Consider the following 57,671-nt stretch of genomic DNA (forward strand, 5'->3'; position numbering starts at 1 on the left):
AGGGAATTGTCTGCCAGCCACTGCGAATTGGCCTGCAGGGTGACCTGCAACATTTCAAGTACCCAGGCGGGCAACTGTGGATTCAGGCGGTAATACACCCACTGGCCCTGGCGGCGATCCAGCAACATGCCGTTGCTGCGCAGTTGCGCCAGGTGGCGACTGATCTTGGGTTGGCTGTCGTCCAGCGCGCACATCAGTTCGCAGACGCACAACTCCCCCAGACTGGCGATCAGCAGGGTGGCACGAGCGCGAGTCTCGTCTGACAGGCTTTTGAAAACTTCAGGTGGAGTGATCATGGCAGCACCAGACATATGGAAAAGCGAATATACGTTTATCCATATGTTTGGTGCAAGCGCAGCTTGGCTGAAGCTCAGGCGAGGGTCACCCACTGGCGCAGGGTAACCTGCGCCGGTCGGTCACTTTGCAGCGGATATCAGGTTTTCCTGGCTCTGCTGCTCGACCGTTCGCTGGATCTCCCGCGCCAAGGTCTTCACATCATGCTGCTCGATTTCCTTGGGCATCACTTCAAAGCCAACCGAGTTGTACAACCGCCCCCAGGCGGCCTGTGCATCGGAGTAGGCCGCCTCGCGCTGGTAGCGTGACAGCAGCAGGCGGCCTTCGGCGCGGATCAGTTCCAGCTCGCTACCCAATGCGGCGCTGCGCGAGGAACGGGCGTAGTCCAGCAGGCTTTGATCGACGCGCAGGCTTTCGTCGGCGAAGTCCACTTCCTGGCGGGCCAGCTGGTAGCGCAGCAGGCCCACGCGGACCTGGGTGAGGATGGCCATGGACAACGCCGTGCGGCGCATGTCGTCGGTCTTTTCCTGGCTTTTTTCCGCAGCGGTGATGTCGGGGTATTGCAGCAGGCGCAGCAGGTTCAGCGAGACATTGATGCCGGTCTGGTTCCAGTCGCTGTTGTACAGGTACTTGTTGGAGTCGTACTCGTAGCCGTAGTTGAAGCTCACGTTGGGCCACAACTGGGCCTTGGCGATCTTCAGGTCGTTCATGCTCACGCGCTTGCGGTACCACTCTTCCATGATTTCCGGGCGGCGCTCCAACGACAGGCGTTCGAGTTTTTCCATGTTGCCGTTGAGCAGTGGCAGCGGCTGCTCGTTGGTGTCGGCCAGCACCATGCGGGTGTTCGGCGGCAGCGACATCAGCGCGGCCAGTTCGGCGCGGGCGAACTCCAGGTCCTGGCGGCGCACGGTGAGCATGTACACCGAGTCGAGCAGGGCGCGTTGGTAGGCGAGGATGTCCTGGCGCGGCAGCAGGCCACGGCCCTCGGCTTCACGGGCAGAGGTCAGGGCACGGTGGGTACGCATCAGCAGGCCGTCCACTTCCGGCAGCAGGCGTTGCGCACCGAGGGCACGCCAATAGGCGTTGCGCACGTCCTGCAGGACGTTTTGCGCCACCTTTTCCCGGCGTTCCTCGGCCATCAGCATCTGGTCGTTCTTTTGCTGGGTGCGGAAGTAGGCAACACCGAAGTCCAGCAGGCTCCATGACAGGCCGAGGCTGTAAAGCGTGCGGTAGCGCTCCTCGGAGGTGGACGGGCGCAAGCTGACCTGGCGGTCTTCGATGCCGATCGAGGTGCCGCCGGAATCGTTGTTGCGCCCGGCGTAGCCGGCGGAGGCGACCAGGCGCGGCAGCATCTCGTGGCTGGAAACATCGCGCAGGTCCGAGGCCAGGGCGCTCTCCAGCAGTTTCAGGCGATAGTCGAGGTTGTATTTCAGGGCCCGCGCCGACGCTTCGTAGAAGGTAATCGGCCCGTTGACCGGTTCCTGTTCCTTGTACATGCGCGCCTGGTCCTCGATGACCCGCTGACGCATTTCGTCTTCACTGTAGGGCTTGGGCTCGAAGGCCGAGCAGGCGCCGAGCAGCAGGCCGAGGGCTGTGACGGTGCTCAGGCTTTTCAATGTCGATACGGGCATAGGCTGTCCTTGTTCAATCCGTGATGAGACATCGGCGTCATGGTGCGTTGCTACCGCGACGCTGCGCGGCTTCGCGCAATTGTGCGCGGAAGCCGTTCGCCGGCTGCGCGCGTTGTTCAGGCGCCATGTCACGAGGCAGAGGTGCCCACAGTGACGGGTCTGGCAACAGGCCATCGGCACTCAGGCTGATGACGCCCTGGCGGCCGTCGACCCAGTCCTTGTCCTCCTCGCTGGCCAACCGGCTGGCGGCCACTGCCTTGGCGACGAACTGGCCGTTGACCAGGCCAAGCTGGGCGCCGAGGGACTGGCTTTCGATTTCGGGTGTGGCGAACAATTGCACGTTGCTGCCATCGGCTCCCCAGGCCGACAGGGTCAGGGACTGGTTGATCTGTTCCACCACCGGCGTGACGTAGATCGCTGGCGTAACCTCCGGCAGCGGCAAGCCGCCCAACCTTTCCTGGCTGTCGCGGTCCAGGTACGGCCCCGGTGGAATGTAAGGCGTGGAAATATCCAGGGTGATGGTCAGCTGGGCCTGGTCGGTTGCACCGGCCAGGTCGCTGACGGTGTAGGTGAAATAGTCCTGGAGCACTTGCCCCAGGCCCGCCGCCGCCAGCACCTCGCGGTTGCTCAGGTCGATGGTGTAGGTGTAGCTGCCGTCGGCATTGAGCACCAGGGTGCCGTAGCGGCCGGCGATGGGCTGGCCAATGACACCGGCAGTGCCACTGGCGCCTTCCTGGCCGCTGCGGATACCCGTGACGGTCAGGCTATCGCCGCCGTCCACGTCGCTGTCGTTGGGCAGCACGTTACCGCTGGTGTGCGGCGCTGGTACCTGGTCACTGGCAGTGTTGCTGTCATCGCGGGCCACAGGGTTGTCGTTGGCCCCCTGGACGGTCACGCTCAGACGTGCCTCGGAGGTGGCGCCAGCGGTATCGCGCATGCGGTAGGTGAACACTTCGCGTAATGTTTCGTTCGCACTGCGCATGGCCTGCACGATGGGGTTGGTGTTGTCGACCAGGTATTGGTAACTGCCGTCAGCACTGATCAGCAGGGTGCCATACAGGCCTTGCAGCAGCTGGCCTGCGCTGGCGGTCTGGCCGTTTTCGGCGCTGTACTGCAGCACGGTCTTGCTCTCACCGTACTGCACGCCGTCCACGTCGGTGTCGTTGTCCAGCACGTTGCCGCGCGGGTCTACCCCCGCGCCGGTATTGTTCACACCGCCGGCTTCCACGGCGATGGCGGTGTCATCGTGGGCTACCGGGACGTCGTTGCGGCCGTCGATGGTAATGCTCAGCAGGCCGTTGGCGGTGCCGCCCCAGAGGTCGGTGAGCAGGTAGGTGAAGTTGTCCACCAGGGTTTGGCCGCTGACACGCAGTGCCTGCACCGTCGCCAGGCTGTTGTCGAGCACGTAGCTCCAGCTGCCGTCGGCGTTCAGGGTCAGGTCGCCGTACTGGCCGCGCAACGTTTGCCCGACTGCGGTGGGGCTACCTGGCAATGGCCCGTCGCCGCTCCAGAACGCCAGCACTTCGAGGGTTTCCGGCACGATGATGTTGATGGTGTCGGGGTCGCTGTCGTTGTCCATCACGTTGCCGGACGGGTTGCTGCCGGGGATGGCGTTGTCCAGGCCGCCGGCTTCGATGGCCAGGCCCTGGTCAGGGTTGGCCACCGGTGGCTGGTTTTCACCGCGGATGAGCACGAAGAGGGTCGCGGTGTCGCTCAGGCCGCCGCCGTCGGTGACCTGGTAGGTGTAGCGCTGGATGACGAAGCCCAACGGGCCGAGTGCGATGATGTCCGGGTCGCTGGAGTTGACCACGAAGCGGTAACTGCCGTCGGCATTGAGGGTCAGGGTGCCATAGTTGGTGGTGACGGTGGCGCTGCCGGTCAGCGGGTCGAGCGTCGGGTTGCTGCTTTCCTCGCCCACACCCACGGCGGTGACGGTCTTGCTGTCATTGGCATCCACGTCAGTGTCGTTGTTCAGCACATTGCCGGTGGGGTTGCGCCCGCCATTGCCATCGTCATCGGTGGCCACCGCGTACGCCAGGTCATCATGGGCCACGGGGGTGTCGTAGCGCCCTTCGATGGTGATGGTGATTTGTGCCTGGGAGCTGGCACCTTCGGTGTCGTGCATGCGGTAGCTGAAGGTTTCGACCAGGCTTTCGCCGGCCTTGAGAGCCTGTACGGCCGCCAGGCTGTCGTTGACGGTGTAGACGTAATTGCCGTTGGCATCGATGCTCAAAGTGCCGTAGCTACCGGCGACCTGCGTGGCGCCCGCGCCAACCTGGACGAACGTACCGCCGGCGGCGAGGGTGCCCAGGTAAACACCATCCAGCGTCTTGCTGTCACCGGCGTCCACATCAAGGTCATTGCCCAGGGCATTGCCGCTGCCGGCCTGGCCTGGCGTGCCGTTGTTCACGCCACCGGCTTCGACGGCGATGGCACTGTCATTGGCGGCGATCGGCGTGTCATTGCGACCGTGAATGACCACGGTAAAGGTGGCGGTGACGGTCTTGCCGTTACCATCGCTGACGCTGTACTGGAATACCTCGGTGAGCCGGTCGGCATCGGTACGCAGGGCCTGCACGGCGCTGTTGGCGTTGTCTACCACGTAGCGGTAATTGCCCTGGCTATCCAGGACCAGGCTGCCGTAGTTGCCCGCCAGTGGTTGCCCGAGAATGCCTGTCACCCCCGTTGGGCTGAGCACGCCGCTGATGCTCAGGGTATCGCCGTCGGGGTCGCTGTAGGCAGCACTGATGTTGCCGCTGGGATCGACGCCGGCGATGGCGTTGTTCAGGCCGCCGGCTTCGATGGCGTCGATGTTGACGGCGTTGACCACGGGTGGGTCGTTGACCCCGGTGACGGTGATCACCAGCTGCGCCTGGTCCGTCAGCCCGCCGCTGTCGTGGATCTGGTAGGTAAAGATCACGTCGAGGCTTTGCCCGGCCGCCAAGGCACGTATGGCAGGGTCGGCACTGTTGACGACGAAGGTGTAGGTGCCGTCCTGGTTGAGGATGAGCTGACCGAAGTTGCCGCTGATCAGGCTGTTGTCGGCCAGCCGGGCCACGCTGCCGTCGATGGCTGCGGGGCTGCCGGCGCCGACCGGGGTGAGTGCACCCCCGGTGCTTTCCAGGCCACTGCGCACACCGTCGACCTTGAGCTGGGTGGCGGTTGGCTGGTCAAGGTTGTCGACGTCGGTGTCTGCGCCCACGCCACCGTTGCCGGTGATCACGTTGCCACTGGCATTGACCGGTGCTGGGCTGCCATCGCTGGCACCGGCAGTGGCGGTGCCATGGTCGTCCACGGCCACCGGCGCATCATTGGCACCCTGGATGGTGATAACCAGCACGCTGATGGAACTGAGGCCATCAGTATCGGCCATCTGGTAGCTGAACTGTTCGACCAAGGTCTGGCCGGGGGACAGCGCCTGGACGGCAGCGTTGTTGTTGTCGACCACGTAGCGGTAACTGCCGTCGGTGTTGAGGGTCAGGGTGCCAAAATTGGCCACCATGGTGGTCGACCCACCGCTGGGCAGGGGGATGATGCGCCCGCCGCCCGGGCCGTCGAAACGTAGGGTGGTGACATGCTTGGTTTCGCCCAGCGCTGGGGAGTCCACGTCAGTGTCGTTGTCCAGCACGTTGCCGACTGCGTCCTGGCCCGGTGTGCTGTTGTTGGTGCCCCCGGCTTCGATGGCAGTGGCGACGTCGCCGTGGGCGATCGGCGTGTCGTTGGCACCGTGGATGTTGATCTGCAGCACCGCGCTGCTGCCCAGGCCGCCGGTGTCGACGATGTCGTAGCTGAAGAACTCGCTGATGAACTGGCCAGCGGTGCGCAGCGCCTGCACAGCGGGGTTGTCGTTGTCGACGATGTACTGGAAGCCCCCATTGGGCCGCATGACCAAGGTGCCGTAGAGGCCCTGCAAGACTGTGACGAGATTGTCGCCCACCGCCACACCCCCTGGTGTGAGGTTGTTGGCAATGCGGGTGACGGTAAGCACGTCGCCGTTGGTCTGGATATCGACGTCGGTGTCGTTGAGCAGCACGTTGCCAGTCGGGTTCACGCCCGGGTCGCCGTTGTTGAAACCGCCGGCCTCCACCGCGATCGCCAGGTCGGCGTTGGCGATGGGCGCGTCGTTGACCGGGGTGATGATGATGTTCATCACGTCGGTGTCGGTCAGGGCATCGACCGGGTTTTGCCCAGGGATACCGTCGCCGTTGAGCGGGTGGTCGCCGTAGTTGCCCTGGTCGTTGGTGACCATGGTCAGGGTTTCGGCGGTGCGTGCGGTGTTGAAGTCCTGGTCGCCTTTGTAATAAAGCTGCGCGAGCAGTGCGTTCAACTCGGCCAGGGTGCCAGTCAGTACCAGGCTGCGTCCGGCACCGGCCGGTGGTGTAGCGTTGGCTGCCGGTGGGGTGGCGCTTTGCCAGAGCACCCCGTGGAGTACCGACAGGGTAATGGTCATGACCCCGTCGGCATTGCCAGCATTCACGTCCACGTCGCTGATGGCCAGCCCCGTGAGGTGCAGCACCGTGTCTTCCAGCCCCTGTTGGTCGGCCACGGTGTTGACCGGGGCTTCGTTCAGGTGCACGTAGCCGGCATCGGCGGTGCCAGTCGAGCCTTCGCCCAAGGCCAGGTTGATGCCGCCAAGCCCGCTCGCCGCAGTGCCGGTATCGCTGTCGATGCGTAACCGGAAGTTGTTGTTCGCCGCTGCTTGATGGTCTTGCGCCACGGCCACCAGGTAGCTGCCCGAGGGCAACAGGGCGAACTGGTACAAACCGCCATTGGCGGTAACGGTGGTGAAGGTGCGATCGTCAGCGGTGCCGAACTGGCCGTCGTCACCGGCCCAGGTCAGGGTCACGTCGATGCCGTCCAGGCCTGGGCCATCGGGGGTGACGCTGTCGGTGGCGCTGCGGGTGTCGTCCCATAGCGTGCCTTGGATCACCCCCATGCCAGCCCCTTCGCTGAGCACGTAGTTGTTCAGGCCGTTGGCGCCGTCCTGGCCGTTGCGCTCACCGGTGGCGCCACCGGCGATGGCGGGCAGCGAGCCGCCCCAGCCGTTGTTCTCGAAGTCGGTGGGCAGGCTGGTCCAGGTCAGTACCGCAGAACTGGCAGCATTGTCGGCGATGGTGACGTTGGGCAGGGTGACCGTGTAGATCACCTGCACGGTGTCGCCTGGCGCCAGGCGATCGAAGTCCAGTGAAATCCCCGTACCGTCGCTGAAGCTGACGCCTGCCGGCAGGTTGGCCAGGTCCAGCGCCGCGCCGTTGAGCAGAATGCTTTGTACCTGGTAGTTGCTGCCGTTGGGGAACTGGTCGGCCAGGTGAGTGTTGTAGGCGGGCACGTCACCGTTCTGGGTGAAGCTTACCGAAACCGTGGCGTTGGTGGTGCCGTTGCCTGGGCTGACGTCGATGACCGATTTGTCCAGGTTGACGAAGCTGGGCTCGACCACCCGCTCGAACAGGGTGTCGCTCTTGCCCCTGTCCACGCCGCCGTTGAGGCCGACGTGTTCGTGGGCCGACACGCCCAGGTTGGCACCGGCCTGGTTGCTGGCCACGTTGCTGACGCGCACGTTGAATTCCAGCACCACGCCTTCGACATCGGGGTCGTTGATTTCGTTGTTGATCAGGTTGCCCAGGCTGAACGTGACGGTCTGGCTGCCATCTGCATGGGTGGTAATGACCAGCCGCCCATTGTTGATGTCGAACACCCCGGTCGGTACGGCGCCGGACAGATCTGGGTTGATGCCTTGCGCCACATCGCTGAGCTCGTTGCCCGGCATGCTCAAGGTGCCGCTGCTGATCAGGTTGGTGGCATCGGTGGTCAGGCCGGCAGGGGTGTTGGACAGGAAGGCGATGAGGATGTTGTTGAGGCTGGCGGGAATGAACTCCAGGCCAGCGGCGAGTTCGATGCGGATCTGGTAGTCAGGGTTGTCGCCGGTGGGCACCAGCACAGCCACGCGATAGCGCACGATTTCACCGACCACCACCGTCTCGGAAACACCGCTGGTGTCGGTCACGCCGCTGCTGTTGGTGGCGGGGGGCGTGTCGGTGACGCCGCCTACCCGAGAGATGCGCACGCCGTTGCTGACCTGGAAGGTGAGCAACGATGCCAGCCGGTAATCGTTCAGGCTGCCGCCATTGAGCAGGCCATCTTCGCCACTGCGTTCGCCATTGACGGTGTCGATCGCATTGCTGCTGCCGTCAAGGCTGGTCCAGCGCACCTCCACGGCGTTGGCAAAGGCCGCTTCACCGGCTGCCGTGGCGTTCACGGTGCCGGTCAGTTGCAGCACGATACGACCGCCGTTGGCGATGTCGATATTGGCCCCGCTGACGCTGATCAGTTGGCCACCCTGGATGATGAAGTCCGCGCCGCCATTGTTGGTCGCACCACCGCTGTAGGTAATGCCGATAATGCTGACGCCAGAGAGTTCGGTGGGCAGGCCGTCGAGCAGGCTGATATCGAAGGCGTTGGTACCCGAAGTGTTGGTGATGACGATCTCGAAGGTGACCACGTCGCCGTCTTCGTAACCTCCGAACACCGGCGTAGAGGTGATCTGTTGCGTCACCGTCAGCGTCGGCTCGACGATGGTGACGCTCGGTTGCTGTGCGCTGACCACGTTGCGCTCTACCGGCGTGGCGCCATTGGGGGTATCGCCGTCGGGGTCGCTGTATACCAGTTGCGCCCCGTTGTTCAGCGTGGTGCCTTGCTGGTTGCCAGTCACGTTGCTGGCCACCAGTACCAGGCGGATGACGAAGCTGTTGTTGCCGGTTACGTTGTCGGCGTTGGCACCGGCACTGCTGAACACCAGTTGCAGGTCGGCACCGTCACTGCCGTCCGGCGTGAGCGGGTTGATACTGACGCTGCCATTGAAGTCTGCGGTCAGCGCCGCGCTGCCGGCCACCGTGGTAATCAGCTGGTAGCCGAGGTTGCCATTGAAGCGTGGGTCCAGGCGCAGGCCGGGCGGGATCAGGTCGTTGAGGCGCAGGTTGCTGGTCACGCCTTCGGGCAAGGTGATGACGATGTCGTAGGTCATGCTTTCGCCGACCACCAGGTTGCTGCCGGTGGTGTGCGCGGCACTGGAATCATCGTCGCTGAGGCTGCCGTTCTGGTAGGTCTTGCTGATGCCAGGGGCGGCGACCTGCTGGTTGGCGACTTCCACCAGGTCGGTTGGGGTGAAGTCCTGGCCGCCATTGACGCTGGCGTAGTTGGTCAGCGCTGCGCTGCTTTGCAGGGTGCTGGAGGCGAGGATCGCGTCGTTGACAGTGACGTCGTAGGTGATGACCACAACGTTGGCACCGGACAAGTCGCTGGCGGTGCCTGCACGGCCAGCCAGGAGGGTGGCCTGGCCATTGGCGTCGAGGAACGTGATGGTGCTGCCGTTGACGCTGTAGTCGGTGCCGGCCACCAGCAAGGTGCCGTCGCCACGGTAGATTTGCAGGTTGGCCGCCGCCAGGCTGCCACCGACAAAGGCAAGCCCGGTGGGCAGGGTGATGCTGGTGCTGACATCGTAGGCACCGCCGCCACCGGTGTTCTTGAGGGCGGTGGCCAGGCGCAGGGTGTCGGCGCCGTCGATGCCACTGACGTTGCCGTCCACCGCCGCCAGGCTGGTGACGCTGCCGCCGAACGGCACGCCGCTGGTGCCGGGTGCGTTCCAGCTGCCCGTGGTGCCGGTGACCGTGCCGTTGCTGCTGGAGACAACCCCGTGCTTGATGTCCAGCACCGGTTCGGCCACCGACTCGATCACCGCCACGTCCGAGGAGACGAGCACGGTTTTGTCCACCGTGGTGGTCTGGCTCGATTGCGCCAGCACGTCGAGTTCACGCTGGTCGGCGAACGGCTGGTCGCCGACCACCATGGTGAAGCGCACTTGCACCGTGCCGCCATTGAGGCCGCCGGAGGCGTAGTTGCCGAAGTCGAAGACGATGGAGTTGCCGGGGCCGGTGGTGACGCTGTCCGGCACGTCCAGAATGGTGTTGCCGCTGCCGATGCTCCATTGCCCGACACCGGTGCCGAAGCTCCAGCTGATGCCGCTGGCATCCAGCAATGGCAGCGGCAGGTAGGCGGTAAGCTTGAAATTCTCGTAGTCGGCTATCAGCAAATCGTAGCTGATGGTGAAAGTCACCACATCGCCTGGGCGCAGCTCACCGTTGGCGGGCGGGTTACCGCCGTTGACCTGGGTGAGCTCGATATCGACGTTGGAGGTTTCGATGGTGCTGAGGGTGCTGGAACCATCCGTCTGGGTGCCGCCGATGTTCAACGCATCGCGCAGCACAGTAGCGGCCACGATGGCATTGTTGCCCACGCTGTCGCCTTCGTTGAGTTGGTCGTGGGGCGGGTGGTCGGTGGTGTAGGTGGTGTCGACAGTAGCGTCATAGACGATGCGCAGGCCGGTAGCGCCGTTCTGTTCGGTATCGTCGTAGAGGTCACCGAACAAGGCCGCCACGCCGGGGCCGGCGATTGCCTGGCGAATGGATTCGGCAATGTCGAACACCAAGGTGGTGCTGCCGTCGGCGTTCACCGTCTGGGTAAAGACCAGGGCGATGCTCAACGACGTGCCGTTGCCCTGCAGCAGCAGGGTGGGTGGGTTGGCTGAGCTGAACGTCAAGCCGTCGCCAAGCTGGTCGGTGACGGTGAACTGGCCTTGCTCGAGGATGTTTTCGCCGAAGGCGAAGAAGTCGGAAATGGCCACGTCCATGGTGTAGCGCAGGGTGTCGCCGGGGGTGAGGCCGACGCTGCCGACGTCGTTCTGCAGGTCGACTTGCTTGAGCAAGGTGATCGACTTGGCGACGAAGGTCACGCCCTGGCCATTGCCGGTTTCACTGAACGGGTAGCCGTCCGGGTCCAGCGGGCGGTCGCGCGGGTCGAGCGGGTTCCAGCCGCCTGTGACGCTGGCGGTCCCGAAATTGATGGTGACCGGGTTGCCGGTAGTCGGGTCGAGCACTGGGCGGCCATTGGCGTCGATTTCCGGCACATAGAAGCTCACCTGGGTTTCGCTGGCGGCGCTCAGGCTGTCGTAGTGAATGGCATAGCTGGCCACGAAGGCGTTGGGGTTGGCCAACGCTGCTGCGATCAGCGCGGGGTCGGTCAGCACCGTGCCGTCGTGCAGGGTGACCGACGTCAGCGTGCCGCCGGGGCCTGGGGTGATGGCGCTGACATGGACCTGATCGGGCACCGTCTGGGTCACGGTGACGTTGGTCAGGGTCTGGCCGGGGGCCGGGGTCACGGTGACCGTCTGGGTGCGGGTGTAGTTGGGGCCGGTGACGGTTTCGCCTTCGGGCATGTTGACCGTTTGCGTGACCTTGAGCAGGGTGGGGGTGATGATGAAGCTGTGCAGCGAGGCTTCGACCAGGCTTGGGTCCTGAACCGGGTTGTTCAGCGAGTCGTTGCCGTACTCGAAACCGGCCCTGGCATTGATGGTGAGGTTGGGCGCGCCATCGGAGTAACTGGTATCGGCCAGGTTGCTCAACAGCCCGGTGACCTGGATGTCGATGCTGGGCTGGCCATTGGTCACGCTGGCGTAAGGCAGTTGCAGCACCACCATCTGGTCACCGGGCTTCATGCCGACACTGGCGGCATTGATTACCAGTGCATTGCCACTGGCATCCTTGGCCAGCGGGTGGCTGGCATTGCCGTTGGCATCGAAGGTGATCACGAAGCTGTTCACTGCCTGTCCCAGATAGGTAGCGGACACGAATGTGGCGCCATCGTTGCCGTCACGGCCAGTGGCGGGCATGAACAGGTCGAGATAAGGGGCGTAGCCTTCCTGGGTCGAGGGGTTGGTGAAGCTGACGGTAAAGGTGAATTGTTCGCCCAGCTGCACTTCGGCGCCACCGCTGCCAAGGCTTGCGGTGGGGCTGGCATCGGCCAGCAGGCCCTGGAAGCTGGTCAGCGTGGAGGCGGCCAGGGCGATGGTCTTGTCCACGTCGCCGCTGCGCACTTCCAGGCGCCAGTCGCCACCGGCCAATTGGCTGCCGGTGGCATTGTTCGAGGCGCCGACATCGGCGCCGGTCCAGCGCGCCAGTTCGTCAACCAGCGCCTGGCCGCTGCTGCCGGCGCCGACGTCGCAGCCGTACAGCTGGATGTCGGCCCCGGCATTGAGTTCGCCGCGCCATGCGCTGAGGCGCTCGCCCAGTTGCTCGACGGATTGCTGGGTGAACACCTGGTTGCCCAGGGTGAACTGGCCAGCGGCGCCGTGGGAGAACACCTGAATGGAATCGACCTTGCCCAGTTGCGCCAGGGTATTGCTGATGGCCGCGATGGCGTCCTGGCCTGCGTCCACGACCAGTGCGGTGGTGCCGGCCGGCAGGCTGGCGACGAGCTGGTCGCGGTTTTCCACGCGGGCGTCGACCACCACCAGGTTGCGCGGTTGGGCGGCGGGTGCGGCGGTGGTTTGCGCTTCACTGGCGGTGGGGGCGGGGTGGCTGGTGTCCTTGGCCTCGGCGTGACCGGGGTCGCTGTGCTGCTGGTCGACAGCGGCAGCGGCTGCACCGTCGAACAGAATCCGTTGTTCGAGGGCCAGGGTTTGTGACCGGGGGCGCAAGGTAGCGCCGATACCGGCTCTGTTCTTCATGTCCATGATGAATACCTGCTCGCAGAAACGTCACCAGAATCGGGATCTCAGCAAGCGTAGTCGCTTCCCATTCTGGTGCAAGCATGGCCGGTGCGGTCGTTCAGAAGCCGCTTTCGCGCAACACTACCGACGCCAGCCAGGTGCCCAGTTCCCCTAGTACGCTGCGCCGCTGCCCTTCGATCTTCAGCCTGCCACGCATCTCGTGCAGGCTTGCAGGAGGCTCGTCCAGTGCGATCAGTACTTGGAACATGGCGTTGTTGGGCACCAGCGGTTGCGAGCCGGTTGGTACCGGCCCGCCGAAGTGCGAAGACAGCATGCGGTGGGCCAGCTGGCTGGCGCGCGTGCTGCCGATGGCCAGGACCTTGCCGCGCAAGGCGCTGGCCTGCCCCTCGGGATAGAACAGTACGGGGTTGCCGACGGCCAGGTGGTGAACCTGGTCCTGCGCCACATAGGCATCGATCTGCCAACGGCTGGGGTCGATCAGGATGCCCAGGGGCTCCTGGCGACTGACCCACTGGCCGGGGCGCAAGTCCTGGTCGTGGTCCAACCAGGTGCCTGCGAACGGCGCTTGCAGGTTAAGCCGGGCGATTTCGTTGCGTGCGGCACGCGCCTCTTCGTTTTGCACACTCAGGCGTTGCTGGGTGGCCGCGTCCACGCTCAGCCCGGCCGGGTCGGCCAGCAGGCCGGACAGGCGTGCCTGATAACTGCGGGCGGTGGCTTCGCTGCTGCGCAGGCGTGAGTCCAGGTCGGGTTCGTCGAGCACTGCCAGCACTTCGCCGGCCTTGACCGGGCCCTGTTCACGCAGGGTTTGCAGGCGCGCTGGGTAGGGCGTGTAGACCCGCAGTTGATGCTCGGCGCGGGCCACCCCTACGGCATCCACCTGGCTGTGCCAAGGGATCGCCAGCGCCAGCACGGCCAACCCCAGGCCCAGGTAGAACAGTTGCTTGCGCCGCCCCGGGATGCGTGTACGTTGCTGCCACCAATGGTTCAGCTCGCGCTTCACCGGCAAGGCAATGAACCAGGCGATTTCAACCATGAACAGAACGATCCCCAGCAGTTTGAAGAAGAACAGGTACACCGCCACGGCGATACCCAGAAACAGCACCAGGCGGTACAACCAGGTGGCGAAGGCGAATGCCACCAGCAACCGACGTTGCCCGACAGGGAACGGCTCTGGCCACGCTTCCTGCAGCCCCAATAGGTTGCGCCGCAGGGCAACCCGTGCCAACGCGGAAGCGCGTTCGTGCAGGTTGGGAAAGTCGAGCAGGTCGCTGAGGATGAAATAGCCGTCGAAGCGCATGAACGGGCTGGCGTTGAGCGCCAGTGACAACACCCAGCTGGTGGTCGCCAGGTACAGCAGGGCATTGCGCAGCGGGCCGTCGTCACATAGCGCCCAGCCCAAGGTTGCAAGGCCCGCCAGGGACAGTTCGGTGGCGATGCCTGCCGAGGCGATCGCCAGTCGCTGGCGGGGACGTTTGAGCTTCCAGCTTTCGCCGGTATCGGTGTACAGCATGGGCCACAGCACGAGAAAGGCCACGCCCATGTGCCCGACCCGCAACCCCAGGCGTGTGGCCACCAATGCATGGCCCAGCTCATGCAAGGTCTTGGCGACGATCAGCGCCAGGGCGAAGCTCAACAGCCCTTCGCTGGAGAACGACTCCACCACCGCATGGGTGAAGCTGTCCCACTGTTGCATCACCAGGATGATGCCCAGCAAGCTCAGCGCGACCACCGACAGGCCGGTCAGTGGGTGGAACAGCCAGCCCAGGGCTTTGGCCAAATGCTGCAGCGCCACTTGCGGGCGCAGCAGCGGGATGCGAAAGAACAGGTAGTGGTGCAGCCACCAGCGCCAGCTTGACCAGGTGCGCGCTTCGCTCTGCGCCTGCAGCCGGCCCAGTTGCTCGCTGCCGGGGCGCAGCAAGTGGTGTTGTTCGAGAAACGCACGCAGCTCCAGCACCTGTTCCACATCCGGGTTCAGTGCGCTGTCGCGTGACACTTGGGCGCTGATCTGGCGGGGCGACTGGCCCCAGCGCAGCAGGCATTCGAATTCCAGCCAACCGATGCGGTAGAAGCGGTTGATGACCGTGTCGTGGATCATCCAGGCAGGCTCGCCGTCGCGGTTGTCGGCCGCTTCGCACAGGCGCAGGTCTTCGCGCAGCGGCGGCAATGGCAGGTCGGCGGGATCGAGCATCACCAGCCGCTCCAAGCCCGCAGGCTGGCCAACGGTCGGCGCAGCAGGTAATAGCCGAGTATCACCCGGTCGCCGTAGAGCTTGGCTGTGCCATGCAGGCCAAGGCGGGCATGCGCGGCATGCTCGTCGATGCTGGCCAGCAGGCGGTAGGCCACCACGCCATCGTCGGCAGGCCTGGCCTGGTAGCTGGTTTCAAGGACTTTGCCTTTGAGCGGGCTGAGCGGGTAGGCGGTGAGGAACAGGGTGACTTCTGCACCCGGCTCCAGGGCGATGGCATCGGCCACGGCGAGTTGAATCTGCATCGCCGGTTGCGCAGGGTCGGCGACTTGCATGATCCGTTCGCCGGTCGAGACAGGTTTGCCGAGCCAGTCGTTGGGGTCACTGAATACCGCCACGCCGGCCCGTGGTGCCAGCACCTGGGTACGCTTGAGCTGCGCCTGTACGGCGGCAAGCTCCGCGCGCCGCTGCTGGGCCCGGCCTTGCAGCAAGGTCAGTTCGCCCTTGCTTTGCGGGTTGTCGAAGGCGCGCTGGCTGGCGGCCACAAGCTCGGCATCGGCCACTGCAACTTCTTTGCCGAGCACATCGGCGCGGCTTCGCAGGGTGGTTTCGTCCAGGGCGAACAAGGGTGTACCGGCCTCGACCGGTTGGTTGGGGCGTACCTGTACCTGGTTGATCACCCCATCGATCGGTGAAGTGACGATCTGCGCCTGGCGCGAAACGATTTGCGCCGGCGCCAGTGCAGTCTGGCGCACGGGCACCAGCAGCAGGGCGCCGAACAGCAGCGCGACCAGCAGCACCTGGCGGCGGCTGGGGCGCCAGCGGCCGAGGCGCTGGCGGCGGGTCAGGGCGCTCCAGCAGTAAGCCCAGGTACGGGTCAGACCGTCCAGGTGCTGGTACAGCGCAGCGGGCGGGGCTTCTTCGAGCAACAGCACCAGCACGCCCAGGCGTTCACCTTCTTGCGTATGCAGCGGCACGCAGAGCAGGCCAGACGGCCACCATTCCGACCAGCCTTCGGCAATGTCTGGCGGGGGCGTGGCCGTGGTCTGGGTCAGCCACGCAGGTGTTCGATCGGTCAACTGCTCAGCCAGCCAGCGGCTGGAGCGCTTGAGCCAGACCAGGTAGGGCGAGTCTTCGCTGGGGCGCGCCAGGCCCGATACGCACAGCAGCTCGAGCGCCCCCTTGGCCTGCCTGAATACCAGCGCTTGGTGAAACGGCAGTAGCGGGTAAAGGTCGTTGGCCATACTGAAGGCCAGGGCATTCAACGACTCGGCGGTCATGGCCTTGTCGCGCAAGGCGTCCAGTTGCAGCAACAGCTGGGGGTGGGGCAATGGCTGGTTCATGGTCATGGCGCGAACCGCGCCGTGCCGCTCATGCCCGCCATCAACTCAGGGAACGGCTGGTCGAAGCGTGCTTCCAGTTCTACGGTCTGAGCCACCGCGTCGACCCTGGCGTTGATCACACTGACTTTCGCCGGGTAGGTCTTGCCGGTTTCATGCACCTGCACTTGCAGCGCTTGGCCGGGGCTGAGTGTCTTCAGTTGGCTGGAGGGCACATTCAAGCGCACTTTCAAGGCGCCATCACTGACCAGGTCGAACAGTGGCGTGCCAGCGCTGACCGTCTGGTAAGGCTTGACGTAGACCTTGGCGACATGGCCGGAGAACGGCGCTTGTACCTGGCAGTAACTCATCTGTGCCTCGCCCATGGCCCGCGCCCCGTCGGCTTTCTGCACTTCGGTGTTGGCGGCGGCCACTTCGATATCGCCCACGGCATCCAGCTTGCGCAGCTGCTTCTTGGCCTCCAGGTTCTGCCGGGCCATGGCCAGTTCGGCCACCGCCACCTTGCCCCGTGCCTGGGCTTCGCTGCAGTTGAAGCGGGCCAGGGTCGCGCCCTTGGCCACCCGTTCACCGAAGCTGGTTTTCAATTCGCCCAGCGTGCCGTTCATCTGGCTGGACAGGGTGGTTTCCAGCTCGGCGGCGAGCAGTACACGGATCGGCTGTGTGCCCTCGGCCGGTATCTCCTGTTCGGCATAGGCACAAAGGCTGGTCAGGGCCAGCAGCATGGGCAGGCAATGACGGGCAACGACGGGTATGGGCATTCTCGGTTCCTTGTCGAGAGGCGTCGGGACACGCAACAACAATGCTGCAACGCCTTCATACTAGAAAGGAAACCGATTTTTGCCCAATTGCCTCCAACGTTTTTGCAGGGCGCAGCCGATCAGCACAGGGTACGCAGCGGCAAACCGGCTGGCAGGCTCAAGCAAGGTGAGTCAACACACGATCAGAAGCCTTCCAGAACGATCTTGCCACGTGCTTTTCCACTCTCGATCATGGCGTGGGCACGTTTGAGGTGCTCGGCGCTGATCGTGCCGTAGTGCTCGCCGAGGGTCGTCTTCAGCACGCCCTCATCGACCAGCTGCGAAACGCGCTCGAGCAGTTGATGCTGCTTGATCATGTCCTCGGTCTTGTACAGCGAGCGCGTGAACATCAGCTCCCAGTGCAGGGACAGCGACTTGCGCTTGAGCGGCACCACATCCAGTTGCGCCGGGTCGTCGATCAGTGCCAGCTTGCCTTGTGGGCGAAGCACTTCGATCAGCTGGGTGAGGTAGGTGTCGGTGTGCGTCAGGCTGATCACATGGTCGACCGGGTCAAGCTTGAGCGTTTCCAGTTGCAGGGGGATCGATTCGGTGTGGTCGATGACATGATGAGCCCCCAGTGCTTTGACCCACGCTTGGGTTTCAGGCCTTGAAGCGGTGCCGATGACGGTCAGCTGGGTGAGCTTGCTGGCGAGCTGCACCAGGATCGAGCCAACCCCGCCAGCGGCACCGATCACCAGAAGGCTCTGGCCCTGGCCGCCGTTTTCTTCAACGCCCAGGCGGTCGAACAGCAGCTCCCAGGCGGTAATGGAGGTCAGGGGCAGGGCAGCGGCATTGGCGTTGTCCAGGCTGCGGGGCTTGTGCCCGACGATACGCTCGTCCACCACATGGAATTCGCTGTAGCTGCCAGGGCGGTCGATGGCGCCGGCATAGAAAACTTCGTCGCCGGGCCGGAACAACGTTACTTCTGGGCCGACTTCGCGGACAACGCCGACCGCATCCCAGCCGAGGACCTGTGGTTGCTCTCCACCACGGCTTGCACGGATCTTGGTATCGACCGGGTTGACGGCGATGGCCCTGACTTCAACCAGAAGGTCTCGGGCGCCAGGTTTCGGTGTGGGCAGTTGTGTGTCGTACAGCGACTGTGGGTCCTGGATCGGCAACCCAGGCTGGGTGTAAACGACGGCCTTCATTGGCGCTACCTCATTGGGGATTGGAAAAGTGGGTTCAGGCTATGCGTTTTGATTGAGTCGATAAACAGCTTGAATAGCGCAAGACTTTCTCTCTTGAAATGAAAGTTGCATGAAGCGCTGGCGGCAAGGTCCCAGCGCTCCACGCCAGCCCTTACTCAACGCTGTAACGCGGCGCCAACTGGTTGCTGGACAGCAAGCCGAACAGGGCCTGTCGGCCAGCTTCGTACTGGTCGAAAGCTTGCAGGTCGTGCAGTGATGGAAGGGAGATCAGCACGCCGTTGTCGAAGTCCTGCAGCGCGCCGTCCACCAGGTCCTGGGCCGACATCACGATGGCGGGGTCGAGGTTTTCAACCGGCAAGCCGCCGATTTGCCAGAAATCAGTGGCGGTGGCCCCAGGCAGTACCGCCTGTACCTTCACGCCCTTGCCCGCCAGTTCCTTGTTCAACGCTTGGGTAAAGGCGGTGACATAGGCCTTGCTGCCGCCGTAGACGCCGTTGAGCAGCTCTGGCGCCAGGCTGACGACGGACGAGATGTTGATGACCGCACCTTGCCCGCGAGCGACAAAACCAGGTACAGCCGCATAGGTCAGGCGGGTGAGGGCGGTAACGTTGAGGGTGATCATTTCGGCCATGCGCTCGACATCGCTGTCCAGCAGGCTGGTATGGGTGCCGATGCCGGCATTGTTTATCAGCACGCTGATGCTGGCGTCTTCGCGCAACTTGCGTTCGACCTTGGCCAGGTCATCGGCATTGGCCAGGTCTGCCGGGAACACTTCCACGTTCTGTCGGGTTTCGCTGGTGAGCCGGCCGGCCAATGCGTTCAGGCGCTCCCGGTTGCGTGCCACCAGCACCAGGTCATAGCCGCGGCGTGCCAGCCGCTCTGCGTAAATCGAACCGATGCCGGTGGAGGCGCCTGTGATGAGCGCGGTGCCTTTGAATACCTGTGTCATGGTGATACTCCGTTGTTTGGGTATGTGTGGCCATGATGCAGAAGGCGCTGCTTGTCTTAAACGACGTATATGGTAGTGTTTCAGGACATTGCGCAGAGGGCTTCCACCATGCACCGGGTCGGCTATTTGATCACCGAAGGCTTCCAGATCATGTCACTGGCCACGCAAACCGTGTTCGAGCTCGCCAACATCGTCGTGGGCAGCGCGGTTTACCGGATCGAGAATTTTTCCATCGAAGGCGGCATGGTGCGCTCCTCGCTGGGGATGCATATCGACACGCTACCCATGGCCGCCCCGGGCCTGGCGGACACCTGGATGGTCACTGGCACGTTGACGCCCTGGACGCCGCCCGGTGCAGAGGTACTGGCCTGCGTGCGGGGCTTCGTCGATGCTGCGCGGCGCACAGCAGGGCTTTGCACCGGCTGTTTCGTGCTGGCGCAGGCAGGCGTGCTGGATGGGCGACGCGCAACGACCCACTGGGCCTATGCGCCCAAGCTGCGTGAATTGCACCCCAAGATCGATGTCGAGGAAGACCGGATTTTCATCGTCGATGGAAACATATGGACGTCTGCCGGCATGACCGCCGCCCTGGACATGGCGTTGGGCATGGTGGAAAAGGACCTGGGCGCCGAGATGGCCAGGTCGGTTGCGCACAAGATGGTCATGCACCAACGCCGTTCCGGCGGGCAGTCCCAGCACTCCGAACTGTTGTCGCTTGCGCCCAAGTCGGACCGTATCCAGAGCGCGCTGGACTACGCACGCAAACACCTAAGCCGCCCATTGAGCGTGGAGGAGCTTGCCGAAGTGGTGCACCTGAGCCCGCGCCAATTCACCCGTGTGTTCACCACCGAGACCGGGCAGTCACCGGCCAAGGCCATCGAGAGCCTGCGCTTGGAGGCTGCCCGGCTGATGATCGAGCAGAGTCGGCACAGCCTGGATGTGGTGGCGAAGGAGGCTGGCTTCAGGGACCGTCGCCATATGCGCGAGGTGTTCATCCGTGGGTTTGGTGTACCCCCTCAAGCCGTGCGAAGAGATGCTCGGCAGGTGCCGGCCCTCTGACAGGGAGGGCCACCTCAACGCAGCCCCAGTCGGCGATCGAGCGACAGCGCACCCGCTCCACGCCCGATCAGCAGCAGCAACAGGCCGGCCCAGGACAAATGGGTCGGCCAGGCATCGGGGTAGACGAACACCTCGATCACTGTGGTCATACCCAGCAGCGCGAACGCCGAAAGCCGTGTGAACAGGCCGAGCACCAGCAGCAGCGGGAACAGGTGTTCAGCGTAGGTGGCCAGGTGGGCTGCCAGCCAGGGCGATACCAGCGGCAGGGCGAACTCGCCTTGGAACAAGTCGTATGTAGAGGGAGTGATGGTCAGCAAGCCCTCGACTTTGGTGCGGCCAGAGAGAAAGAAGATCGAGGCGATGGCAACGCGCGCCACCAGGCACAGCAGGGTGTCGCTCAACAGCGGCTGCACCCGGTCGGCAAGGTGGTTCCAGCGCTGGCGCAGGCCATTGCCGGGGTGGGAGAGGTGAGTGGTGTCCATGACGCCTCCTTCAGGCGAATGACAGGGGACGAAAGACCTGTGCCGCCAGCAAGCGGCTGAGTAGCTGTGTGAAGTCCAGGTCGGGCTGGGCCGACAGTGCGGCCTGTGAGGCTTGTTCCAGGGGCAGGCCTTGGGCGCAGGCATCCAGGAAGGCGCAGCCGCCGACTTCCAGTGTTTGTTTGGCGACACCTTCTGCCGTGCCGCTCAACAGCGCGCCCTCTGCGATCCAGGGCTGCTCTGGCGGCCAGGCCAGGCCCTCGCGGCTGTAGTGCCACAGGGTGAAAACCGGATGCTGTGCGAACCAGCGCCAACGCACGCTGGTTCGTGGTGCCAGGCAGCTGTTTGCCAGGTCTGCGGCGGTCATCCCAGCCAGGTCGGTCAATACAAGGCAGGGCTCCAGGGGCGCTGCAAATGCTTCGCACCAGGCAAAATCCAGGCGGGCGACATCGGCCAGGTAAGGCATGTCGTAGTGGCGCTGCAGCGGTTCGAGAAAGTCGGCGAAGGCCGCGCCATAGTGGATCAGCCGTGGGTCGTCTGGCGGCATTCGTTGTGCGTAGGCCGCGGCGACCTCCTGCATCCAGGCCTGGCCGACCAGCACTTCGACGCTGGGGAAGTTGCCGCGCAGGGCTTCGACAGCACCTGCCAGCACGCTGTTGCGGTACACCGCGAATGCAGCTTGGCCCGCCAGTGCGGCCAGTTGGGGGGCAGGGCGGTGATACAGCGCGTCGATGAAAGCGTCCTGAAACTGGCCAAGGGAAAGTGTCATGGTCGTGTACCTGCCTGATCGAGCAGCGCCTGGGCGGTGTCACGCTCTGCCAGCAATTCATCGAACGCAGGCAGGTTGCCGTCGCGCTCGACCAACGTCGGGCGGGGGCCGATACGGGCGATCAACTGCTGATACAAGGCCCAGACTGGCGCGGTGATGGCGGCGTCATGGGAGTCGATCAGCAGGCTGCCCTCGGAGTCGTGGCTGTGGCCGGCCAGGTGTATTTCGCTGATGGCCGCAGCCGGAAAACGTTCAAGGTACGCTGCCGCGCTGAACCCGAGGTTGTGGGCACTGACGTATACATTGTTGACATCCAGCAACAGGCTGCAGCCAGTGCGACGCACCAGCTCGTTGAGAAAGCCGATTTCATCCCAGTCATGCCCCTCCAGTCGCAGGTAGTGGCTGGGGTTCTCCAGGGCGATGCAACGCCCCAGGGCATCCTGGGTGCGCGAGATGTTGTCGCTGATGCGGGCCAGGGCCTCGTTGCTGCGGGGGAAGGGCAGCAGGTCGGGGTGGTACAGCCCGCGCCAGGTCGACCAGGCCAGGTGCTCCGACACCAGCGTCGGCTGCACCTCATCGACCAGCGCCCGCAGGCGTTGCAGGTGTGCCGCATCCGGTGCGGCGTCCGCCGCCAGCGATAGCGCGACACCGTGCAGCGACAGCGGGTGGCGCTCGGCGAAGCGTTGCAGCCAAGCCCTGCGCGGGCCGCCGACCATGTAGTTCTCCGGGTGCACTTCGAACCACAGCCCACTGGCCTGGCACGGCAGGGCGTCGGTGTAGTGCTCGGCCTTCAGCCCGAGCCCGGCGCCCAGAGGCGCGATGCTATTCATGGTCGGCGGCCTGCGCTCAGGACTTGATCGGGGTCAGCGAGCCCATGCCGCTGGGTGTCTTGATGGACGTGCAGGTGCCTGCGGGCACGTTTTTCCAGTGCATGCCGTCGTAGTCCTTCTTGGCACTGCCGGCACAGGTGGTGCCGGCACCAGCCTTGCAGTCGTTCTTGCCGGCCATGGCGACGCCGTAGCATTTCTCCATGGCAGCGCCAGCGCTGGTGGTGTTGGCCGGGTCAGCGGCCAGCGCAGCACCGGCCAGCGAAGCCAGGGCGAGGGCGGCGGTGGCGAGGGCGAGGGTTTTCATGATGCGGTCTCCGGAAGATGGGGCCGCGGCGTTGTACCGGCGGCTCATGGAGTAGTTCGCCCGCTGGGCCGAACCGGTTACAGCACCTTGAAAAAAAAGTGCGGCCGCGTGACAGTCGCCTACCGTATGAAGGCGGCAGGTTTTACGCGACAAAAACTTCCACGGTGGGTGTAACCCGGGTGGCCGATGCAACGAACTATTACTCAGGAGGCACTTGGCGCACGCGAGGCCCAGTTGCAGGCGTTGCTGCTGCAAGGGCTGACCGGCGATGCGGCGGCCTATCGGATGTTCCTGGCGGCGTTGGCCGTGCACGTGCGCAGTTTTTTGTCACGGCGCCTTGCTCAACGCCCCTGCGAAGTCGAAGACCTGCTGCAAGAGGTGTTGTTGGCCGTGCACAACGCCCGCCACACCTACCAGGCGCAGCAACCGCTGACCGCCTGGGTGCAGGCCATTGCCCGCTATAAACTGGCGGACCACTATCGCAGTTACGCCCGCCACGATGCGTTGCACGAAGGGCTGGAGGATGACAGCGACCTGTTTGCCGCCAGCGAGCAAGAGGCGGCTCAAGCCACTCGGGACCTGGCCAAGCTGTTGGCGCAATTGCCAGAGCGCCAGCGCTTGCCCATCGTCCATGTCAAGCTGGAGGGGCTTTCGGTGGAAGAAACCGCGCGCATGACCGGCCTGTCCAGCTCGGCTGTGAAAGTGGGCATTCACCGGGGCCTGAAGGCATTGGCCAAGCTGATGGGAGGCAAGGGCGACGATGAAGACCGATGACCTGATAGCCCTGCTGGCCGCCGGCGAAGGGCCGGTGCAACGCCATGCGCTGGCCCGACGCCTGGCGCTGGCGGTGCTGGGCGGTGCGTTGGGTGCGGTACTGATGACTGTGGCCTTGTACGGTGTGCGCGCCGACCTGGCATTGGTGGCGCACACCCCGCTGTTCTGGGCCAAGCTTGCCTTGCCCGGTAGCGTGGCGCTGCTGGCGCTGTGGCTGACCCAGCGGTTGGCCAGGCCTGGAGTGAAAGGCGGCGCGCTATGGGGGCTGCTTGGTTTACCGCTGCTGTTGGTCTGGCTGGGGGCTGCGACGAGCTTGCTCGGTGCCCCAGAGGGTGCCCGTGCCGAGTTGATCCTGGGGCGCACCTGGCGCACCTGCGCCTTGAACATCGCCTTGCTGTCGGTACCCACCCTGATTGCCATTGGCTGGGCGCTGCGTGGCCTGGCACCCATTCACCTGCGTCAGGCGGGCGCGGCGGGCGGTCTGCTGGCAGGTGCCACGGCTACCCTTGCCTATTGCCTGCATTGCCCGGAAATGGAGGCGCCGTTTTGGGGGCTCTGGTATGTGCTGGGCATGCTGGTGCCGGCTTTGGCGGGCACCTTGCTCGGGCCACGCCTGCTGCGCTGGTGACCGAGGCAGCTTTGTGGCCTTGCGGCTAAGCACCCAGGGCCCGTTTCAACACGTCGTAAACTCTGGCGTCACCTGATTGAGCAACGTTGAAACGAAGGAAGTCGCCTGCCGTCATGGACTGGCTAAAAGCATTTCCGGGCGCAAGCACTACACCGTCATTCAAACAGGTTCTCGCCAGCGTTGCTGCGTCCTTGCCTTGTGGGAGCTGGCACCACACGTACATACCTGCCTGGGGCGTTATCCAGGGTTTGATACCAATGGCCTGAAGCCTGGCCACTGTTACGTCCATTTGCTCGGCCAACCGGAGGCGAACGCTTTCCATGTGTTTGCGGTACCCGCTATCGGTAATAGCGTGATGGATGATGTCCGCGGCCAAGCGCCCACCGCCGAAGGTTGTCGCAATCTTGAGGTCGACCAGGCTGTCGATCCATTCACCACGCGCAGCGATATAGCCGCAGCGGACAGAGGCGGAGATAGTCTTGGAAAAGCTGCCGATCTGGATGACGCGAGAGAGGCCATCGAAGGCAGACAGGCGTGGCGCGGGCGTATGTTCGAAGTCGGCGAAGATATCGTCCTCCACGATCACCAGGCTGGAGTTGTCGGCCAGCTTGAGCAGGCGGTGCGCCGTGACCGGAGAGAGGGTGGCCCCTGTTGGGTTGTGGATGCCGGAATTGGTGATGTACAACCGGGGGGCGTGCTCGAGCAGGGCAGTGCCGAACGCCTCGATGTCTGGGCCCGTTGCCGTGTAGGGTACGCCTACGATGTTTACCCTGTGCGCTTTCAGAAGTGCGTGAAAGTTGAAATAGCAGGGGTCGTCCACCAGCACCGTGTCGCCCGGTTCCAGCAGAAAACGGCAAATCAGGTCGATGGCGTGCGTGCCCGATTCGGTGAGCATGATCTGTTCAAGAGGGGCTTCGATCCCGATGCCAGCCAGCCGCCGTGACAAAAACTGCCTGAGCGGCGGATGCCCAAGCGGAGAAGCGTATTCAGTCAGTTTGGCCGTGTCTGAACGGGCAACGACCCGAAGCGCTTTACGCATGCCCGCTTCGAACATCCAGGAGGGCGGTAGCCAGCCGCATCCCGGTTTCAGCGCATCGCTGGAGGTTTCCAGAGACTGGCGCGAGATCCACAACGGGTCGACCTCAAGATCAAGTTTTGGGCCAAGTTCGGTGAGTGCCAATGGCGCCACCGGCCCGGCTACGTAAAAGCCCGAACCAGGGCGCGAGCTAAGTACACCCTCTGCCATTAACCGCTCGTAGGCCTCAAGGACGGTAGAAACCGAAAACTGCATTGTCTGAGCCATTGCGCGGACCGAAGGAACTCTCGCACCCGGTGTGTAGGCCCGAGAGGCTATCCTGGACTGGATCTCACCCATGACCGTTCGAATTCGCGTGCCATTGCGCTTCATCGCATCCTCAACTGTGCTGGATTAATGTGCATAACAGTTCTGTTGAATTGTATTGGATTGTACGTGGCCTTGGTGAGCCTGTCAGTGATGTACTGAGCCCTGACTTATCGAGGGCTTACCGATGGAAAGAACAACAAGCGGGTGGATCAACGGCTTCATTGGCGTCGCGATCTTTGCGGGCTCGTTGCCCGCCACCCGTGTGGCAGTGGCGGCCTTCGAACCTACGTTTCTGACCTGTGCCAGGGCAACGATTGCCGCCACGGTGGCTGCGTTGTTTTTGATCGTGCTACGGCAGCCGCGACCTAAACGTGGTGATGTGTCCTCCTTGGTGGTTACCGCGCTGGGTGTCGTTATCGGTTTTCCGCTACTGACGGCGCTGGCCCTCCAGCACATCACCTCGGCACATTCCATTGTTTTTGTCGGGCTGCTGCCACTGTGTACCGCAGCGTTTGCCGTTTTGCGGGGCGGTGAACGACCTCGGCCACTGTTCTGGCTGTTCTCGTTGACCGGTGCTGGGCTGGTCGTTGGCTATGCGTTGATGAATGGCGCAGAGGCGTCGGTGGTGGGCGATTTGCTGATGATGGCTGCTGTAGTCGTTTGTGGCTTGGGGTATGCCGAAGGGGCGCGTCTTTCGCGAACATTGGGCGGGTGGCAGGTGATTAGCTGGGCGCTGCTTGTAGCCTTGCCGTTTATGTTGCTGCTGACTATCGCCAATTTTCCAGCACCTGATGCCTTTGCCAAGGTAAGCGGCCCTGCGTGGTTCAGCTTCGGCTACGTTTCACTGTTCAGCATGCTGATTGGCTTTGTGTTCTGGTACCGAGGGCTGGTCCAGGGTGGCATCGCGGCAGTGGGTCAGCTGCAACTCTTTCAGCCGTTCATGGGGCTTGGGCTGGCCGCATTGCTTCTGCACGAGCACGTCAGCTGGCTGATGCTTGTGGTGACGCTGGGTGCGGTTATCTGTGTTGCCGGGGCCAAGAAATACGCGCAGTAAATGGCTGACGCCGTTTTCATCCAGACGATACCGGGGCGCAATTTTCTTGCGGCGCTGCGCCTGTACGGCAGTGAAGATGCCTTCTACGATCAGACCTGGAAGTCGGACGCCGTCGCGAACGTCAGACAAGGGGCACGACACGCGACAGCACTGAAAACAGCCCGGGACAGGGCGGAGCGTGGAGCTGATGAATGGGATGGCGTACACAGGTGATGCAGGGCGGTTGGGTGGCGCTCTGCCTGGGGGTCCTATTACTCATTTCAAGTGGTGTCAGCCTTGGCGCGGCAGCTGTTGGTGAAGGCCAACTACCTGCCTTGGCCAAGGACCGCGAGGGCTACGCCGATGCCGACAGTTGCCAGGGCTGCCATGCCCAGCAGGCCGGGCAGTGGCAGCATTCCGACCATGCCTGGGCGCTGCGCGACGCCAGCGCGGCGAATGTGCTGGGCGATTTCAACGATGTGCACTATGACCAGGACGGGGTCAAGGCACACTTCTATCGCAAGGGTGGCGGGTACTTCGTCAACATCGAGGGCGAGGATGGCAAGCCTGCGGACTTCCAGGTGCTGCATACCTTTGGCTACGCGCCGCTGCAACAGTACCTCGTTGCCTTGTCGCGCGGCCGCCTGCAGGCGCTGACCATTGCCTGGGACAGCCGGCCAGCGGAGCAGGGTGGGCAACGCTGGTTCTCGCTGTACCCCGGGCAGCGCTTTGCACCGGGCGATCCGCTGCACTGGACCGGCCGCTACCAGAACTGGAACGGCATGTGCGCCGATTGCCATTCGACGCGGCTGGTCAAGCATTACGACGATGCCAAGGACAGTTTTGCCAGTACCTGGCAGGAGAAGACCGTTGGCTGCCAGGCTTGCCATGGCCCAAGCCAGGCCCATGTCGACTGGGCCCGCGAGCATCCCGGCGCTTCGCCAGCCCAAGGGCTGAGCGTGGACGTCAAGGCGTTGGGCAGCAGAGGCCAAGTGGAACAATGCGCCTACTGCCACAGCCGTCGGCAGAGCCTGGGCACTGGCCAGATGCCTGGCCACCCGCAGTTGGACCAGAGTTTGCCGGCCACACTGCGCACCGGCTTGTACCATGACGACGGGCAGATCGACGGCGAGGTCTACGAGTACGGGTCCTTCACCCAGAGCAAGATGTTTGCCGCCGGGGTCGGTTGCACCGATTGCCATGATCCCCATACCACCCAGGTGCGTATCGAAGGCAACGGCTTGTGCCTGCAATGCCACAACGCTCAACCCAACACCGCGCGCTTCGCCGGCCTGCAGGCCAAGGACTACGACAGCCCCGCACACCATCACCATGCCGCCGGCTCACCTGGGGCGCAGTGCGTGAACTGTCACATGCCAAGCAAGGATTACATGGTGATCGACCCTCGGCGTGACCACAGCTTGCGCATCCCTCGGCCTGACCTGGCTGCCCAGGGCATTGGCCCGGATGCTTGTACCACCTGCCATCAGGGCCGCGAGCCGGCGTGGGCTGCCAGTGCGATCGATAGCTGGTTCACCGCACCCAAGCGCGCGGCCCATTACGGGCAAGCGTTCCATGGCGTTCGTCAAGACCCAGGCACCAGCCTCAGCCGGCTGGGCTACCTCCTCGCGGACAAGCACAACCCTGCGATCGTGCGGGCAACGGCTGCCCAGCAACTGGCCGATCTTGGGCCTGCGGCCGCCAGCAATCTGCGCTGGGCGTTGCAGGACAGTGACGCGCTGGTACGGGCCTATGCCGTGGGCAGCTTTACCCGTTTGCCGGCTGAACAGCGTATTGCGCCGTTGCTGCCGCTGTTGCAGGACCCCGCCCTGGCGGTACGCGATGAAGCCGTGCGGGCCTTGGCCGATGTACCCGCCGCACAGCTTCCCGAAGCCAGCCGCGCAGCGTTCACCACTTCGCTTGCCGACTACGAGCAGCGCTTGCGGGGTAATGCCGACCTGCCTGGTGGGCGGCTCAACCTGGCAGTGCTGATGCAGCGCCAGGGCCATGACGCGCAGGCCATGGAGCAGTACCGCCAGGCGTTGCACATGGACCCGTATTTCACACCGGCCAGGGTCAACCTGGTGACCCTGGCCAGCAGCAGCCAACGTCTGGATGACGCCGAAACACTGCTGCGCGAAGGCGTTGCGCTGGACAAGATGCCGGCAACGGACCGTGGCAACCTGGCGTACATGCTGGCCCTGTTACTGGTCGAGCGGAGCAAGCCGCAAGAAGCGGTCGACTGGATGGAGCAGGCAGCTGTGGCGCTGCCGGGCAATTCGCGTATTCGCTACAACCAGGGCCTGTTGCTGTCCCGCATGAACCGCCGCGACGAAGCGCTGCAGGCCTTGCGCAGCGGCCTGCAGCAAGCGCCTGAAGATGCCGACTTGCTGTATACGCTGATCTACCTGCATGCCTTGGCCGGTGAGCGTGAACAGGCCTACCCGTATGTGCGGCGAATGCGCGAGGCCGCGCCCGACGATCCACGGTTGCAGGCGATCGAACCTTACTGGCGCAACAACCCGTGAGTGCTGCCATGTTCTCTTCACGACACCCCATTGCAGCCTTGCCGTGCGCGTCTAGATTTACCACACCGCTCATCCCACCGAAGGACCGTTGCCGTGAATACCCACGAACACGTCCAGGCACTGGAAGCATCGGTCGCGGAAAAGGTCCTCGGCCAGGCTGATACCATTCGCCATGTCCTGTTAGGCCTGCTGGCCAACGGTCATGTCCTGCTCGAGAGCCTCCCAGGCCTGGCCAAGACCCGCACGGTCAAGGCACTGGCGACGCACCTGGACGCGCAGATGCGGCGCATTCAGTTCACCCCCGACCTGTTGCCCTCGGACATCACCGGTGGCGAGGTGCTGCAGCAGACGGCCGAGGGCAACACGATCAGCTTTCAGCCTGGCCCATTGTTCGGCAATGTGATCCTGGCCGACGAAATCAACCGTGCTCCGGCCAAGGTCCAGGCTGCCTTGCTCGAGGCCATGGAAGAGCGCCAGATCACGGTGGCCGGGCAGAGTTACCCGATGTCTGGGCTATTCATGGTGCTGGCGACCCAGAACCCGATCGAACAGGAAGGCACCTACCCGTTGCCCGAAGCGCAGATGGACCGCTTTCTCATGAAGCTGCAACTCGATTATCCACGCCCTGAAGATGAAACCCAGGTACTGCGCTTGGTGCGGGAAGAGGACCAGGCCGGTCATGAGGCGGCGGCGCAACCTGCGCGCCTGGCCCAGCAGGTGATCTTCGATGCCCGTCGCGAGGTGGCGCGGGTGCACGTATCGCAGGCCATCGACCGATACCTGGTCGACCTGATCAATGCCACGCGCTATCCCGCCACGCATGACCCTGACCTGGCGCGCTGGATCAGGATCGGTGCCAGCCCGCGCGGCGGCATCAGCCTTGACCGGGTGTCGCGCGCGCATGCCTGGCTCAACGGCCAGGATTTCGTTTCGCCCGACAATGTGCGTGCCGTGGTGCACCCGGTACTGCGCCATCGCCTGCAGCTTTCCTATGATGCGATCACCGATGGCGTGGCGGCCGACCAAGTCATCGACCGGTTGTTGGACAAGGTGGCCATTCCCGCCTGACGGACTTGCCCATGGATGCGAACATGGTAGTGCCGGATGGTTTCGCCTATGCCTCGCTTGCCGAGTTGATGGCGCTGGAGGCCCGTGCCCAGGGGTTGAGCTTTGTCGCGCGCCAGCCGCTTGCGAGCATCCTTTCCGGCAACCATGCCTCACGCCTGCGAGGCAGGGGCCTGAGTTTCGACGAGCTGCGCCGCTACCTGCCCGGCGATGACCTGCGTCACCTCGACTGGCGCGCGTCGTTGCGCTATGGCAAGCCCTTCGTGCGCACCTTCACCGAGGAACGTGACAGGCCCACCCTGGTGCTGGTCGACCAGCGCATGAGCATGTACTTCGGCTCGCAGCGTTACTTCAAGTCGGTCAGCGCCGCGCAGTTGGCGGCGATCTGTGGCTGGGTGGCCTTTCACGCCGGTGACCGGGTGGGTGGCATGGTCTTCGATGGCCAACGGGTAGAGTATGTAAGGCCCCTGCGCAGCCGAGCACGGGTTGAAGCGTTGTGCAGCGCAGTGGTCAAAGCCAATCATCGGCTGTCAGCCTATGCCGCTGATCAGGAAAACGATGCACAGCTGGACAAGGTGTTGCGTAGCTGCGCCGCCAGTGCCGGTCACGACCACCTGATCTGCATCATCAGCGATTTTGCCGGCACTACGGCCGAAACCTTGCCGTTGTTGCGCCGGCTGAGCCTGCACAATGATGTGATCGCCATCCAGGTCTATGACCCGATTGCCCTGCAGGTGCCGGACAAGGGGCGGTTGAATGTCACCCAAGGCGCCGAGCAGGTCGAACTGGCGGTGGGCCAGCGGCGTATCAACCGGCCGTTGGCCGAGTTTCTTGCCGGGCGCCTGCAGGGTGTGGCCGAACTGCTGCGCCGTAGCCAGGTGCCATTGATGCGGGTCAGCACCGCCGATGACAGCCTGCAGCAACTGCGCCGCGAGCTGGGCCGCCTGGCTCAGGTGCCGCGATGAACGCTGCCGCCCCCTCCATCGACCAGTTGCGCGAGCTGACGCCGGGTGTGCCGCCGTTCAGCTACCTGCCGCAGACCTGGGCCTGGTGGGTGCTTGGCGTACTGGTGCTGTTGCTGGCCTGCCTTTGTGGGGCGCTGCGCTGGCACCGTTGGCGGCGCGACCGGTACCGCCGTGAAGCGCTGGCCCGGCTTGATGAGCTGGCAGCGAGTGAGGGTGAACAACGGCTTGTGGCGTTGCGTGAACTGCCCGAATTGCTCAAGCGTGTGGCGCTGTCGATGCCGGATGCGCCGCCCGTGGCGAGCTTGGCCGGCGCGCAATGGCAGTGCTTCCTCGACCAGCGCGCCCGCCGGCCGCTGCCATCGGGCTTTGCCGACACCCTGCAGTTGCTTGCCTACGCGCCGGACGCGACCTTGCGCCGGCTGGACACGCAGCAGGCGAACGCGTTGTTCGGTGCCAGCCGTGGCTGGATCGAGGGGCACCATGTGGCGCTTTGACTACCCGTGGGTGTTCCTGCTGTTGCCGCTGGCGTGGTTGGCCTATCGTGCGCTCAGCCCGTACCAGGAAGGCCGTAGCGCGTTGCGGGTACCCTTCTTCGCAGCCATGAGCCGCGCTGTCGGCAAGCAGCCCGGGAGGGCCAGCAGCGGGCAAGGGCATGTACTGCTGAACCTGCTGGTGTGGTGCCTGTTGGTGGCCGCTTGCGCAAGGCCTGTGCTGGTGGAAAAGCCGATCCAGCGCGAGCAGCCAATCCGTGACCTGATGCTGGCCATCGACATTTCCCAGTCGATGGAAGCGACCGACTATACCGACGCCAATGGCGCTAAAAGCGACCGCCTTAGCGCGGTGAAGTCCGTGGTGCGCGACTTCATCGCCCGGCGCAAGGATGACCGCATTGGCCTGATCGTGTTTGGTACCGGTGCCTATCCGCAGGCGCCGTTGACCCTCGACCATGCCAGCCTGTTGCTGTTGCTCGATGAGGTGGGGATCGGCATGGCTGGGCCAAACACCGCGCTGGGCGACGCCATCGGCTTGACCATCAAAGCCTTGGAGAAGACCCCAGAGCAGGAGAAAGTGCTGATCCTGCTGACCGATGGCAATGACACCAGCAGTGCCATTACCCCTGACCATGCGGCCCACCTGGCCCAGGCCAACGGTATCGTGGTACATACCATTGGTATCGGCGACCCGCAGGCGACTGGTGACGCCAAGGTCGACCTGACGACCTTGCAGGCAATCGCCCGCACCACCGGCGGGCAATTCTTCCGCGCCGACGACCGCCAGGCGCTGCAACAGGTGTATGCCACCCTCGACCGCCTGACCCCGCACAAGGTGCAGACCTTCAGCCACCAGCCCAAGCGTGACTTGTTCGTCTGGCCATTGGGTATGGCAGCAGGTTTGCTACTGGCGGGGCAACTGCTGGCCCTGGTCCGGGCACGGCTTGCGCAGGTGCAGGCATGACCATCGACCTTGCGGCCTTTCACTTCCTTCGCCCCTGGTGGTTGCTGCTGATCGTGCCGGGTGTCGTGCTGCCCTTGCTGTGGTTGCGCCGACACGATCTGCGGCATCAGTTGAGCGGCATCATCGCTCCACACCTGATCAAGCACCTGATGATCACCCCGGCCCACGCGCGGCGGCTGCGCCCGGTCCACCTGCTGGGTGCGGCACTGGTGTTGAGTGCCATTGCCGCTGCCGGGCCGACCTGGCAGCAGGACACACCTGATTTTCTCGACGACCGCGCACCGCTGATCGTTGCCGTGGACCTGTCGCCCTCGATGGATGCCGACGATGTACCGCCCAGCCGGTTGGCCGCAGCCCGACATACCTTGCACGACCTGGTCATGCGCCGTGGCGGCGCGCGTACCGGCCTGATCGCCTATGCCGGCAGTGCGCATCTGGTGCTGCCTTGCACTGAAGACCCAGGCTTGCTGGATACCTTTATCCAAGCCTTGTCGACCGACTTGATGAGCGCGCCCGGCAAGAATGTATTGGGCGTGATCGACGAGGCCTTGAAGCTGCTGGGTGCGGAAAAGTCCCCTGGAACCTTGCTGCTGTTGACCGATGGCGCCGATGCCAGCCAGTTCGACGCCATCGCCAAGCGGCTGGCCGGCACGCAGTTGCAAGTGTTGGTGCTGGCTGTCGGCAGCCAGTCCACCGGCCCCCTGCGCAACGCCCAGGGCATGCCGCGCCTGGATACCCTGGGCCGGCCGGTGCTAGGGGGCTTCGACGTTCAGGGCCTCAAGGGCCTGGCCAAGGCTGCCAGTGCGCCCTTGGGCAGTTTATCGCTGAACGATGACGACCTGGATTGGGTCGAGTTGCATGCCCAGCGGCACTTCAAGGCCGCCAGTGCCGAAGCCGACCAGGTGCACTGGAAAGATGCCGGTTACTGGCTGTGCTGGCCGTTGTTGCTGGTGGTGCTGTTCAGCGTGCGACGTGGCTGGCGGGTGAACTGGCTGCCGGGGCTTTTGTTGGCCGTGCTGCTGGGGACAGGCGCTGAGCCCGTCAGGGCCGGGGGATTGGCCGATGCGTTTTTCACGGCTGACCAGCAAGGGCGCTGGGCATTCGAGCATGGCCGTTACCCGCAGGCCGCCGCGCACTTTCGCGACCCTTACTGGAAGGGCGTTGCCGCCTACGAAGCGGCCGACTACCCGGCCGCGCTGGCGAACCTGGGCAAGCTGGACACGGCACCGGCCTGGTTCTATCAGGGCAACAGCTATGTACGGCTTTTCAAGTTCCCGCAGGCAATAGCGGCATATCGCCAGGCGCTGCGCCTGCAACCTGACTTTGCCGAGGCCAAGGCCAACCTGGCGCTGGCCGAGGCGTTGCTCAAGGACTATGAGGGCCAGCAGCAAGCCGGCACGCCTGACGAAAAGGCCGACAAGGTGGTGGAGGATCAGACACCCGCCGCCGGCGACCAGCAACAACAGCAGAAAACGCCGCAGGCGGCCTCCGACCAGCTGTGGCTGAACAACCTAACCACGTCCCCTGCGCAGTTTCTCAAGCGCAAGTTCTCGATCCAGGATGCCGCCGCGCAGCAAGCGGCCAAGGAGGCGCCATGATCCGCCTGGTGGTGCTGGTGCTGGCTGGCCTGGCAACCGTTGCCATCGCCGCCGAGCCCGAGGTACGGGTGCAGGCGCGCTTGGTGCCGGATACAACGGTCATGGTCGGGGCCAGTGTGACACTCGAGGTCGATTTGCTGGTCGACACCTGGTTCACCGCGCCGCCGGAGCTGCCGGTGTTGCAGTTGGCCGGTGCCGTGGTCAGCCCGCCCGGTGGCGAGGCTGAGCACCTCAATCAGCGGCTCGATGGCAAAGCCTTCTTCGGCCTGCGCTACCGCTATCAGATCACACCGAGCGTGGCGCAGTCGTTCACGGTTCCGGCACTGACAATCCGTGTCCATCCTGGCCAGGCCAGCGCTGCGCAGACAGTGCAAAGCCAACCCTTGTCGTTTGCCGCCAAAGGGCAGGCCGGTGGCGATGGCGAACAGCGCTTGGTGGCACAGGCGCTCGACGTCAGCCAGGCCATCGAGCGCTCGCACACGCCGCTGCGCGCCGGGGACAGTATCACCCGCCGTTTGCACATCGTGGCCCGCGGGGGCCAGGCAATGCTGATTCCGCCGCCGATCTTTGCCGAGGTCGATGGCCTCAAGCGCTACGTGCAGACCCCAATCGTGTCACCGGTCAGCGACGGGCGCGGTGGCACCCTGGGCGGCCAGCGCGAGGACAGCGTGACCTATGTGGCCGCTGCCGCTGGGCACTATCGGCTGCCTGCCATCGAAGTGACGTGGGTGGACGCTGCGAGTGGTGAACCGCGCACGGCCTCGGTGCCAGCGCTGGACATGGAGGTGGGCAAGGGCAGTTACCAGGCACCGTTCTCCTTGAGCGAAGATTTGCGCGCACTTGGCCGAGGCGCGCAAATCAGCATCGCTAGCCATTGGGTAGTGCTGGTGCTGCTGGCGTTGCTGGTGGGCGGGCTAGGCTGGGCCGGTCGCGCTTGGGGGCAGGGCGCCTGGTTGCACTTCAAGCGCTGGCGGGCTGGCCGCCAGCAGGCCTGGCTGAATTCACCGAACTACGCCTGGCGTCAGGCTCGTCGACAGTGCGCCAGCGAGCCGGCACGGCTGGATGCCATGTATCTGTGGCTGCGTCGGGCCACAGGCCAGCGCACGCTGTCGTCAAGTGAACATCCTCGTGGCAGGCAAAGCGAAGGGGCTTTGCTAGCCTTTTTGCAGGATTTCTATGCTGCCGGGCGCCTTCGGCCACCCCCCGCCGATGCCAGGCTGAGCCTGCTGTACAGCCTGCGGCAACAGGTTGAGGCGCACCCAGCCAAGCCTGTCGGCAAGCACGCGCTCAAGCAACTCAATCCCTGACAGCCTAGCTGTCAGGTCGGCAACTCAAGCAGGGATGATTGGCCATGCGCAAGGTCCTGGTGAGCACCGCTTCCGTTCGTGCGCTGTTATGTGTCTTGCTGCTGGTGCCGGCCCTGCAGGTGCTGGCCGCTGAGCCGTTGGCCTCTTGGCGTGACGGGCCGTCGCGCCAGGCCATCGTGGCTTTTGTTGGCGCGGTCACCCAGCAAGGTGGCCCCGACTATGTCGCCCCGGCCGAGCGCATCGCGGTGTTCGACAACGATGGCACGCTGTGGAGCGAGCAACCGTTGTATTTTGAAGTGCTGTTCGCCATGGATGAGGTCAAGCGCCTGGCGCCGCAGCACCCGCAGTGGCGTAATCAGCAGCCGTTCAAGGCGGTACTGGAGAACGATCACCAGGCGCTGGCGGCGCAAGGCATGGACGGCATGCTCAAGATCGTCGCGGCCACCCATTCGGGGATGAGCAGTGAGGATTTCATTGCCCGCAGCCGCAGCTGGCTGGTCAGCGCCCGTCACCCACGCACCGGCAAGCCGTACACCGAGATGGTGTTCCAGCCAATGCTCGAGCTGCTGGGCTACCTGCGTGACAACGGCTTCAAGACCTACATCGTGTCAGGTGGCGAGGTCGCCTTCATGCGCGCGTTTGCCGACGAGGTGTATGGCATCCCGCCGGAGCAGGTGATCGGCACGACCCTGGAGGCTTCGTTTCAGGACCAACAGGGCAAGCTGAGCATCCAGCGTTTGCCCAAGGTAGTGCACAACGACGACGGCCCGGGCAAGCCGGTGAGCATCGATTCGATCATCGGCCGCCGACCGCTGCTGGCGTTCGGTAATTCCGACGGCGACCTGCAGATGCTGCAGTGGACTAAAGCGGGCAAGGGCCGACGCTTTGCCGGGCTGGTCCACCACACCGATGCCCACCGCGAATGGGCCTATGACCGCAAGAGTTCGGTCGGGCGCCTGGACAAAGCCCTGGACCAAGCCACCGCCAAGGGCTGGACCGTGGTCGACATGGCCAGTGAATGGCGCCGTGTCTACCCCTTTGAAACACCGCAATGATTCATCAACCAGCCGCAGCAGCACGGCGATCGCCGTGCCAGCAGTCGTGGACGACAGCAGTGACGTGAAACGGAGAGCGTAGCTATGAAGTCCAGTAGAGCATGGTTGTCGGCGGCCGCCCTCGCGGCAACGGCAACGTTCGGGGCGGGGCTGGCCAGTGCGGCGGACAAGCCGAACATCCTGGTCATCTTCGGTGACGACATCGGCCAGACCAATATCAGTGCCTATGGCAAGGGCGTGGTCGGTTACCAGACGCCGAACATCGACCGCATCGCCAAGGAAGGCATGATGTTCACCGACTATTACGCCGAAAACAGCTGCACCGCCGGCCGGTCGACGTTCATCACCGGTCAGTCGGCATTGCGCACCGGCCTGTCCAAGGTCGGTATGCCTGGCGTACCGGTGGGCCTGCAAGCACGCGACGTTACCATCGCTCAAGCGCTCAAGGCACATGGCTATGCCACTGGCCAGTTCGGCAAGAACCACCTGGGGGACAAGGACGAGTACTTGCCGACCAACCATGGCTTCGACGAGTTCTTTGGCAACCTGTACCACTTGAACGCCGAGGAGGAACCGGAGCGCCCTTACTGGCCCAAGGATGATGCCGAATTCGTCAAGGCCGCTTCACCACGCGGTGTGATCAAGTCCAGCGCCGACGGCAAGATCGAAGACACCGGTGCGTTGAACAAGAAACGCATGGAAACCATCGACGACGAGACCACCCAGGCGGCGATCAACTTCATCGACAAACAGGTCAAGGCCGACAAGCCTTTCTTCGTGTGGATGAACACCACGCGCATGCATGCCTTTACCCATGTGCGCGAGTCGATGCAGGGCCAGAGCGGCATGGTGGGTAACGAGTATGCCGACGGCATGCTTGAGCATGATGGCGACGTGGGCAAGCTTTTGAAAACCCTCGACGACCTCAAGGTGGCTGACAACACTATCGTGGTCTACACCACTGACAACGGCCCGAACCAGTGGTCCTGGCCGGATGCGGCGACTACACCGTTCCGCAACGAGAAGAACTCCAACTGGGAAGGGGCCTTCCGTGTACCGGCTATGATTCGCTGGCCAAACCATGTCAAGGCGGACACCGTCTCCACCCAGATGATGTCGGGGCTGGACTGGTTCCCGACGCTGCTTGCGGCCATTGGTGACACTGATATCAAGGACCGCCTGCTCAAAGGGGCCGATGTCGGTGGCAAGAACTTCAAGGTACATCTGGACGGCTACAACCAACTCGACTACCTCACCGGCAAGAGCGACAAGAGTGCACGAAACGAGTTCTTCTACTTCAGTGACGACGGCGACCTGGTAGCGATGCGCTACGACAACTGGAAGATCGTTTTCTGCGAGCAGCGTGCGCCAGGTGGTCTGAAGGTATGGAGCGAACCGTTCACCTGCCTGCGGGTGCCGAAGCTGTTTAATCTGCGGATGGACCCATACGAGCGGGCAGACGTAGTGTCTGACCAGTACTACGACTGGCTGACCAAAAACGACTATCTGATATTCAACGGCGTGAAGAAATCGGCGCAATTCCTGCAAACCTTTGTCGAGTACCCACCTAGCCAGCGGCCGGCCAGCTTCAGCATCGACCAGATCCGCGCTGACGTGGACAAGAAAATTGAAGAAAAGATGAACAAGCAGTGAGGTCTACACTGTAGTGCCATGACCGCAGGGGCGGGCGTGCTCGCTCCTGCATCTTTACCCGCATGCACAAGGCGCTCATTCATGGCATCACCTGCAGCATCTTCCGCTGTTTCCCGTGAGCCTCGCACCCAGTCCCGTCCACTGCTCGCATTGCCTGCCACGCTGCTGTTCCTCTCCGGTGCTGCCGGTCTTGTCTACCAAGTGCTGTGGATCAAGCAACTGTCATTGGTCGTGGGCGTGGAAGTGCATGCCGTCGCCACCGGTATCAGTGCCTTTTTTGCTGGGCTTGCCTTTGGCGGCCTGCTGTTCGGGCGTTGGGCCGACCGCCTGCAACGCCCAGTGCGCCTGTACGTTTATCTTGAGCTCGCCGTTGCGCTGCTGGGGCTCGGCGCCACCCTTGGCCTGGCCCATGCCGCCGGACCGTTCGCCCGCCTCGAGGCCAGTGCCGGCCTGCTGGCCTGGGCACTGCCCTTCGTGCTGGTGGGCGTACCGGCCTTGCTTATGGGCGGTACCTTGCCCGTACTGGTGCGCGCGCTGGCGCCTGTCACCGGGCAGTTGGCAGAGGCGGGTGGGCGCTTGTACGCGGCGAACACCGCTGGCGCGATTGCCGGCACGCTAGCGGCGGCCTTCGTACTGCTGCCGCGCCTTGGCGTTACAGGCAGCGCCTGCGCAGCTGCCAGCCTGAACCTGCTGGCAGCATTGGGTGCCTGGCTTTCTTACCGGCGAGAAGTGAGCTTGCCGCCGCTTGCCAATGCCTCGTCGACATCACGCTCGCCGCAGGCACGCCTGGCCATCGCCCTGTATTGCATCGCCGGGGGAGTGGCGCTGGGCTACGAGGTGGTGTGGAGCCAGTCGATCGTGCCCTTCATGAGCACCCGGTCCTATGCCTTTGCCGTGGTGCTGGCCACTTACCTGGCCGGGCTGCTGGCCGGTAGTGCGCTGTATGCCAGGCGTGCCGACCGAATTCGTGATCCTTGGGGTGTGTTCGGGCTGTTGATTGCCATTGCCGGGCTGCTTGCCCTGTTGCAGCTTGCCGGGCTGGGCCGCTGGCTGGTGCAGGCCCAGACGCAGGCCGAACTGTTCGCCCTGCAGCTGACTGGCAACGAACTGCTCGGCATGTGCGCGCGTTTCGCGGTGGCGGCCGCGTGCATGGTGTTGCTTCCAACCACATTGCTGGGCGCCGCATTTCCACTGGCCTTGCGCCTGGTGGTGGACAGCGGTCATGTGGGGCGGGATGTGGGCGCGGTGGTGGCGCTCAACACCCTGGGTGGCATCGCCGGCGTGCTGCTCACGGGGTTCGTACTGGTGCCGCAACTGGGCCTGGTACGTGCCTTGGGGGCGCTTGCCGCAATGGCCGTGCTGGTAGGGTTGGTGGCGGTGTGGCGTGGCCAGGGTGTACGTCGCCCTGCTGCATTGGCCGTGTGCCTGGTGGCCCCTGCAACCGTGCTGGTGGTGCTGTTGATGCCGCCGCAGCGCCTGGCCGAGCTGCTGCCAGGCGCACGCAACGGGCAACTCACCTACTACCATGAGGGCAAGGGCGGCACGGTGGCAGTGGTCACCCAAGGGCGCCAGGGGCAAACCTTCAGCCGCCTTTACATCCAGGGTGTTTCCAATACCGGCGACGCCATGCCATCGCTGCGCTACATGCGCTTGCAAGCCTTGCTGCCGTTGCTGATCCACAATGGCGAGCCGCGCTCGGCCTTGGTGATCGGCTTTGGCACCGGTATCACCGCCGGGGCGATGCTACGTTACCCTGGACTGGAGCGCCCGGTGGTGGCCGAATTGCTGCCTGAAGTCTTGCAGGCGGCGCCCCGTTTCAAAGGCAACTATGCCGCGGTGGCGGACCCGCGCCTGGACATTCGCTTGCGCGATGGTCGCCGTGAGTTGCTGCGCAGTGAGGCGCGCTACGATCTGATCACCCTGGAACCACCGCCACCCTCGGCGGCCGGCGTGGTCAACCTGTACTCGCGCAACTTCTATCAGCTGGCCGCCGCCCGCTTGCAACCTGCTGGCCTGGTCGCGCAGTGGCTGCCCTTGCCGACCCAGAACGACGAAGACAGCCGCTCGCTGGTGCGCAGCTTCATCGATGTCTTCCCCCATGCCACGCTGTGGACCACTGAGTTCCACGAAATGCTGCTGATCGGCTCATTGCAGCCATTGCAGTTGGATGTACCGCGTATCCGCCAGCGCCTGGCGCAAGCGAGCGTGGCCCAGACGCTGGCCGAGGTGGGTGTCGCTTCGCCAGAGGCCTTGCTGGCCACCTGGATTACCGACCGTGCCGGGCTTGAACGTTACGCCGGCAATGCATTGCCAGTGACCGACGATCAGCCACGCATCGAGTACGCGCCGTGGGTGCGCCCCCGGGAAATCACCCGTGTGCTGCCAGCCTTGCTGGCCCTGCGCAGCACGCCACCGCTGCAGGGCGCGGAACCAGGCTTCGCCAGCGCGGTGAGTGACCAGTGGCGCAGCCTGGCACTTTTCTACAGCCTCAGCTTGCATGCCTACAACGGCAACCGCCAGGCCTGGGCGCGGGAAGCCCGCGAACTGGCCCGCAGCGACGGCGACAACCCGTATTATCGCTGGTTCCTTGGCCCCAGTACCGGCCAGTGAAGCCTGTGCTATCACTACAGGACTATCGGCCAGGGAGTGAGCAATGAACCGTCTGTTGACTGCGCTGTTGATGCTGTGTGCCTTGCTGCCGCTGGCGGGGCATGGCAAGGATGCGGTGGGTAGCGCGACCGATGGCGTGCCGGGTGAACCGGCAGAACTGCGCATCGCCAACCGCAGCATCTTCACCTTCCACGCCACCTTGCTCGGCGAGACCCCGGCCGCGCGCGCGCAGCGGGCGACGGCGGTGATCGATGAGGCATTGCGCGGCACCGACGAGCTGAAAGTCAGCGTCGACCCCATCGTCAACAGCCACCTGGTGCTGCTAGGTGGACGGCGGGCCTTCATCGTCGCCCCGCAGGACCTGGGCGTGGAGGGTGGCGACACCCGGGAGGCGGCCGAGCAGGCTGCGGCCACGTTGCGTCAGGTCGTGGATGAAACCGGCGAGGCGCGCAGCCTGCGTTTTTTGCTCAAGGCGCTGGGCTTTTCCGCCGTCGCGACACTGGTGTTCGTGCTGCTGATCAAGGCTGCCAACCTGGGCCGACGCAGACTGCGCGGCCGTTTGCCGCAATTGATGCGAGAACGAGCCCGGCAGATCAAGGTAGGCCAACTGCCGCTGTTCGACATGCAGTATGTGTACTTTGTGATCGACCGGCTGCTGCGCTTGATGTACTGGGTGATCGTCTTGCTGCTTGGCTACCAGTGGCTGAGCTTCGTGCTGTCGCAATTCCCCTATACCCGGCCGTGGGGCGAAAGCCTCAACGTGCATCTGCTCGACCTGCTGCGCTACCTGCTCGACGGCATTCTGCATGCCATTCCCGGTATTGCCGTGGCCGTCATGATCTTTTTCATCGCCCGCGGCATCAGCGGCTTCAGCCGCCGCGTGCTGGAGCGCATGGCCCGCCCGGGTACGCTGAAGTGGTTGACCGAAGAAACCTTGCAGCCCACCACCCGGTTAACTTCACTGGCGATCTGGCTGTTTGCCCTGGTGATGGCTTACCCGTACCTGCCGGGCTCTGGCACCGATGCCTTCAAAGGGCTTTCGGTGCTGTTGGGCCTGATGATTTCGCTGGGCGCCTCCAGCGTGGTCGGGCAGGCTGCGGCGGGGCTGATCCTGACGTATTCGCGCACACTGAAGGCCGGTGAATACGTGCGGGTAGGGGATAACGAAGGCACGGTGACCGAGGTGGGCATGTTCAACACCACCATCCGCACCGGTTTGGGCGAGGTGTTGACGCTGCCCAACTCGATGATCACCGGGTCGGTGACGCGCAACTATTCACGGGTGGTGCAGGGCCAGGGGTACATCGTCGATACGGTGGTCACCATCGGCTATGACACGCCCTGGCGCCAGGTCGAGGCGATGCTGGTGGAGGCCGCGCAGCGCACCGAGGGCATTCTTGCCAAACCCAGGCCGCAGGTGTTCCAGACCGGGCTCTCGGACTTTTACCCCGAATACCGCCTGGTGGGCCAAGCGGTGCCCAGCGAGCCACGGCCGCGCGCCGAGCTGTTGAGCCTGTTGCACGCCAACATCCAGGATGTATTCAATGAATACGGCGTGCAGATCATGTCGCCGCATTACCTGGGCGACCCGGCTCAGGAGAAGTGGGTGCCGCGTGAGAAGTGGTTTGCCGCGCCGGCGCGGGAACCGGGTGGCGATGGCAAGGATGCCTGAGCGCTACTCAAAGTGCGGCGATCACCGGGTCGCCGTATTGCCGTCGATGCTCAAGCGGCGTGATATCGAACCAGCGCAAATGCGCACGGCAGAACGAGGTGGTACGGCGATAGCCCAGCTCGTTGGCGATCTGCCCGACAGACAAGGTGGTCTTGCGTAGCATCTGTTGTGCCTGGCAGCGGCGAATACCGTCCAGATAGCCTTCGAATTCGATACCATCGCTGGCCAGGTGCCGTTGCAAGGTGCGTGAATTCATGTTCAAGGCCAGCGCCACCTGTTCCAGGGTGCAGCGTTGGGCGGGCAGCAGCATCTGGATCTTGCGCTCTACCGAGGCCAGCAGGCTGTCGCAAGGGACGGCCTGGTTCTCCAGGAAGTGGCGGACGATGGCATGCAGGTCGGCGTCATGGTGCACGCAGGCTTCTTGCAGTACGTCAGCCCCCAGCACCAGGCTGTTGTGGGCCTGGCCGAACAGCACCGGGCAGTCAAAGTAACGTGTGTAGCCCGAGGCATCGCCCAGCGCGGCGTGGCGCAAGGTCACCGCCCGTGGCCGCAGTGGCGCGCCGCGCAGCTCGCCAATCAGCAGCCGCGCCCCCATCACTGATTTCTCGACAATTTGCGGCGTCTGTTCGGAACTCGGCAGGCCGTTGTCGAAAAACAGCATGGCCTGCCCGGCGCGGTGTTCCAGGCGAAAGTGGATAGCCGGGCTGTAGTGGCGCATGTAACGGATTACCGCCACCAGGGCGTGGCCTACGGTGGGGGCGGAGTTGGCCAGGTGGCGCAGCGGGCCGACCAGGGTCGAGCCTTGGCGCAACGCCAGCTCCAGGCCAAAGCGGGGCAGGCTCAGGGCGTGCGCGCTGCCTTCGAACAGTTGTACCAGGCTCAGGTAGGGTAGGTGCTTGCCGTAGTTGCCGACCACATCCGGGGCAATGTGCAGCGGGGCCAGAAAGTCCCGCTGCGCAGCACCGTGTTCGGCCAGTAGCTGGTCATATTGCAGCAATGCGCTGCCGCGAATGCTGTCCATGGAATCGCGCCTCATCAGTGACCGGGGGCGGGCCTGCACGCTCCTGGGCAGGGCCGTGCTTGAGGGAAGCGGCCTATTTCCGCAATGCCTGGAAGGAGCCGACCATGTCCTTGGCCCAGCCATCGAGTACGGCTTTGGCGTCTTTTGCCTGCATGACCTGGGATGAGTCATCCAGCTCGGTACCTGCACCTTTGCGCACCACTTCGGCCACCACCTGGTTGCTGTCACCATCAAGGAACGCCGCTTCGGTGGCGATGCTGGTGTCCTGGTCACGGATACCGGTGGCGGTGCTGATGCCTGCGGCGATCAACGCAATCGGGATGACTTCATAAGGGCGCAGGCTTTTGGTCTGGGCGCTCACCGCCGTTATCGCCGGGCGCACCACCAGTACGCGCGGACCAGGGCTGGTGGCCAGCGGTAATACCTGGGAGAAGTGGTTCTTCAGGGTCTGGTCGTAGTACTGGGTGATCCCCGTCAAGGTCGATTGCGGCACTTTGTCGGTCGGTTGCGGTTTGGGGTAGAGCTGGCTTGGCTCTATATACACGCTGGTGTAGCGCTTGGCATCGACCCCGGGCTTGATCCAGCGCATGACTGGCGCGCCGGACGGCGACTTGTCTTCCTTGAGGATGCTGTAGTCCTTAAGGAACCCTGAATACTGGTCGGACTCCACGTACTTGCTGGCGCACCCCTGCAGCATGAGGGTTGCAAGGCACAGCGATGCAGCCAATGTCTTGGTGTTCATGCAGCTTCTCCTTCGTTGCGTTGATCAATGCCCACCGCTTTGCCGGGGCCTCAGAAGCGCCAGGTGGCGCCACCACCAATGATGTGCAAAGCGCTGTTGTCATAGCTGCCTGACAGCGTGCTGCCCGAGCGCGCCTTGGTCTGCTCGACGTCCATGTCGCCGAGCCACACCAAGGTGTAGGCCAGGTGCAGCTCCAGGCCCTCATCGACCTGGTAGTTGACCCCGGTAGCCAACCGCCAGGCCTCGCCCATGGGGTTGTCGACCGTGCGGTCCTTATCGTCCACGGCCGAGCTGTCGTAACCCAGGCCGACGCTCCAGCGCCATTGTCGGGTGGCCTGGTACTGTGCGCCCACGGAGGCATGCCAGGTGTCCTTGTATTGGCGGTCGACGGTGCGGCTGGTGCCGCCAGCGTCGCTGTCCACCTCCACGCCGACGTCGCCAAAGTCGCTCCAGTCCTGCCAGTTGAGGCTGCCGAGCAGGGTCCACTGGTCGTCCAGCTCGTGGGCGATGCTGAAGGTGACGGTTTGCGGCACGTTGAGGTCGAGCTCCAGCGAATCTACGTCGAGGCGGCGCAGGGCGACGTTGAGCAGCGGGTTGTCGATGTCCTTGAGGTGCGGTTTGTCCTCGAACTCCAGCTTGACCTTGCTGGTGTAGGCCAGGCCCACACGGGTGCGGGCATCAAGCTGGTACAACAGGCCCAGGTTGACGCCTACGCCGACATCGGTGTCCTTGTACTCCAGCTGGCCATCGGGCCGGTCGGCCAGGCCCAGCAGGTTATTGTTGATGGCCATCTCGGTGCGGTAGTAGCCGACCATGATGCGCGGGCCAACCCCGATGGACAGGTCGTCGGTGAACTTGTAGGCCCAGGTCGGTTGCATCGAAACGCCAATCACTGCGGCCTCCTGGGTGAAATAGCGGCCGGCCCAGTCGTCGTCGTAGTCCAGCGCCAGGCCAAAGTTGCCATACATGCCGAAACCGATGGCAGAGCGATCGTCGAGCTGGTGGCTGATGAACAGGCTGGTACCGGGCAGGTATTGCAGCGCATTGCCGCCTTCGTTGCCGTCGAACTGGTTGCCGGCGTCGCGGGAAAAACGCAGGTCGCCAAGAATGACCTGGGCGTTGGCGCTAATCTGAGTGCCTTTGAGCCGGGTGATGCCCGCCGGGTTGCTCATCAGCACGCTGGGGTCGGTGGCCAGTGCGGCAGACCCGGCATTGGCCAGGCCGTTGCCCTCCTGGCCGGCTTCATAGATGAGGATGCCACCAGCCCAGGCCGCATTGCCGAACAAGGATGCCGTGCAAAGCAACAGGGCTGCTGAGCGGCGCAGGCAGTACAACGATTCCATCAGACGCTCCTTGTGACTGAAGCGCTGTACCGTTTTATGGCAACTACCAGCGAACGTTGAGGCGTAGTAGAAGCAGGGTAGCCATGTTGAAATCAGGCAGCTGGCGCCGGGCACACTCTTTTCACGACAATTTCACATTCTGAATGAGAAGCAGCTGCTGGCACTGTGAGTGAGTACTTTAGACGACACTTGCCGGCGGGCAAGTCGAGGCGTCAGGCAAACGCGATGATGATCGGGCCACATACTGCGAGCAGCACATTGGAGACGGCATAGCAGACGGTGAAACCGATGACTGGGGTATTGCTTCCCGACTGCTCGATGATCTTGTTCATCGAGGCCGCTTCGGTCTGTGCTCCGGCCAGCGCGCCCAACAGGATCATCGGATGCAAGCGCAGCACGTAGCGGCCAACGTAGAGTGTGACCAGCGGCGGAATGAGGGTCACCAGTGCGCCTGCCAGCAACAGTGCCATGCCTTGTTCCCTGACCGCCGTCAGCGCCGCCGGCCCGGCCAGCAAGCCCACGACCGCGCCGAAGGCGGTCAGGCCAAACTCGGAAAACGCCCACTGTGCGGCAGGTGGCAGGGCGCCGAGATCGGGATGTCGCGAGTTGTACCAACCGATCAACAGCCCGGCTAGCAACACGCCACCGCCGATGCCGAGTTCCACTGGAATCATGCCGATGTGAGTAGACAGCAGCCCCACCAGTGAACCGGCAACCAGGCCCAGCGCATGGATGGCGATATCGCTGCGGTAGCTGGCGTGTCGGATCCGGCCCAGTTGCGCGGCCAATGCGTCAACACTGCTGGCTCGCCCAGTAAGGCTGATGACATCGCCCCGACGCAGAATGGTTTCCGGCAAAAGGGGCAGGGGCAGGCCTTGACGGGTGATGCCCGTGAGAAAGCAACCCATGCGCTCGGAACCGGTAAGTGCGGCCTTCACCTGATGCAGGCTGCGACCGGCCAGGTGGCGGCTGGTCAGCACGATGTCGGCGCTGCGGGTGGCGAACGACAGGCTTTGCGGGTGATCCACTTCCGGGCCTATCCAGCCGTGCAGATCGCTCACAGCATCGCGCAGGGCGTATATGCCCAGGATGTCGTCACGTTCAAGGCGCAATGCCGGGTCGCGCTCCAGGTGTTGCCCGGCGCGGGTGACGCGTTCGATGCTCAGCGCCGGGTGCAGCGCCTCCACATCGGCGATGGTTGTGCCGGCTGCATGGGCGGCCGTGAGCCGATGGGCGCGCACGACGATGCGGGTATAAGGGATGCTGATGGCGTCTTCATTGCGTTCAATGCCCAGTTCACGCTCCAGCGCCTGGGCGCTGCTGCGCAAGTCCACCCCGAGCAGGCGTGGCGCCAGGCTGCCGACGAAGACGATCAGCCCGACGGTGCCGAATACATAGGTGATCGCATAGGCTACAGCCATGTGGCTGTTGAGCTCGGCCTTGGCTGCCGCGTCCAGCGGTAATTGGCCGATCGCGCTGCTGGCCGTGCCCATGATCGCCGTGTCCGTCAGGGCGCCGGCGCCCAGGCCTGCGGTAAAGCCTGCATCGAAGCCGTACAGCGCGTTCATCGCCAGAATCACTGCCAGGGCAGTGCCGCACAGCACCAGCGAGAGAATGACCAGCTTGAACGTGCCGCGGTTGAGGCTGCCGAAGAATTCCGGCCCACTCTTGAAGCCGACCGCATAGATGAACAAGGCGAAGAATACCGATTTCAGTTCGTGGGGCACTTGCAGGCCGATCTGACCAATCAGCAGCCCCATCAGCAGTGCGCCAGCGACAGAACCCAGATGGAAACTGCCCAGCTTGATACGGCCGAGCAGGATGCCCAGGGCAATGGCGAGAAATACAGCGATTTCGGGATTGTCTCGCAGTGCATCCATGACCCGGTCAAGCATGGTGGCAACCTCCTGAAGCGGCGATGGCGGACATGTCTTCATGAGTATGCGTGCAATTAGCTGATGCACGGTGCATGTCGCCAAATGCGCATGCTCTGGTGGACCGCATGAAAGTCACGCAGGGACAAGCTGGCTGGCAGGTTCAAGCAAGCAATAGGGGCTGGCAGTAGAGGATAGTGGCGCTGCCTCACCAGGCGATCTCTTACTTCATACGTACTGCATTTGAGCGCCGGCCTCCCGCCGGCGTTTTTTTGTATGACGTCCAGAGCGCGTACGCCTGTACGTCGAAAACCACAGCAGGAGCGGGTGCATGTTTTTCAGGAAAGTCCACTGGATGCAGGCGTTTTCCCAGGCACTGGCCCAGGCCCAAGCGGGGCAGGTGCCACAGCGCTTTGAGTACCCGCTGCTCGCGCGTTGTCCCGAGGTGCTGCAAGGTTTGAGCGAGGTGGTTGCGCAGCGCCAGCAGAGTGCTTTGGCGTTGCGCCGGCTGGAAGTGTCGCTGGGAGCCCGAGAGGTAGAACTGGAGGCCGCTCGCGCTAGCTTGCGAGCAGCGGAGCTGCGTGAAGCTGGCCTTGTCGAGCGCAATCGTGAACTGGACGCACGACGTGTCGAGCTTGCGCAGCAGGCGCAGGTATTACTGGATCAACAGCAGCTTTGGGCGTTGGTGCAGACCACGCTTACCGAAGGGGTGTGGGATATCTCGGTAGCCCATGGCGATGTCGGGCACCCGTCCAGTCACATGCGGTTTTCCGACCAGTTCCGCTGCCTGATGGGCTATACATCCGAAGAGTTGCCTGATGGCTGGCAATCTCAGGTCGACATCACTCATCCAGACGACCTGCCGGGCATCATGAGCGTCTTCGATGCCGCGATCATCGCGCCGGTTGAGGCGGCGGAGTACGTGTTCGAATACCGCATGCGCCACAAGCAGCGGGGTTATATCTGGTGCCGCGAGCGAGGGCGCGCAGTGCGAAACGAGCAAGGGCGGCTGGTGCGCGTGATCGGGGCTGTGCGGGATATCAGCGATGAGCGCAGTGTCCAGGCCAGCCAAGCGCAGATGCGCCAGCAGAATCAAGCCAGCTACGAGCGTATCGCACAGATGATCAGCGTCATTCGAAGTATCGCCGAGCAGACCAACCTTCTGGCGTTGAATGCGGCCATCGAGGCCGCCAGGGCGGGCGAGGTGGGGCGAGGGTTTTCGGTGGTTGCCGATGAAGTGAAGAAACTCGCGCGAAGTACCCGCCAGGCGACGCAACAGGTTCAGGACATGCTCAATGGGCTTTCCTAGCCGGTTGCCAGGCCGTGCAGATGACCGACACCTGCGTGGACTGCACCCAAAGGTCACTTGAAACTCATCCTGTTTGCTGGGTTCTGGCAAACAGGATGAGCAACCGGAGGGTTAGTGCTTGCGGATGTCTTCGATCGTCGCAGCGCTCCCCTCCATAGGGAAATCGAACCTCACCTTGCCCCTACCTTCAAGCCGTCAACCTGTCGGCGTCGGATCATCCAGTACGCTGCGGGGATGACGAACAGCGAGAGCAAGGGTGCAGTCAGCATGCCGCCCACCATCGGTACAGCGATTCGCGCCATCACTTCGCTGCCGGTGCCGTCGCTCCAGAGAATCGGCAGCAGCCCTGCGACAATTACCGCCACGGTCATGGCTTTGGGGCGAATACGATGCACGGCACCCTCGCCAATCGCGTCCAGCAGCGCTGCTTGCGTGTGCTCGCCTTTGGCTAGGCGCTCGGCCCAGGCGTTGTTCAGGTAGAGCAGCATGATGACGCCGAACTCCGCGGCCACCCCTGCCAAGGCGATGAAGCCGACACCCGTGGCCACCGACAGGTTGAAACCCATCAGATAAAGCAACCACACACCACCGGTGAGGGCGAAGGGCAAGGTACCCATGATCAGCAGCGCTTCTTCCATACGGCCGAAGGTGAGGTAAAGCAGAACGAAAATGATCGCCAGCGTTGCCGGTACCACCCACGTCAGGCGAGCATTGGCACGCTCCAGATACTCGAACTGGCCGGAGTAGCTGAGGCTCATGCCGGGTTCAAGCTTCACCTCGCGCTCTACCACTTGGCGCAGGTCGGCCACCACGGACGACAGATCACGACCGCGTACGTCGATGTAAACCCAGCCCGAAGGGCGGGCGTTCTCGCTCTTGAGCATCGGTGGACCATCGGTGATGCGCACCTGTGCGACGGTACCAAGGGTGATCTGCCCGCCCTGGGCTGTGTAGATCGGCAACTGACGCAGTGCATCGGCGGAGTCTCGCCATTCCCGTGGGTACCTTACGCTGATGGGATAGCGCGCCAACCCTTCAACCGTTTCGCCAATGGTTTCACCACCGATGGCTCCGGCAACAATGGCTTGCACGTCTGCGATGTTCAGGCCGTGGCGCGCTGCCGCCTGACGGTCGATATCGAGGTCGATGTAGCGCCCGCCAGTCAAGCGCTCAGCCAATGCCGAGGTCACGCCGGGCACCGTTTTCGCTGCCCGCTCGACGGCCAGTGTCACGCGATCGATCAGCCCGGGGTCGCTGCCAGCCACTTTCACGCCAATGGGGCTCTTTATGCCGGTAGCCAACATGTCGATCCGGTTTCGAATGGGCGGAATCCAGATGTTGGTCAGCCCTGGTACCTGAACTGTCCGGTCGAGCTCTTCAATCAGCTTCTCGCTGGTCATACCCGGTCGCCACTGGTCTTTCGGCTTCAGGCGCACGATGGTTTCGAACATCTCCAGCGGCGCGGGGTCGGTCGCCGATTCGGCGCGCCCGGCTTTGCCAAATACGCTGGCCACCTCGGGCACGGTCCGAATCAGCTGGTCGGTGCGCTGCAGCAACTGTGAAGCTTTTTGGGTGGATAACCCAGGAAGCGCAGAGGGCATGTACAGCAGGTCGCCCTCGTCCAACGGCGGTAGAAACTCCCCGCCTAAATGGTTCAATGGCCACAGGCTGCTGAGGAGGATCAGCAGTGCACCCATCAGCGTCATGCGTGGTCGGCGTAACACAACCTCCAGCGCGGGGCGATACAGCCGAATCAGCCCGCGGTTAAGCGGGTTGCGCGCCTCCGCTGGCAGCGGGCCGCGAATCCAGTAGCCCATCAGCACCGGTACCAGCGTCACCGCCAGCCCTGCGGCAGCAGCCATGGCGTAGGTCTTGGTGAACGCCAACGGTGCGAACAACCGTCCTTCCTGGGCCTGCAAGGTAAAGACCGGAACGAACGACAGTGTGATGATCATCAGGCTGAAGAACAGGGCCGGCCCCACCTCGACTGCCGCCTCGGTCATGACCTTCCAGTGTTGTTCGCCCTGCAGCTGGCCCCCCGGGTTGCGGGCATGCCAGGCCTCGACATGCTTGTGTGCGTTTTCGATCATTACCACTGCCGCGTCGACCATTGCACCGATAGCGATAGCGATGCCGCCAAGTGACATGATGTTGGCGTTCATCCCCTGATGGCGCATGACGATCAGTGCAATCAGCACCCCCACTGGCAGGGAGACGATCGCCACCAGTGATGAACGCAGGTGCCAGAGAAACGCCGCGCACACCAGTGCGACCACGATGAACTCTTCGAGCAGTTTTTGGCTCAGGTTGTCCACGGCGCGGTCGATCAATTGGCTGCGATCATAGGTGGTGACCAGCTCCACCCCGGCGGGCAGGCCCTTCTTCAACGCTTCGAGTTTTTCCTTGACGCGGGCAATGGCTTCCCTTGCGTTTTTGCCGCTGCGCAAAATGACCACACCACCCACGGCCTCGCCCTGGCCATCCAGTTCACCAATCCCTCTGCGCGCCTCTGGCCCAAGCTGTACGGTGGCGACATCGCCAAGCGTTACTGGTGCGCCATTGGTGGCCAGACGCAGGGGGATGGCGCGCAAATCATCGAGTGTCTTCAGGTAACCCGAAGCACGAACCATGAATTGCGCCTCACCTTGCTCAAGGACACCCCCGCCGGTTTCCTGGTTGGCCTTGGCGATGGCATCCGTCACCTGCGCTTGGGTAATGCCAAGCGTGGCCAGGCGCAACGGGTCGAGCACCACTTGGTACTGCTTGACCATGCCGCCGATACTCGCCACTTCGGCGACATCAGGCAGGGTCTTGAGCTCGAAGCGCAAGAACCAATCCTGCAGGCTGCGCAGTTGCGCCAGGTCATGACCACCACGGCGGTCGACCAGCGCGTATTGATAAATCCAGCCCACACCTGTGGCATCTGGCCCGAGTATGGGTTTGGCCGACGCAGGCAGGCGCGATTGCACCTGGCTCAGATACTCCAGGACCCGCGAGCGTGCCCAGTAGAGGTCGGTGCCATCCTCGAACAACACGTAGACGAAGCTGTCGCCAAAGGCCGAGAAGCCGCGCACTGTCTTGGCGCCAGGCACTGAGAGCATGGTGGTGGTCAGTGGGTAGGTCACCTGGTTTTCCACAATCTGTGGCGCTTGCCCAGGGTAGGAGGTGCGAATGATGACTTGCACGTCCGACAAGTCCGGCAACGCGTCGATTGGCAGGCTACGCACCGAGAGCACGCCCCAGGCCACCAAAAACAACGTGGCGAACAGAACCAGCACCCGGTTGCCCACCGACCAGCGTATCAGTTGCGCAATCATGGCTGACTCTCCTGCGCACCGATCTGCTCGATCACCATGCCTTCGTCACGTTCGCGGATACCAAAGTGAATGCGACTACCCACTTTCAGCCCGGCGAGCATCACGGAGTCGGCCACCGGGAAGGTCATGGTCATTCCAGGCATGCCCAAGGTGATGAAAGGGCCATGGGCGATGGTGAGCTGCTTGCCGTCTATCTGCACAATTTGCCCGTCTGCCTCGTGCAGCGGCGGTTGTGCAGGTACCAGTGGGGTCTCTTGCGCAGTTGCAGCCTCGATGCCCTTGAGGCTGGCCTCGGAGTCAATAAGAAATTGCCCCGACGCCACTACCCGCTGGCCTGCCTGCAGCCCTTGCAGCACGGCGACCTGGCCGCCGCTTTCCTGGCCCAGTACCACTTCGATCGGGCGGAAGTGGCTTTGATCTTCGGCAAGCATCACCACATTGCGTTTACCGGTACGGATCACGGCCTCGGCAGGTATCAGCAAGCTGTCATCGGCTTGCCCAACTGGATGCAGGGTGACCTGGGCGGTCATGCCAGGGCGCAATCGACCCTCGAGGTTGGGCAGCTCGATGCGCAGCCGCAAGGTACGGCTTTGCAGGTCCGCATCGGCCAGCAGCGCTGTCAGCTTGCCGGTCAATGCATGGCCGGGATAGGCGGGCAGTTCGGCTTGCACTGCCAAGCCTTCACGCAAGCCCTGAGCCTGAGCTTCAGGTACTGCTGCCTCAAGCCAGACGTTGGTCACACCGTTGATGCGCGCCAGGGTAGCGCCAGGTAGTACGGTCATGCCTGGGCGTAGCTCCAGCGCCTGGATGACACCGGCGGTGGGGGCAACCAATGTCACCAGGGCCTGCACCTTGCCACTGCGTGCGACCCGGTCAATCAACGTCGCCGGCATTCCCGCCAGCAACAGGCGCTGGCGGGCGGCTGCCTGCAGGCCGGCATCACCCGAACGGCGCAGCGCCAGAAACTCTTCTTGCAACCCTACCCATTCTGGCGCAAGTACATCGGCCAGCGGTGCCCCCTTGGTCACTGCATCACCTGTGGCGCGCCCGTAAGTGCGTTCGACGAACCCTGCGGTTCGCGCTTGCAGCACACTGAAGTCGCGCTCGTCGAAGGCCAGTACGCCGCTGACCTGCAGTGTGCGCTCAAGGCGACCCTGGGTAACTGTCGCCAGCCTGACCCCAAGGTTCTGCTGGATACCTGGCGTAATCTGCACAGCGGGCCGTGTGTCATCCAGGGTGCCTCCCGCGTATTTCGGCACCAGCTGCATATCCATGAAGGGCGACTTGCCTGGTGCGGAAAAGTGTTGCTGCGGGTACATCGGGTCGTACCAGTAAAGTGCCTTTTGCTCCTCTGAACTCGGCGCCTTGGCACTTTGCCCGCGTGCTGCCAACCAATAGCCCGCACTGCCACCCAGAGCCAATGCAACGGCTGCGATCAGACCGATAGACGTACTTTTCATGCCCGAACCTCGCCGTACGCGAAATGCAAACGTGCCGCTGTCGCTGCCAGTTGGCCTTGCAGGTCTAAGTCCTGTAACCGCGCGTCTACCCGTTGCCGCCGCGCCGCGAGCACTTCACTCAAGGCCGATTTGCCTGCTCGGTAATCTGCCAATGCCAAACGCACGCGTGCCTCGGCGAGCGGTAGCAGGGTGTCTCGGCTTCGCGCCACTGCACGCTGCAGGCGCTGGTATTCAGCCATGTCTGCCTCCAGCTGCGCGGTATGCTCCCGCAGGGCCGCGTCTTGCTCGTCCTCCAGCTGGCGCACTTGTGCACGCCGGGCGGCGATCATCGGGTCTTGCCGAGAGCCTGTGAACAAGGGCAATTGAAAACTGACCTGCACACTCACCATGTTGCTGAATGCCGGCCCGCGCCGTTGGTAGTCCAGTTGCCAACCCCAGTCAGACTTCTTCTCGGCTTGCGCCTGATGCACCTGGGCTTCGGCTTCTCGGCTCATGGCGCCATAAACCGCCAGCGCAGGGTGGGCGTGTAGCGCATGCAGGTAGTCAGTTGCATTTACCGCCCACTGAGGAAATGCGCGTGCTTGCACATCTGCGTCCTGGCCGGTCCAGCGTTTGAGGGCGGCTCGCGCCTGGCTCGCCTGGCTTAGCAGCAGGTCTTTCTGCGCGTCCAACTGAGCCATTTCCTGGTTTGGAGCAAGTGCATCGGTTGCTGCACCGCCTCCGCCGGCCAGGCGGGCGTGGACGGCCGAAGTCAGCAGCTGATTCTCTTTGTAGAATTCGTCGAATTGCTGCAGCTTTCGCTGCACCGTGTAGGCCGCCAGCCACGCCTGTGCCGTCGCTGCGCGTACGTTTTGACGCTCCAGAACCACCTCGGCATCGGCGCGTTCAACCGCTGCCCGCGCGGTTTCGACCCGTGCCTTGCGTTTGTCTCTGTTGGGCACGTCCTGGGACAGGCCAACCACCTGCATGGTCATGAAGTCTCGGCTTGTGCTCCAGCGATCACTGCCGTCCACCGGCAGGTTCTGCAGCCCGAGATTCAGCCGAGGGTCGGGCAGTTCACCCGCAGGCAGGATCGCGCTGCGTGTCGCCGACACCTGCTCCTGGCGTGCCTGAAGCGAAGGGGCATTGCGCTCTGCCAGTTGCAGCGCATCGTCCAATGAAAATGAAGCGGCCTGCGCCGATAGCGTCGGCAGCAGGATTACCAGGCCGAGCGCAAGCGTCCGTCCTGAATGCAAACGTAGGGGAGTCATGAGCATGATTCCTCGAAAAAACCAGCGCGCACGCGCATGCCATCGTTCGGCCGCCAAGGCAGAACAATCGTGTGAGGTTTACGAAGGAATCAGGCCCGAGGAGGGCGCCAGTGGTCAGGCTGGGCGCTGGCTACCAGGCTTTCGGTATAGGTATCGGCAGGGTGCGAGGTAGCGAAGGTCAACACAGGCTCCAGCATGCTGACCTGGAGCGCAGTCGCCGTTCGACATTCCTGGCCGACCTTGCAGGTTTTGGTGTCGTGATGGGAGGACTTGCCCTGATCTTGCTCCTGGCAGCAGTCGTGCGCCATGCCGGCCATCATTTGCATACCCATGGCCTGCATGGGGCACGGTTCTATAGGTGAGTCGATACCCGCCATCCCGTTGAAAGGAAGCGCGATAACCAGCAAGAAGAGGGTAACCAGTCGCAAGAAGCGGTTCATGCGGCGAGTGTAAGCGAAGTCGATTAGCGCTGCATTAACGTTGCTTGGCGCGATACCGGGCACGGTGGCATGCGCCAGCTTGCTGACCCACTGGGAATCTAGCGCTGATGGTGAATGACAGCCCTGCATTTGATGGGGAAGTTGACCGAGTTGGCAATGAAGCACTCATGATGAGCATCGTCATGCAGACGCATCGCGAGGTCGATATCCGATTGGCTGCTGATGACGATCTGAGGCCGCAACTCTGCGTCCTTGAAATGCCCCTTTTGCTGTGCATCGCCCTCAACCATCCGGGCCACTGGGTAGTCGACGTACTCCAGCACGTTCACATTGTTGACCGCACACAAATGGAGATACCACAGTTTATGGCAGGCCGAGATCGAGGCCAGCAACATGTCTTCTGGGTTCCAACGATTGGAATTGCCGCGAAAGGCCGGGTCGGCGCAGCCGAGGATTTGTGGCTTGCCCAGGCCTTCTACAGTGAAGTCCCTCTGGTAGGACGTATAGCTGGAAGTACCTTCACCCGTGTTTCCCGTCCAGTTTACGGTAACAGCGTATGCGTGTTCTTTCATCGTAGCGCCTGTGTTGTAAAAGCTGCCCGGAAGATAATGTTGGCCCCTGCCTGTGCTGAAAGTATCTTGCACGCGCTAGGTGGCTTCGCACCAGCACCTGATGATTGCAGTGGTGCATGCTCTTGCGGTGCGTACGCACAGCGTCTTCCAGCGTTCTGGCCTGATGCTATCCTTGCTGACCGGCAGCTCTGGGTTGATAACGGCTAACCCTGATCACACAAGACGCCTCCAGCAGTCAGCTGGGGCGGGGGTTAATTTGCGTGTTTAGAAAAAGTTTCTTTTGCGTCAAGGGAGCAATCAAGGTGTGAAAGGGGCAGGCCCGAAGACGTCTGCGTAACTCAACGGCTCCTGAGCGCACCCTCAGAAGCCTTTACCAGAGAATGCAATACCCTCCGCACGAATCAGTGCGAGGTCACTTCGACGGGCGGGAACTTGTACCCGCCGCCTTGCACTGCCTTGCTCGGGCCATACAACCTCAAGACAATGTAGGCATCCTTTTCGGGAATTGGCAGGTAATTGGGGTTGCTCTCTTCACCCTTGGCGCTCAGCTCAATGGTGTATTCGCCATTGGCATCCGGTTTGAGTGTGCGGTCGCCGCGGCTATGGCGATTGATGGCGTTGTGGGCCATCAGGCGGTTGTCTGAGGCGTAGACGGTAAAGGACCAGAACTGGCTGACCTCGGGCGCCTTGAAGTGCATGGCGTACGACTTACCATTGGCACCATTGATCGGCTTACCGTCGGCAGCGGTCTCGGTGCGCAGGTAGATACTTTCATCTGGGGGCAGCCCCCACTGGCCGATGTAGGTGCCCTCGGCGAACAGGTCACGGGGGCCGTCACCCAACTGCTCGCGGGTGCCCAGCAGCTTGCCGGCGTCGGTCATCTTCGGAGCGAGGTCCTTGATGTGCTTCATGCCCAGTTCCTCACCCTTCTTCGCAGCTGCCAGCTGCTCCTTGGTGAAGTTTTCTTTGCAGGGTTCGACGCCGACTGACTTGTACTGGTCGAGCCATTTCTTGTCGGCCTGGCCCATGTTGCCGTCACACAGCACGAAGTTCACCCGTTGCAGCCAATTGGTCTTGGCTGGGTCGGGGTAAGTGCGCTGCTTGGCTTTTGGGCCGGGCTCGCCCAGGTAGGCCGAAAGCGTACGGACGTTCCAGTCATCCATGTAGGCAAGCGCCTTTTTCTGGTCCTCAGGCCCGGTGGACATGATCCTGCCCATCAATTTAACCAGGTTGGACTCGACACGGATCACTTCGGTGACACTATCGGGCACCGTGCCCTTCCACTGGGGTGAGGCGAACATGAAGTGGCCGCCTTTGGTGTCCCGCGTGCGGGAGCCGATCATGGACGTCGTGTAATGGCCCATGTCCATGGTGTGCAGGATCCAGTAACGACCTTTTTCCATGTCCGGAACGCTGACGATCACGGGTTCTGCGGCGATATCCAGCCAGCCCATCAAGTGCAGCGTGTCATTGTTGATGGTCGGGTGATCGACGTAGGTGTCATCGGCCAGGTGGCGGATGTTCTGAAAGCGATTGAGCGGCGTGTTGGTCTTGACTGCCGTCTCATAGAAGAACTTGTAGGCCTCGTCCATGGAGTAACCATAGATGTAGGCATCTTCCGCCAGCTTGTCGGGGATCTGTGCGAAGGCCGGCACGGCAAGCGAAAGCAGGGCTGCTCCAAGCACCATGGGTTTCATCAAGTCTCCTTGGGCCAGCGGGCCAGCCCCTGTGGTTTGGTTTTCCAAGGTTGTAGGCAGTGCTCAGGGGATTACCCGTTCGAAGTCGGGCAACTTGAAAGTCTTGTTGTTGAACGCTTCGGTGGGACCGTAGAAGCGCATGGCCGGCAATGGGCGCTTGCCGGAGGTGGGAATCCAGTTGGCTTCCTCGCCTTGCGGGGCCGTCGGCCCGACATAGATCGTCACGCCGCCATCGGCATTCTTCTTCATCTTGTCAACGTCGAACGACGACAACGTGGTGCGGTTGCTGTCGCTGTAGATGAACGAGAACGTGGCGCGGTCATATACGGTCAGCGCCCAGAACTGCTTGACCGGCATGTCCTTGGGTACATCGAGCTTGTAGAGCTGGCCGGCTTCCAGTGGTTTGCCGTCCTTGTCGGCCATCGCCATCTGGTACGACGTCGCCGGCGAGGCGCTGAGGACTTTAGGCATGTAGGTGCACCAGAAGTACTCCGCTGCCCGTTCGAGCAGGTCGATGCGATCATCGTAGATGAACGTGAACTTGTGGTTGGCATCCGGCTGCAACAGCGAGACGTAGTGCCGATCCGGCCAGTACACGCGCTTGGACAT

At 63.3% G+C, this 57,671-nt stretch carries 40 protein-coding genes and 2 pseudogenes (2 of these 42 cut by a window edge); 18 read left to right on the forward strand and 24 right to left on the reverse strand.

Annotated features, from left to right (window positions below):
• The 8 genes from APH42_RS00965 to APH42_RS01000 form a co-directional block, all read right to left on the reverse strand.
• On the reverse strand, nucleotides 1–296 hold the 5' portion of the coding sequence (locus tag APH42_RS00965) for a metalloregulator ArsR/SmtB family transcription factor (protein ID WP_012272699.1). Its footprint begins 52 nt before the window's first position; the window shows 296 of its 348 coding nt (coding positions 1–296); the start codon lies at nucleotides 294–296; its stop codon lies off the left edge, out of view.
• Nucleotides 297–416: 120 nt separating this feature from the next.
• Nucleotides 417–1,925 (reverse strand): TolC family protein, encoded by a 1,509-nt coding sequence (locus APH42_RS00970; RefSeq protein WP_012272698.1) that lies wholly within the window; start codon nucleotides 1,923–1,925, stop codon nucleotides 417–419.
• 37 nt (nucleotides 1,926–1,962) lie between these two features.
• Nucleotides 1,963–12,489, reverse strand: coding sequence for a VCBS domain-containing protein (locus tag APH42_RS00975; protein ID WP_060492485.1), 10,527 nt, complete (start codon nucleotides 12,487–12,489; stop codon nucleotides 1,963–1,965).
• Between the two features lie 94 nt (nucleotides 12,490–12,583).
• Nucleotides 12,584–14,674: an HlyD family efflux transporter periplasmic adaptor subunit gene (locus APH42_RS00980; protein ID WP_060492486.1), complete on the reverse strand. Its 2,091-nt coding sequence runs from the start codon at nucleotides 14,672–14,674 to the stop codon at nucleotides 12,584–12,586.
• Nucleotides 14,674–16,020, reverse strand: a complete 1,347-nt coding sequence (locus APH42_RS00985; RefSeq protein WP_012272695.1) for an efflux RND transporter periplasmic adaptor subunit — start codon at nucleotides 16,018–16,020, stop codon at nucleotides 14,674–14,676. Before APH42_RS00985 ends, APH42_RS00980 begins: the two co-directional genes overlap by 1 nt.
• Nucleotides 16,017–16,769 carry an efflux RND transporter periplasmic adaptor subunit gene (locus APH42_RS00990; protein WP_012272694.1) on the reverse strand — a complete coding sequence of 251 codons (753 nt, stop codon included), beginning with the start codon at nucleotides 16,767–16,769 and terminating at the stop codon, nucleotides 16,017–16,019. Before APH42_RS00990 ends, APH42_RS00985 begins: the two co-directional genes overlap by 4 nt.
• 182 nt (nucleotides 16,770–16,951) lie before the next feature.
• Nucleotides 16,952–17,959 (reverse strand): zinc-binding alcohol dehydrogenase family protein, encoded by a 1,008-nt coding sequence (locus APH42_RS00995; RefSeq protein WP_060492487.1) that lies wholly within the window; start codon nucleotides 17,957–17,959, stop codon nucleotides 16,952–16,954.
• Between the two features lie 151 nt (nucleotides 17,960–18,110).
• Nucleotides 18,111–18,908, reverse strand: coding sequence for an SDR family oxidoreductase (locus APH42_RS01000; protein WP_012272692.1), 798 nt, complete (start codon nucleotides 18,906–18,908; stop codon nucleotides 18,111–18,113).
• Between the two features lie 108 nt (nucleotides 18,909–19,016).
• Here APH42_RS01000 and APH42_RS01005 point away from each other — a divergent pair, with 108 nt between their 5' ends.
• Nucleotides 19,017–19,967, forward strand: a complete 951-nt coding sequence (locus tag APH42_RS01005; RefSeq protein ID WP_060492554.1) for a GlxA family transcriptional regulator — start codon at nucleotides 19,017–19,019, stop codon at nucleotides 19,965–19,967.
• 14 nt (nucleotides 19,968–19,981) lie between these two features.
• On the opposite strand, the gene APH42_RS01010 is transcribed toward APH42_RS01005, so the two are convergent.
• Genes APH42_RS01010 through APH42_RS01025 form a run of 4 tightly spaced genes read right to left on the reverse strand, consistent with a single transcriptional unit; the run spans nucleotide 19,982 to nucleotide 22,349 of the window.
• Nucleotides 19,982–20,449, reverse strand: coding sequence for a DoxX family protein (locus tag APH42_RS01010; RefSeq protein ID WP_012272690.1), 468 nt, complete (start codon nucleotides 20,447–20,449; stop codon nucleotides 19,982–19,984).
• A gap of 10 nt (nucleotides 20,450–20,459) precedes the next feature.
• On the reverse strand, nucleotides 20,460–21,215 hold the full coding sequence (locus APH42_RS01015) for a DNA-binding domain-containing protein (protein ID WP_012272689.1): 756 nt from the start codon (nucleotides 21,213–21,215) through the stop codon (nucleotides 20,460–20,462).
• Nucleotides 21,212–22,045, reverse strand: a complete 834-nt coding sequence (locus APH42_RS01020; RefSeq protein ID WP_012272688.1) for a DUF692 domain-containing protein — start codon at nucleotides 22,043–22,045, stop codon at nucleotides 21,212–21,214. Before APH42_RS01020 ends, APH42_RS01015 begins: the two co-directional genes overlap by 4 nt.
• A gap of 16 nt (nucleotides 22,046–22,061) precedes the next feature.
• Nucleotides 22,062–22,349 (reverse strand): DUF2282 domain-containing protein, encoded by a 288-nt coding sequence (locus APH42_RS01025; protein WP_012272687.1) that lies wholly within the window; start codon nucleotides 22,347–22,349, stop codon nucleotides 22,062–22,064.
• Nucleotides 22,350–22,535: 186 nt separating this feature from the next.
• Between APH42_RS01025 and APH42_RS01030 the strand changes: the two genes are divergently transcribed.
• Entirely contained in the window at nucleotides 22,536–23,123 is a 588-nt protein-coding gene (locus tag APH42_RS01030; RefSeq protein WP_041166520.1) for a sigma-70 family RNA polymerase sigma factor, read from the forward strand.
• The gene (locus APH42_RS01035) at nucleotides 23,110–23,751 is read left to right on the forward strand and encodes a DUF1109 domain-containing protein (RefSeq protein WP_060492488.1); all 642 of its coding nucleotides are present in this window, start codon (nucleotides 23,110–23,112) and stop codon (nucleotides 23,749–23,751) included. Before APH42_RS01030 ends, APH42_RS01035 begins: the two co-directional genes overlap by 14 nt.
• A gap of 25 nt (nucleotides 23,752–23,776) precedes the next feature.
• Here APH42_RS01035 and APH42_RS01040 read toward each other — a convergent pair whose 3' ends face one another.
• Entirely contained in the window at nucleotides 23,777–25,159 is a 1,383-nt protein-coding gene (locus tag APH42_RS01040) for a PLP-dependent aminotransferase family protein (RefSeq protein WP_060492489.1), read from the reverse strand.
• A gap of 121 nt (nucleotides 25,160–25,280) precedes the next feature.
• Here APH42_RS01040 and APH42_RS01045 point away from each other — a divergent pair, with 121 nt between their 5' ends.
• The 13 genes from APH42_RS01045 (at nucleotide 25,281) to APH42_RS01105 (ending at nucleotide 42,037) form a co-directional block, all read left to right on the forward strand.
• Nucleotides 25,281–26,150, forward strand: coding sequence for a DMT family transporter (locus tag APH42_RS01045; protein ID WP_012272683.1), 870 nt, complete (start codon nucleotides 25,281–25,283; stop codon nucleotides 26,148–26,150).
• Nucleotides 26,151–26,363, forward strand: a complete 213-nt coding sequence (locus tag APH42_RS01050) for a hypothetical protein (protein ID WP_012272682.1) — start codon at nucleotides 26,151–26,153, stop codon at nucleotides 26,361–26,363.
• The gene (locus APH42_RS01055; RefSeq protein WP_060492490.1) at nucleotides 26,342–28,657 is read left to right on the forward strand and encodes a tetratricopeptide repeat protein; all 2,316 of its coding nucleotides are present in this window, start codon (nucleotides 26,342–26,344) and stop codon (nucleotides 28,655–28,657) included. Before APH42_RS01050 ends, APH42_RS01055 begins: the two co-directional genes overlap by 22 nt.
• Before the next feature lie 93 nt (nucleotides 28,658–28,750).
• Complete coding sequence (locus APH42_RS01060) at nucleotides 28,751–29,725, forward strand: MoxR family ATPase (protein WP_012272680.1); 975 nt, start codon at nucleotides 28,751–28,753, stop codon at nucleotides 29,723–29,725.
• An 11-nt stretch (nucleotides 29,726–29,736) separates the two neighbouring features.
• The gene (locus tag APH42_RS01065; protein WP_012272679.1) at nucleotides 29,737–30,687 is read left to right on the forward strand and encodes a DUF58 domain-containing protein; all 951 of its coding nucleotides are present in this window, start codon (nucleotides 29,737–29,739) and stop codon (nucleotides 30,685–30,687) included.
• Nucleotides 30,684–31,181 carry a DUF4381 domain-containing protein gene (locus APH42_RS01070; protein WP_060492491.1) on the forward strand — a complete coding sequence of 166 codons (498 nt, stop codon included), beginning with the start codon at nucleotides 30,684–30,686 and terminating at the stop codon, nucleotides 31,179–31,181. The genes APH42_RS01065 and APH42_RS01070 overlap by 4 nt, the downstream gene beginning before the upstream one ends.
• A complete protein-coding gene (locus tag APH42_RS01075) occupies nucleotides 31,168–32,142 on the forward strand; it encodes a VWA domain-containing protein (RefSeq protein WP_012272677.1) in 975 nt (324 codons plus the stop codon). The genes APH42_RS01070 and APH42_RS01075 overlap by 14 nt, the downstream gene beginning before the upstream one ends.
• Nucleotides 32,139–33,740 (forward strand): VWA domain-containing protein, encoded by a 1,602-nt coding sequence (locus tag APH42_RS01080; protein ID WP_060492492.1) that lies wholly within the window; start codon nucleotides 32,139–32,141, stop codon nucleotides 33,738–33,740. The genes APH42_RS01075 and APH42_RS01080 overlap by 4 nt, the downstream gene beginning before the upstream one ends.
• Nucleotides 33,737–35,047: a BatD family protein gene (locus APH42_RS01085; protein ID WP_060492493.1), complete on the forward strand. Its 1,311-nt coding sequence runs from the start codon at nucleotides 33,737–33,739 to the stop codon at nucleotides 35,045–35,047. The genes APH42_RS01080 and APH42_RS01085 overlap by 4 nt, the downstream gene beginning before the upstream one ends.
• Before the next feature lie 44 nt (nucleotides 35,048–35,091).
• Nucleotides 35,092–36,102 carry an HAD family phosphatase gene (locus APH42_RS01090; RefSeq protein ID WP_060492494.1) on the forward strand — a complete coding sequence of 337 codons (1,011 nt, stop codon included), beginning with the start codon at nucleotides 35,092–35,094 and terminating at the stop codon, nucleotides 36,100–36,102.
• 84 nt (nucleotides 36,103–36,186) lie between these two features.
• Nucleotides 36,187–37,755, forward strand: coding sequence for an arylsulfatase (locus APH42_RS01095; protein ID WP_012272673.1), 1,569 nt, complete (start codon nucleotides 36,187–36,189; stop codon nucleotides 37,753–37,755).
• 81 nt (nucleotides 37,756–37,836) lie between these two features.
• A complete protein-coding gene (locus tag APH42_RS01100) occupies nucleotides 37,837–40,365 on the forward strand; it encodes a fused MFS/spermidine synthase (protein ID WP_060492495.1) in 2,529 nt (842 codons plus the stop codon).
• 43 nt (nucleotides 40,366–40,408) lie between these two features.
• Entirely contained in the window at nucleotides 40,409–42,037 is a 1,629-nt protein-coding gene (locus APH42_RS01105) for a mechanosensitive ion channel family protein (RefSeq protein ID WP_012272671.1), read from the forward strand.
• A 7-nt stretch (nucleotides 42,038–42,044) separates the two neighbouring features.
• On the opposite strand, the gene APH42_RS01110 is transcribed toward APH42_RS01105, so the two are convergent.
• The 4 genes from APH42_RS01110 to aspT form a co-directional block, all read right to left on the reverse strand.
• Entirely contained in the window at nucleotides 42,045–43,058 is a 1,014-nt protein-coding gene (locus tag APH42_RS01110; protein ID WP_060492496.1) for an AraC family transcriptional regulator, read from the reverse strand.
• Nucleotides 43,059–43,131: 73 nt separating this feature from the next.
• Nucleotides 43,132–43,800, reverse strand: coding sequence for a DUF3313 domain-containing protein (locus tag APH42_RS01115; RefSeq protein WP_012272669.1), 669 nt, complete (start codon nucleotides 43,798–43,800; stop codon nucleotides 43,132–43,134).
• A gap of 50 nt (nucleotides 43,801–43,850) precedes the next feature.
• Nucleotides 43,851–45,143, reverse strand: coding sequence for an OmpP1/FadL family transporter (locus tag APH42_RS01120; RefSeq protein ID WP_060492497.1), 1,293 nt, complete (start codon nucleotides 45,141–45,143; stop codon nucleotides 43,851–43,853).
• Between the two features lie 212 nt (nucleotides 45,144–45,355).
• Nucleotides 45,356–47,038, reverse strand: coding sequence for an aspartate-alanine antiporter (gene aspT, locus APH42_RS01125; RefSeq protein WP_060492498.1), 1,683 nt, complete (start codon nucleotides 47,036–47,038; stop codon nucleotides 45,356–45,358).
• 769 nt (nucleotides 47,039–47,807) lie between these two features.
• Between aspT and APH42_RS30740 the strand changes: the two are divergent.
• Nucleotides 47,808–48,017 (forward strand): annotated as a pseudogene (locus APH42_RS30740) (PAS domain-containing protein); the annotation flags it as partial.
• Between the two features lie 105 nt (nucleotides 48,018–48,122).
• Nucleotides 48,123–48,278: pseudogene (locus APH42_RS30745) on the forward strand (methyl-accepting chemotaxis protein); the annotation flags it as partial.
• A 218-nt stretch (nucleotides 48,279–48,496) separates the two neighbouring features.
• Here APH42_RS30745 and APH42_RS01135 read toward each other — a convergent pair.
• The 7 genes from APH42_RS01135 to APH42_RS01165 all read right to left on the reverse strand — a co-directional run.
• Nucleotides 48,497–51,643, reverse strand: coding sequence for an efflux RND transporter permease subunit (locus APH42_RS01135; RefSeq protein ID WP_060492500.1), 3,147 nt, complete (start codon nucleotides 51,641–51,643; stop codon nucleotides 48,497–48,499).
• Nucleotides 51,640–53,103 carry an efflux RND transporter periplasmic adaptor subunit gene (locus APH42_RS01140; RefSeq protein WP_060492501.1) on the reverse strand — a complete coding sequence of 488 codons (1,464 nt, stop codon included), beginning with the start codon at nucleotides 53,101–53,103 and terminating at the stop codon, nucleotides 51,640–51,642. The genes APH42_RS01135 and APH42_RS01140 overlap by 4 nt, the downstream gene beginning before the upstream one ends.
• Complete coding sequence (locus APH42_RS01145) at nucleotides 53,100–54,353, reverse strand: TolC family protein (protein ID WP_060492502.1); 1,254 nt, start codon at nucleotides 54,351–54,353, stop codon at nucleotides 53,100–53,102. Before APH42_RS01145 ends, APH42_RS01140 begins: the two co-directional genes overlap by 4 nt.
• Nucleotides 54,354–54,442: 89 nt before the next feature.
• Complete coding sequence (locus APH42_RS01150) at nucleotides 54,443–54,793, reverse strand: hypothetical protein (protein ID WP_060492555.1); 351 nt, start codon at nucleotides 54,791–54,793, stop codon at nucleotides 54,443–54,445.
• Nucleotides 54,794–54,891: 98 nt separating this feature from the next.
• On the reverse strand, nucleotides 54,892–55,365 hold the full coding sequence (locus APH42_RS01155) for an OsmC family protein (protein WP_012272661.1): 474 nt from the start codon (nucleotides 55,363–55,365) through the stop codon (nucleotides 54,892–54,894).
• A 401-nt stretch (nucleotides 55,366–55,766) separates the two neighbouring features.
• Complete coding sequence (locus APH42_RS01160) at nucleotides 55,767–57,062, reverse strand: DUF1254 domain-containing protein (protein ID WP_081336933.1); 1,296 nt, start codon at nucleotides 57,060–57,062, stop codon at nucleotides 55,767–55,769.
• A gap of 63 nt (nucleotides 57,063–57,125) precedes the next feature.
• Nucleotides 57,126–57,671, reverse strand: the final stretch of a protein-coding gene (locus tag APH42_RS01165; protein ID WP_082421362.1) for a DUF1254 domain-containing protein. It continues 945 nt past the right edge of the window; only the last 546 of its 1,491 coding nucleotides appear in the window; the start codon falls outside the window, past its right edge; the stop codon is at nucleotides 57,126–57,128.

Origin of the sequence: Pseudomonas sp. NBRC 111140, from assembly GCF_001320885.1 — a bacterium.
Lineage (GTDB): Bacteria > Pseudomonadota > Gammaproteobacteria > Pseudomonadales > Pseudomonadaceae > Aquipseudomonas > Aquipseudomonas putida_P.

Excerpts from the sequence above, each read along its gene's own strand:
- APH42_RS01000 (WP_012272692.1), bottom strand. The coding sequence starts at position 18,908 with ATGACACAGGTATTCAAAGGCACCGCGCTCATCACAGGCGCCTCCACC.
- APH42_RS01010 (WP_012272690.1), bottom strand. The coding sequence starts at position 20,449 with ATGGACACCACTCACCTCTCCCACCCCGGCAATGGCCTGCGCCAGCGC.
- APH42_RS01075 (WP_012272677.1), top strand. The coding sequence starts at position 31,168 with ATGTGGCGCTTTGACTACCCGTGGGTGTTCCTGCTGTTGCCGCTGGCG.
- APH42_RS01005 (WP_060492554.1), top strand. The coding sequence starts at position 19,017 with ATGCACCGGGTCGGCTATTTGATCACCGAAGGCTTCCAGATCATGTCA.
- APH42_RS01145 (WP_060492502.1), bottom strand. The coding sequence starts at position 54,353 with ATGACTCCCCTACGTTTGCATTCAGGACGGACGCTTGCGCTCGGCCTG.
- APH42_RS01100 (WP_060492495.1), top strand. The coding sequence starts at position 37,837 with ATGGCATCACCTGCAGCATCTTCCGCTGTTTCCCGTGAGCCTCGCACC.
- APH42_RS00970 (WP_012272698.1), bottom strand. The coding sequence starts at position 1,925 with ATGCCCGTATCGACATTGAAAAGCCTGAGCACCGTCACAGCCCTCGGC.
- APH42_RS01090 (WP_060492494.1), top strand. The coding sequence starts at position 35,092 with ATGCGCAAGGTCCTGGTGAGCACCGCTTCCGTTCGTGCGCTGTTATGT.
- APH42_RS01115 (WP_012272669.1), bottom strand. The coding sequence starts at position 43,800 with ATGAACACCAAGACATTGGCTGCATCGCTGTGCCTTGCAACCCTCATG.
- APH42_RS01030 (WP_041166520.1), top strand. The coding sequence starts at position 22,536 with ATGCAACGAACTATTACTCAGGAGGCACTTGGCGCACGCGAGGCCCAG.
- APH42_RS01110 (WP_060492496.1), bottom strand. The coding sequence starts at position 43,058 with ATGGACAGCATTCGCGGCAGCGCATTGCTGCAATATGACCAGCTACTG.
- APH42_RS01015 (WP_012272689.1), bottom strand. The coding sequence starts at position 21,215 with ATGACACTTTCCCTTGGCCAGTTTCAGGACGCTTTCATCGACGCGCTG.
- APH42_RS01160 (WP_081336933.1), bottom strand. The coding sequence starts at position 57,062 with ATGAAACCCATGGTGCTTGGAGCAGCCCTGCTTTCGCTTGCCGTGCCG.
- APH42_RS00980 (WP_060492486.1), bottom strand. The coding sequence starts at position 14,674 with ATGCTCGATCCCGCCGACCTGCCATTGCCGCCGCTGCGCGAAGACCTG.
- APH42_RS01055 (WP_060492490.1), top strand. The coding sequence starts at position 26,342 with ATGGGATGGCGTACACAGGTGATGCAGGGCGGTTGGGTGGCGCTCTGC.
- APH42_RS01070 (WP_060492491.1), top strand. The coding sequence starts at position 30,684 with ATGAACGCTGCCGCCCCCTCCATCGACCAGTTGCGCGAGCTGACGCCG.
- APH42_RS01150 (WP_060492555.1), bottom strand. The coding sequence starts at position 54,793 with ATGAACCGCTTCTTGCGACTGGTTACCCTCTTCTTGCTGGTTATCGCG.
- APH42_RS01105 (WP_012272671.1), top strand. The coding sequence starts at position 40,409 with ATGAACCGTCTGTTGACTGCGCTGTTGATGCTGTGTGCCTTGCTGCCG.
- APH42_RS01120 (WP_060492497.1), bottom strand. The coding sequence starts at position 45,143 with ATGGAATCGTTGTACTGCCTGCGCCGCTCAGCAGCCCTGTTGCTTTGC.
- APH42_RS01085 (WP_060492493.1), top strand. The coding sequence starts at position 33,737 with ATGATCCGCCTGGTGGTGCTGGTGCTGGCTGGCCTGGCAACCGTTGCC.
- APH42_RS00995 (WP_060492487.1), bottom strand. The coding sequence starts at position 17,959 with ATGAAGGCCGTCGTTTACACCCAGCCTGGGTTGCCGATCCAGGACCCA.
- APH42_RS01095 (WP_012272673.1), top strand. The coding sequence starts at position 36,187 with ATGAAGTCCAGTAGAGCATGGTTGTCGGCGGCCGCCCTCGCGGCAACG.
- APH42_RS01050 (WP_012272682.1), top strand. The coding sequence starts at position 26,151 with ATGGCTGACGCCGTTTTCATCCAGACGATACCGGGGCGCAATTTTCTT.
- APH42_RS01080 (WP_060492492.1), top strand. The coding sequence starts at position 32,139 with ATGACCATCGACCTTGCGGCCTTTCACTTCCTTCGCCCCTGGTGGTTG.
- APH42_RS01135 (WP_060492500.1), bottom strand. The coding sequence starts at position 51,643 with ATGATTGCGCAACTGATACGCTGGTCGGTGGGCAACCGGGTGCTGGTT.
- APH42_RS00975 (WP_060492485.1), bottom strand. The coding sequence starts at position 12,489 with ATGGACATGAAGAACAGAGCCGGTATCGGCGCTACCTTGCGCCCCCGG.
- APH42_RS01065 (WP_012272679.1), top strand. The coding sequence starts at position 29,737 with ATGGATGCGAACATGGTAGTGCCGGATGGTTTCGCCTATGCCTCGCTT.
- APH42_RS01045 (WP_012272683.1), top strand. The coding sequence starts at position 25,281 with ATGGAAAGAACAACAAGCGGGTGGATCAACGGCTTCATTGGCGTCGCG.
- aspT (WP_060492498.1), bottom strand. The coding sequence starts at position 47,038 with ATGCTTGACCGGGTCATGGATGCACTGCGAGACAATCCCGAAATCGCT.
- APH42_RS00985 (WP_012272695.1), bottom strand. The coding sequence starts at position 16,020 with ATGACCATGAACCAGCCATTGCCCCACCCCCAGCTGTTGCTGCAACTG.
- APH42_RS01035 (WP_060492488.1), top strand. The coding sequence starts at position 23,110 with ATGAAGACCGATGACCTGATAGCCCTGCTGGCCGCCGGCGAAGGGCCG.
- APH42_RS01040 (WP_060492489.1), bottom strand. The coding sequence starts at position 25,159 with ATGAAGCGCAATGGCACGCGAATTCGAACGGTCATGGGTGAGATCCAG.
- APH42_RS00990 (WP_012272694.1), bottom strand. The coding sequence starts at position 16,769 with ATGCCCATACCCGTCGTTGCCCGTCATTGCCTGCCCATGCTGCTGGCC.
- APH42_RS01020 (WP_012272688.1), bottom strand. The coding sequence starts at position 22,045 with ATGAATAGCATCGCGCCTCTGGGCGCCGGGCTCGGGCTGAAGGCCGAG.
- APH42_RS01155 (WP_012272661.1), bottom strand. The coding sequence starts at position 55,365 with ATGAAAGAACACGCATACGCTGTTACCGTAAACTGGACGGGAAACACG.
- APH42_RS01025 (WP_012272687.1), bottom strand. The coding sequence starts at position 22,349 with ATGAAAACCCTCGCCCTCGCCACCGCCGCCCTCGCCCTGGCTTCGCTG.
- APH42_RS01140 (WP_060492501.1), bottom strand. The coding sequence starts at position 53,103 with ATGAAAAGTACGTCTATCGGTCTGATCGCAGCCGTTGCATTGGCTCTG.